The organism is Pedobacter sp. (assembly GCF_965279535.1).
GTDB lineage: Bacteria > Bacteroidota > Bacteroidia > Sphingobacteriales > Sphingobacteriaceae > Pedobacter.
The window spans coordinates 1,903,158-1,960,828 of record NZ_OZ257244.1; the positions used below are offsets into that span (position 1 = coordinate 1,903,158).

General features: G+C 39.5%; 50 protein-coding genes (2 of these 50 cut by a window edge). 35 read left to right on the forward strand and 15 right to left on the reverse strand.

What is annotated here, in order from left to right:
* The 4 genes from ACQY77_RS07550 to ACQY77_RS07565 all read left to right on the forward strand — a co-directional run.
* Positions 1-1,115 carry the 3' portion of a glucoamylase family protein gene (locus ACQY77_RS07550; protein WP_421938590.1) on the forward strand. The gene continues 247 nt to the left of window position 1, outside the view, so 1,115 of the gene's 1,362 nt are visible here — the last part of the coding sequence; the start codon falls outside the window, past its left edge; the stop codon is at positions 1,113-1,115.
* 1 nt (position 1,116) lies between these two features.
* Positions 1,117-2,862, forward strand: coding sequence for a discoidin domain-containing protein (locus ACQY77_RS07555; protein ID WP_421938589.1), 1,746 nt, complete (start codon positions 1,117-1,119; stop codon positions 2,860-2,862).
* A 23-nt stretch (positions 2,863-2,885) separates the two neighbouring features.
* Positions 2,886-5,183, forward strand: a complete 2,298-nt coding sequence (gene bglX, locus ACQY77_RS07560) for a beta-glucosidase BglX (protein ID WP_421938588.1) — start codon at positions 2,886-2,888, stop codon at positions 5,181-5,183.
* A 116-nt stretch (positions 5,184-5,299) separates the two neighbouring features.
* A complete protein-coding gene (locus ACQY77_RS07565) occupies positions 5,300-6,079 on the forward strand; it encodes an alpha/beta hydrolase-fold protein (protein WP_421938587.1) in 780 nt (259 codons plus the stop codon).
* 173 nt (positions 6,080-6,252) lie between these two features.
* On the opposite strand, the gene ACQY77_RS07570 is transcribed toward ACQY77_RS07565, so the two are convergent.
* Positions 6,253-6,981, reverse strand: coding sequence for a YebC/PmpR family DNA-binding transcriptional regulator (locus ACQY77_RS07570; RefSeq protein ID WP_421938586.1), 729 nt, complete (start codon positions 6,979-6,981; stop codon positions 6,253-6,255).
* 89 nt (positions 6,982-7,070) lie between these two features.
* A complete protein-coding gene (locus ACQY77_RS07575) occupies positions 7,071-8,015 on the reverse strand; it encodes an NAD-dependent epimerase/dehydratase family protein (RefSeq protein WP_421938585.1) in 945 nt (314 codons plus the stop codon).
* Positions 8,016-8,506: 491 nt separating this feature from the next.
* Here ACQY77_RS07575 and ACQY77_RS07580 point away from each other — a divergent pair, with 491 nt between their 5' ends.
* From ACQY77_RS07580 to ACQY77_RS07630, 11 genes are all read left to right on the forward strand, one after another.
* A complete protein-coding gene (locus ACQY77_RS07580; RefSeq protein ID WP_421938584.1) occupies positions 8,507-9,091 on the forward strand; it encodes a gluconate 2-dehydrogenase subunit 3 family protein in 585 nt (194 codons plus the stop codon).
* 33 nt (positions 9,092-9,124) lie between these two features.
* Positions 9,125-10,825, forward strand: a complete 1,701-nt coding sequence (locus ACQY77_RS07585) for a GMC oxidoreductase (RefSeq protein ID WP_421938583.1) — start codon at positions 9,125-9,127, stop codon at positions 10,823-10,825.
* Positions 10,826-11,049: 224 nt separating this feature from the next.
* Positions 11,050-12,207 carry a Gfo/Idh/MocA family protein gene (locus ACQY77_RS07590; protein ID WP_421938582.1) on the forward strand — a complete coding sequence of 386 codons (1,158 nt, stop codon included), beginning with the start codon at positions 11,050-11,052 and terminating at the stop codon, positions 12,205-12,207.
* 9 nt (positions 12,208-12,216) lie between these two features.
* Positions 12,217-13,275 (forward strand): sugar phosphate isomerase/epimerase family protein, encoded by a 1,059-nt coding sequence (locus ACQY77_RS07595; RefSeq protein ID WP_421938581.1) that lies wholly within the window; start codon positions 12,217-12,219, stop codon positions 13,273-13,275.
* A gap of 79 nt (positions 13,276-13,354) precedes the next feature.
* Complete coding sequence (locus ACQY77_RS07600; protein ID WP_421938580.1) at positions 13,355-13,738, forward strand: c-type cytochrome; 384 nt, start codon at positions 13,355-13,357, stop codon at positions 13,736-13,738.
* Positions 13,739-13,765: 27 nt separating this feature from the next.
* A complete protein-coding gene (locus ACQY77_RS07605) occupies positions 13,766-15,220 on the forward strand; it encodes a Gfo/Idh/MocA family protein (RefSeq protein ID WP_421938579.1) in 1,455 nt (484 codons plus the stop codon).
* 51 nt (positions 15,221-15,271) lie between these two features.
* On the forward strand, positions 15,272-15,952 hold the full coding sequence (locus tag ACQY77_RS07610) for a 3-keto-disaccharide hydrolase (protein ID WP_421938578.1): 681 nt from the start codon (positions 15,272-15,274) through the stop codon (positions 15,950-15,952).
* Between the two features lie 190 nt (positions 15,953-16,142).
* Positions 16,143-17,360 (forward strand): nucleoside permease, encoded by a 1,218-nt coding sequence (locus tag ACQY77_RS07615; RefSeq protein WP_421938577.1) that lies wholly within the window; start codon positions 16,143-16,145, stop codon positions 17,358-17,360.
* A 2-nt stretch (positions 17,361-17,362) separates the two neighbouring features.
* On the forward strand, positions 17,363-18,253 hold the full coding sequence (locus ACQY77_RS07620; RefSeq protein ID WP_421938576.1) for a hydroxypyruvate isomerase family protein: 891 nt from the start codon (positions 17,363-17,365) through the stop codon (positions 18,251-18,253).
* Between the two features lie 46 nt (positions 18,254-18,299).
* Positions 18,300-19,139: a sugar phosphate isomerase/epimerase family protein gene (locus tag ACQY77_RS07625; RefSeq protein ID WP_421938575.1), complete on the forward strand. Its 840-nt coding sequence runs from the start codon at positions 18,300-18,302 to the stop codon at positions 19,137-19,139.
* 10 nt (positions 19,140-19,149) lie between these two features.
* A complete protein-coding gene (locus ACQY77_RS07630; protein WP_421938574.1) occupies positions 19,150-20,019 on the forward strand; it encodes a sugar phosphate isomerase/epimerase family protein in 870 nt (289 codons plus the stop codon).
* A 155-nt stretch (positions 20,020-20,174) separates the two neighbouring features.
* On the opposite strand, the gene ACQY77_RS07635 is transcribed toward ACQY77_RS07630, so the two are convergent.
* Positions 20,175-21,197, reverse strand: coding sequence for a lamin tail domain-containing protein (locus ACQY77_RS07635; RefSeq protein WP_421938573.1), 1,023 nt, complete (start codon positions 21,195-21,197; stop codon positions 20,175-20,177).
* A 51-nt stretch (positions 21,198-21,248) separates the two neighbouring features.
* Between ACQY77_RS07635 and ACQY77_RS07640 the strand changes: the two genes are divergently transcribed.
* Entirely contained in the window at positions 21,249-22,238 is a 990-nt protein-coding gene (locus tag ACQY77_RS07640; protein WP_421938572.1) for an aspartate-semialdehyde dehydrogenase, read from the forward strand.
* Positions 22,239-22,712: 474 nt separating this feature from the next.
* Positions 22,713-24,125 (forward strand): D-alanyl-D-alanine carboxypeptidase/D-alanyl-D-alanine endopeptidase, encoded by a 1,413-nt coding sequence (gene dacB, locus ACQY77_RS07645; protein ID WP_421938571.1) that lies wholly within the window; start codon positions 22,713-22,715, stop codon positions 24,123-24,125.
* Here dacB and ACQY77_RS07650 read toward each other — a convergent pair whose 3' ends face one another.
* Positions 24,126-26,441 carry a mechanosensitive ion channel domain-containing protein gene (locus tag ACQY77_RS07650; protein ID WP_428430143.1) on the reverse strand — a complete coding sequence of 772 codons (2,316 nt, stop codon included), beginning with the start codon at positions 26,439-26,441 and terminating at the stop codon, positions 24,126-24,128. It abuts the gene before it with no gap.
* 252 nt (positions 26,442-26,693) lie between these two features.
* Between ACQY77_RS07650 and ACQY77_RS07655 the strand changes: the two genes are divergently transcribed.
* From ACQY77_RS07655 to ACQY77_RS07670, 4 genes are all read left to right on the forward strand, one after another.
* The gene (locus ACQY77_RS07655) at positions 26,694-27,458 is read left to right on the forward strand and encodes an alpha/beta hydrolase (protein WP_421938569.1); all 765 of its coding nucleotides are present in this window, start codon (positions 26,694-26,696) and stop codon (positions 27,456-27,458) included.
* Positions 27,459-27,651: 193 nt separating this feature from the next.
* Positions 27,652-28,947, forward strand: coding sequence for a phosphopyruvate hydratase (eno, locus tag ACQY77_RS07660; RefSeq protein ID WP_421938568.1), 1,296 nt, complete (start codon positions 27,652-27,654; stop codon positions 28,945-28,947).
* 209 nt (positions 28,948-29,156) lie between these two features.
* Entirely contained in the window at positions 29,157-29,456 is a 300-nt protein-coding gene (locus ACQY77_RS07665) for an FtsB family cell division protein (RefSeq protein WP_090883339.1), read from the forward strand.
* Between the two features lie 131 nt (positions 29,457-29,587).
* The gene (locus tag ACQY77_RS07670; protein ID WP_421938567.1) at positions 29,588-30,202 is read left to right on the forward strand and encodes a trimeric intracellular cation channel family protein; all 615 of its coding nucleotides are present in this window, start codon (positions 29,588-29,590) and stop codon (positions 30,200-30,202) included.
* A gap of 157 nt (positions 30,203-30,359) precedes the next feature.
* Here the strand turns inward: ACQY77_RS07670 and ACQY77_RS07675 are convergent, their stop codons facing one another.
* Positions 30,360-32,444: a hypothetical protein gene (locus ACQY77_RS07675; protein ID WP_421938566.1), complete on the reverse strand. Its 2,085-nt coding sequence runs from the start codon at positions 32,442-32,444 to the stop codon at positions 30,360-30,362.
* A gap of 164 nt (positions 32,445-32,608) precedes the next feature.
* Between ACQY77_RS07675 and ACQY77_RS07680 the strand changes: the two genes are divergently transcribed.
* Complete coding sequence (locus ACQY77_RS07680) at positions 32,609-33,343, forward strand: L,D-transpeptidase family protein (RefSeq protein WP_421938565.1); 735 nt, start codon at positions 32,609-32,611, stop codon at positions 33,341-33,343.
* Between the two features lie 138 nt (positions 33,344-33,481).
* On the opposite strand, the gene fabG is transcribed toward ACQY77_RS07680, so the two are convergent.
* The 10 genes from fabG to ACQY77_RS07730 all read right to left on the reverse strand — a co-directional run bounded on the left by fabG (position 33,482) and on the right by ACQY77_RS07730 (position 42,046).
* A complete protein-coding gene (gene fabG, locus ACQY77_RS07685; RefSeq protein ID WP_421938564.1) occupies positions 33,482-34,225 on the reverse strand; it encodes a 3-oxoacyl-[acyl-carrier-protein] reductase in 744 nt (247 codons plus the stop codon).
* Positions 34,226-35,384: 1,159 nt separating this feature from the next.
* Positions 35,385-36,473 (reverse strand): agmatine deiminase family protein, encoded by a 1,089-nt coding sequence (locus ACQY77_RS07690; RefSeq protein WP_421938563.1) that lies wholly within the window; start codon positions 36,471-36,473, stop codon positions 35,385-35,387.
* Between the two features lie 76 nt (positions 36,474-36,549).
* Positions 36,550-37,425 carry a carbon-nitrogen hydrolase gene (locus tag ACQY77_RS07695; RefSeq protein WP_421938562.1) on the reverse strand — a complete coding sequence of 292 codons (876 nt, stop codon included), beginning with the start codon at positions 37,423-37,425 and terminating at the stop codon, positions 36,550-36,552.
* Between the two features lie 172 nt (positions 37,426-37,597).
* Positions 37,598-38,362 carry a hypothetical protein gene (locus ACQY77_RS07700; protein ID WP_421938561.1) on the reverse strand — a complete coding sequence of 255 codons (765 nt, stop codon included), beginning with the start codon at positions 38,360-38,362 and terminating at the stop codon, positions 37,598-37,600.
* Positions 38,363-38,712: 350 nt separating this feature from the next.
* Positions 38,713-39,144: a hypothetical protein gene (locus ACQY77_RS07705; protein WP_421938560.1), complete on the reverse strand. Its 432-nt coding sequence runs from the start codon at positions 39,142-39,144 to the stop codon at positions 38,713-38,715.
* A 78-nt stretch (positions 39,145-39,222) separates the two neighbouring features.
* On the reverse strand, positions 39,223-39,627 hold the full coding sequence (locus ACQY77_RS07710) for a hypothetical protein (RefSeq protein ID WP_421938559.1): 405 nt from the start codon (positions 39,625-39,627) through the stop codon (positions 39,223-39,225).
* A gap of 112 nt (positions 39,628-39,739) precedes the next feature.
* Positions 39,740-40,180: a hypothetical protein gene (locus tag ACQY77_RS07715; protein ID WP_421938558.1), complete on the reverse strand. Its 441-nt coding sequence runs from the start codon at positions 40,178-40,180 to the stop codon at positions 39,740-39,742.
* 299 nt (positions 40,181-40,479) lie between these two features.
* A complete protein-coding gene (locus ACQY77_RS07720; protein WP_421938557.1) occupies positions 40,480-40,899 on the reverse strand; it encodes a hypothetical protein in 420 nt (139 codons plus the stop codon).
* 59 nt (positions 40,900-40,958) lie between these two features.
* Positions 40,959-41,426, reverse strand: a complete 468-nt coding sequence (locus ACQY77_RS07725; protein ID WP_421938556.1) for a hypothetical protein — start codon at positions 41,424-41,426, stop codon at positions 40,959-40,961.
* 230 nt (positions 41,427-41,656) lie between these two features.
* Positions 41,657-42,046: a hypothetical protein gene (locus tag ACQY77_RS07730; RefSeq protein ID WP_421938555.1), complete on the reverse strand. Its 390-nt coding sequence runs from the start codon at positions 42,044-42,046 to the stop codon at positions 41,657-41,659.
* Between the two features lie 565 nt (positions 42,047-42,611).
* On the opposite strand from ACQY77_RS07730, the gene ACQY77_RS07735 reads away from it, so the two are divergent.
* The 13 genes from ACQY77_RS07735 to ACQY77_RS07795 form a co-directional block, all read left to right on the forward strand.
* Positions 42,612-43,397 carry a polysaccharide biosynthesis/export family protein gene (locus ACQY77_RS07735; RefSeq protein WP_421938554.1) on the forward strand — a complete coding sequence of 262 codons (786 nt, stop codon included), beginning with the start codon at positions 42,612-42,614 and terminating at the stop codon, positions 43,395-43,397.
* 78 nt (positions 43,398-43,475) lie between these two features.
* A complete protein-coding gene (locus ACQY77_RS07740; protein WP_421938553.1) occupies positions 43,476-45,875 on the forward strand; it encodes a GumC family protein in 2,400 nt (799 codons plus the stop codon).
* A 104-nt stretch (positions 45,876-45,979) separates the two neighbouring features.
* Complete coding sequence (locus ACQY77_RS07745) at positions 45,980-46,489, forward strand: UpxY family transcription antiterminator (RefSeq protein WP_421938552.1); 510 nt, start codon at positions 45,980-45,982, stop codon at positions 46,487-46,489.
* Positions 46,490-46,945: 456 nt separating this feature from the next.
* Positions 46,946-48,754 (forward strand): asparagine synthase (glutamine-hydrolyzing), encoded by a 1,809-nt coding sequence (asnB, locus tag ACQY77_RS07750; protein ID WP_421938551.1) that lies wholly within the window; start codon positions 46,946-46,948, stop codon positions 48,752-48,754.
* Positions 48,754-49,872 (forward strand): glycosyltransferase family 4 protein, encoded by a 1,119-nt coding sequence (locus ACQY77_RS07755; RefSeq protein WP_421938550.1) that lies wholly within the window; start codon positions 48,754-48,756, stop codon positions 49,870-49,872. The genes asnB and ACQY77_RS07755 overlap by 1 nt, the downstream gene beginning before the upstream one ends.
* Before the next feature lie 248 nt (positions 49,873-50,120).
* Entirely contained in the window at positions 50,121-50,975 is an 855-nt protein-coding gene (locus ACQY77_RS07760) for an ABC transporter permease (protein ID WP_421938549.1), read from the forward strand.
* Between the two features lie 21 nt (positions 50,976-50,996).
* Complete coding sequence (locus ACQY77_RS07765; protein WP_421938548.1) at positions 50,997-52,112, forward strand: acyltransferase family protein; 1,116 nt, start codon at positions 50,997-50,999, stop codon at positions 52,110-52,112.
* Between the two features lie 119 nt (positions 52,113-52,231).
* Positions 52,232-53,452, forward strand: coding sequence for an ABC transporter ATP-binding protein (locus tag ACQY77_RS07770; protein ID WP_421938547.1), 1,221 nt, complete (start codon positions 52,232-52,234; stop codon positions 53,450-53,452).
* A gap of 163 nt (positions 53,453-53,615) precedes the next feature.
* Positions 53,616-54,287: an FkbM family methyltransferase gene (locus tag ACQY77_RS07775; RefSeq protein ID WP_421938546.1), complete on the forward strand. Its 672-nt coding sequence runs from the start codon at positions 53,616-53,618 to the stop codon at positions 54,285-54,287.
* Entirely contained in the window at positions 54,271-55,221 is a 951-nt protein-coding gene (locus ACQY77_RS07780; protein ID WP_421938545.1) for a glycosyltransferase family 2 protein, read from the forward strand. Before ACQY77_RS07775 ends, ACQY77_RS07780 begins: the two co-directional genes overlap by 17 nt.
* Positions 55,218-55,871 (forward strand): glycosyltransferase family 25 protein, encoded by a 654-nt coding sequence (locus tag ACQY77_RS07785; protein ID WP_421938544.1) that lies wholly within the window; start codon positions 55,218-55,220, stop codon positions 55,869-55,871. The genes ACQY77_RS07780 and ACQY77_RS07785 overlap by 4 nt, the downstream gene beginning before the upstream one ends.
* Positions 55,858-56,790, forward strand: coding sequence for a glycosyltransferase family 2 protein (locus ACQY77_RS07790; RefSeq protein WP_421938543.1), 933 nt, complete (start codon positions 55,858-55,860; stop codon positions 56,788-56,790). Before ACQY77_RS07785 ends, ACQY77_RS07790 begins: the two co-directional genes overlap by 14 nt.
* On the forward strand, positions 56,787-57,671 hold the 5' portion of the coding sequence (locus tag ACQY77_RS07795; protein WP_421938542.1) for a glycosyltransferase. The gene runs 258 nt beyond the window's last position; only the first 885 of its 1,143 coding nucleotides appear in the window; the start codon lies at positions 56,787-56,789; its stop codon lies beyond the right edge, outside the window. The genes ACQY77_RS07790 and ACQY77_RS07795 overlap by 4 nt, the downstream gene beginning before the upstream one ends.

Genomic DNA, 57,671 nt, shown 5'->3' on the forward strand with positions numbered 1-57,671 from the left:
TAGCCACGGGCGCTACAGGCTTCGGCTTAATGGCCATCCTTAGTGGTATAGACCGAGGTTACGTTACTAAAAAAGATGGCTTGGCAAGGCTCCATAAAATTTTAGATTTTTTGGCCAGGGCTGACCGCTTCCATGGCGCATGGCCCCACTGGTTTTATGGTGAAACAGGTAAAGTTCGTCCCTTTGGAAAAAAAGATAATGGAGGCGATTTAGTAGAGACCTCATTCGTTGCGCAGGCGTTAATCTGCATCAACAGTTATTATAAAAACGGTACAGCAGCAGAAAAAGCACTTGCAAAAAAAGCCGATGAATTATGGAAAGGTATTGACTTTAGCTGGTACCGGAACGGCAAGAACATACTCTATTGGCACTGGTCGCCAGAATACCAATGGGAGATGAATTTTCCTGTTAAGGGTTATAACGAATGCTTAATTATGTATGTACTGGCCGCTGCTTCACCAACTCATGGTGTTCCGGCATCAGTATACCATGAAGGCTGGGCCATGAACGGAGAAATTAAAACTGATTTTAAATTCTATGGACATCCTTTCACTTTGGATTATCAAGGGCAGAAAAACTCCGTTGGCCCCTTGTTTTGGGCACATTATTCATATTTAGGGCTTAATCCAAAAGGTCTGAAAGACCGCTATGCAGATTATTGGCAAAACAATGTCAATCACACATTGGCTATTCACGACTACTGTGTTGCAAATCCTAAAAAGTTTAAAGGCTATGGTCCTGATAACTGGGGCTTAACCGCAAGCTATTCGGTAAAAGGATACGCCGCACATAACCCACAGGAAGATTTCGGTGTAATTTCCCCTACCGCAGCTATCTCCTCAATTCCTTACACACCCAAAGAATCAATGAAAGTAATCAGGCACCTTTACGAAAACCTGGGCGATAAAGTTTGGGGTAAATACGGCTTTTACGATGCCTTTTCCGAAACAGAGAACTGGTACTCAAAAAGATATCTGGGAATTGATCAGGGACCAATGGTGGTGATGATTGAAAATTACAGATCAGGTTTACTTTGGAAATTATTCATGGGTAATCCTGATGTTCAAAAAGGCTTAAACACTTTGGGTTTTGAAAGCCCTGAGCTAAAAAAATAAGATGAAAAAAATATTTTACATCCTTTTTCTATCCCTTGTTTACTTGACGGCAGGTGCTCAAAAGCAGCAGACGTTCTGTAATCCCATCAATGTGGATTATGGCTACACTCCTTTTGAATCATTCACAGAATGGGGAAAACATCGTGCAACTGCCGACCCGGTAATTGTAAACTACAAAGGTAATTACCTGCTTTTCAGCACCAACCAATGGGGCTACTGGCAGAGTTCAGATATGCTGAACTGGAAATTTATAGAACGAAAATTCTTACGCCCCTGGAATAAAACAAAAGATGAACTTTGCGCTCCAGGCGTGGGCATCATTGGCGATACGGTAGTGGTATTTGGAAGCACCTATACCAAAAACTTCACCTTATGGGGAAGTACTGACCCTTTGAACAACAAATGGTTCCCTCTGGTAGATTCTCTTGAAATTGGCGGCTGGGATCCTTCCTTTTTTACTGATGATGATGGTAAATTTTACATGTACAATGGCAGTAGCAACAACTATCCCATGTATGGTGTAGAACTGGACCGGAAAACTTTCCAGCCCAAAGGAACGCGAACACCAATGTACTTATTGCAAAGCTGGAGATATGGTTGGCAGCGTTTTGGCGAATATATGGATGATACCTTCCTTGATCCCTTTGCCGAAGGTGCCTGGATGACTAAACACAATGGGAATTACTATTTTCAATATGGGGCACCAGGAACAGAGTTTAGCGGTTATGCCGATGGTGTGGTAGTGGGTAGCAAACCCTTATTCGATGGCATACAGGTTACCCCGCAATCTGATCCTTTAAGTTATAAAGGAGGTGGTTTTTCAAGAGGCGCAGGCCATGGTGCAACCTTCCAGGATAACAATAAAAATTACTGGCACATCTCTACCAGCATCATTTGCGTTAAAAATACCTGGGAACGCCGAATGGGTATCTGGCCAACAGGTTTCGATAAAGATGATGTAATGTGGACCAATACCGCCTTTGGCGATTATCCGCTCTACCTTCCTTCAGAAAGAACAGAAAACGGACCTGCAGGCCCAGGATGGATGTTAATCAACTATAAAAAGCCCGTAACGGTTTCCTCTACATTAGGTGGCTTCCACTCCAATAATGCTGTGGATGAAAACATTAAAACCTATTGGAGCGCCAAAACAGCGAATGCTGGCGAATGGATTCAAACCGACCTGGGCAGTATGGCTACTGTTAATGCCATTCAGATTAACTACGCTGATCAAGATGCAGAATTCATTGGAAAACAAACTGGAATCTACCACCAATATAAAATACTTTCCTCATCAGACGGGAAAAAATGGACTACCCTGGTAGATAAGAGCCAGAATAAAACCGATGTCCCTCATGATTATATTGAGCTGAATAAGCCGGTAAAAACACGCTACATCAAAATGGTTAATATCCATATGCCTACAGGTAAGTTTGCCATTAGCGGACTGAGGGTTTTTGGAAACGGAAATGGAGCCAAACCTACGCAGGTGCAGAAATTATTTGTACTCCGTACCGAAAAAGACAAACGCAGTGCTTACATCAAATGGCAACCTGTTGATAATGCCTTTGCCTACAACTTATATTATGGCACAGCGCCAGATAAGCTTTATAACTGTATTATGATTCATGATTTTAATGAATATTGGTTTAAAGCAATGGATAAACTCAAAACTTATTACTTCTCTATTGAAGCCATAAACGAAAATGGGGTATCTCCAAAAACAGCGGTAATGAAAGTTGAATAATTGAATTGATAAATACACATATAATGAAGAGAGCGAACATCCTATTGATTTTTTTAGCTGCTTTTGCACTGAACACATCAGCGCAAACCAAAAAAGCGATTTCTGCCGAAGAGGCCAAAATGAACACTTTTATTGCCAATCTCATGTCGAAAATGACTATTGACGAAAAGATAGGGCAATTAAACCTGCCAAGCTCAGGTGATATCACCACCGGGCAGGCCAATAGTTCGGATATTGGCAGTAAAATCAAAGCCGGCCAGGTTGGAGGGTTATTCAATATCAAAGGTGTTGATAAGATCCGTGCGGTACAGAAAGTAGCGGTAGAAAATAGCCGGATGAAAATTCCTTTGCTATTTGGTATGGATGTAATCCATGGTTACAATACCGTTTTCCCCATCCCTTTAGGAATGAGCTGTACATGGGATATGGCTGCTGTTCAGAAATCAGCAAGGATTGCTGCCATTGAAGCCAGTGCCAGCGGAATCAACTGGACTTTCTCCCCTATGGTTGATATTTCCCGCGACCCACGCTGGGGACGTATCTCCGAAGGAAGTGGAGAAGATGCCTACCTGGGTTCTCAAATTGCCAAAGCCATGGTGCAAGGATACCAGGGTAAACTTCAGGCAAACAACGAAATTTTAGCCTGCGTAAAGCATTATGCATTATATGGCGCAGCTGAAGCCGGAAGAGATTACAATACAACCGATATGAGCAAGGTGCGCATGTATAATGAATACCTTCCACCTTACAAAGCAGCAGTAGATGCAGGTGCAGCCAGTATCATGGCCTCATTTAACGAAGTAGATGGAATCCCTGCAACCGGAAGCAAGTGGTTAATGACCGAAGTATTGCGCAACCAATGGGGCTTTAAAGGCTTTGTAGTAACCGATTATACCGGAATCCCTGAAATGATTGCCCACGGTATGGGCGATTTACAGACCGTTTCTGCTTTAGCTTTGAATGCGGGAGTGGATATGGACATGGTTGGAGAAGGTTTCTTAGGCACCTTAAAAAAATCATTAGCAGAAAAAAAGGTTAACATTGCGCAAATAGACAGGGCCTGCAGATTAATTCTTCAGGCGAAATACAAATTGGGTCTTTTCACAGATCCTTATAAATTCTGCGATTCGCAAAGAGCAGAAAAAGAAGTATTCAGCCCTGAAAACCGTCAGGTTGCACGCGAAATCGCTGCAGAAAGCTTTGTTTTACTTAAAAACAATAACAATGTACTTCCCCTAAAAAAATCTGGCACCATTGGCTTAATCGGCCCATTGGCAGATAATACCGCCAATATGTATGGTACATGGAGTGTTGCTGCACTTTTTGATAAATCAGTTACTGTACTTCAGGGATTGAAAAACGCATTAGGCAATGATGCAAAAATCTTAACCGCCAGAGGGTCTAATTTCCTGGCCGATTCTGCATTAGAACACCGTTATGTAAATGTGCACAATCCAACTTACATCAGAGATCGCCGATCTGAAGAAGAACTGATTAAAGAAGCGCTGGATGTAGCCAAAAAATCAGATGTAATTGTTGCTGTAATGGGCGAAGGTTCTGAGTTTACCGGAGAAAGCAGCAGCGTTACCGATATCCAGATTCCCGAAACACAAAAAAACCTTTTAAAGGCCCTTGCTAAAACAGGAAAACCAATTGCATTGGTATTATTTACGGGCCGTCCACTGGCTTTAAACTGGGAAGAGAAAAATATTCCTGCTATTTTAAATGTTTGGTTCCCGGGTAGTGAGGCAGGAAATTCAATTGCAGATGTGTTATTCGGAGCGGTTAACCCTTCTGGAAAATTAAGCACTACTTTCCCGCAAAATGTGGGTCAGGTGCCGATTTATTATGCGCATAAAAATACCGGCAGGCCTTTAGCAGAAGGAAAATGGTTCGAAAAGTTCCGTTCAAACTATCTGGATGTTAGCAATGATCCATTGTACCCTTTTGGTTTTGGTTTAAGTTACACCACATTCAATTACAGCGACATCAAACTAAGCAGCAACACCTTAACCAAGGGAAAAACGATTACGGCATCAGTTACCTTGAGCAATACTGGCCAATATGAAGGCAAAGAGGTGGTTCAATTATACATTCGGGATTTAGTTGGCAGTATTACCCGCCCTGTTAAAGAGTTAAAAGGATTCCAAAAAGTAAGTTTAAAACCTGGTGAAAGTAAAGAAGTATCTTTCACAATTACAGAGAACGACCTGAAATTCTACAATTCTGAGCTTAAATTTGTTGCCGAACCTGGAGATTTCAAATTGTTTATCGGAACCAATTCCAGAGATGTTAAAGAAGCATCATTTAGCTTAAAATAGTAAAAAAGGAAACGGGCATGCCACAAAAACCCCTTGCAAAAAAAATAAAAAATTACTGTGGTTAGTGTTATACCCCGTGCTGTTGTAAAATAGCCGGGGTTTCTTATTTTTGTTAAATGAAAAAGATTTTTCCCCTATTGGCTTTCCTGGTTTCCTTTGTTGCCGTTAAAGCACAAGACCTCAATAAGTATGACCGAGGTAGCTTTATCAAGGGGAAAGATTCTATTTATTATAGGGTTCTTTTTCCGGAGAATTTTAAGCCAACTGAAAAATATCCCATCATCTTCTTTCTTCATGGAAGCGGAGAAAAGGGAAGCGATAATAACAGCCAGTTAACGCATGGAGGCAAACTTTTCCTGAAAAATGATATCCGGAAAAATTTTCCGGCTATTGTGGTATTTCCGCAATGCCCTAAAAATGACAACTGGGCCAACATCATTGTGAATACGAATGAGAAAGGAAAAAGAACGCTCAGTTTTGTTGAGGGAGGAGAACCTACAAAGACCATGCATGCTTTGATCGGCATGGTTAAAGATTTCCTTAAAAAACCATATGTAAATAAGGAACAGGTTTATGTGGGTGGTTTATCAATGGGTGGAATGGGTACTTATGAAATTTTAAGACATAAACGCAAAACTTTCGCCGCTGCATTTGCTATTTGTGGCGGGGATAACACCAATAATATCAAGAAATATCAAAAAACACCGTTATGGATTTTTCATGGTGCGAAAGATGATATTGTTGACCCTGTTTTCTCTATTGCCATTGCCGAACGCCTGAAAACGGTAGGTGCTGATGTTAAATTTACGCTTTATCCAAAAGACAACCACAACAGCTGGGATAGCGCCTTTGCAGAACCAGAGTTAATTCCCTGGTTATTTTCGCATAAGAAATAAAACTGTTCAGATTGAGAATCCGGCAGCTGAAGTTTGAGGGAAAGCAGCAGGATTTGAAATGATAACAGACTTTTGTGCTCCCTAAGCACGGGCATTGCGCTTCAAAATCCAGATCATAAAAAAGGCTTGAACATCTATGCTCAAGCCTTTGCTATTATTTTTCAGATAGCCAGTTATTCGGCCATATTGTGATAAACTGCCTGAACATCATCATCTTCCTCCAGTTTATCAATCAATTTTAACACATCGGCAGCCTGTTCTTCGGTAACTTCGTGATGCGATAAAGCAATACGCTCTAATTTAGAGCTTTTCAATTCGATACCTTTTTCTTCTAAAGCTTTTTGCAATGAACCAAAGTTTTCGAAGGCACCTTGTGCAACTGCAATATCATTTCCTTCCTCATCTGCCTCCACATAAAGTTCCTCTAAGCCAGCATCGATCAATTCGAACTCCAATTCTTCCAAATCCAAGCCCTCTGCAGGAACAAAGCGGAAGATTGATTTGCGATTAAAAACAAAATCCAAAGATCCGGTTTTACCAAGTGTTCCGTTTGTTTTATTAAAGTAACTGCGCACATTCGCTACAGTACGGTTAGTATTATCTGTTGCTGTTTCAATTAAAACTGCCACACCATGAGGAGCATAACCCTCATAAACAATTTCCTCATAATTGGCCAACGATTTATCGGAAGCACGCTTGATAGCTGCTTCTACCCTATCTTTAGGCATATTTACAGCTTTAGCATTTTGCATAGCTGTACGTAAACGGGAGTTAGTTTCAGGATTTGGACCCGATTCTTTTACTGCCATTACAATATCTTTACCGATACGGGTAAACTGAACGGCCATTTTAGACCAACGTTTAAATTTTCTTTCTTTTCTAAATTCGAATGCTCTTCCCATTTTTTTTCGTTTATCGCTTAATTGTTTAATTGCCTAACTGCTAACCGAACGAATCAATTTAACAATTAACAATTTCAACAGTTAAACACTTATTTCTTTAAATTATTTAACATATCTGTTGTGAGTTTTGATAAATCAAACTCTGGTTTCCATCCCCAGTCATTGGCAGCATAACTGTCATCAATAGAACGGGGCCAGCTATTGGCAATCTGCTGGCGTGGATCATTTTCGGCATATGAGAGCGTAAAATTAGGAATATGTTTCCTGATTTCAGCAGCCAAAACCTCTGGGGTAAAGCTAACTCCACCAAAATTATAGCTGCTGCGAACCGAGATCTGATCGGCAGGTGCATCCATCAGCTCAATAGTACCCCTAATTGCATCATCCATATACATCATCGGTAACTCAGTTGCTGCATTTAAGAAGCTCTGATAACTACCTTTTTTAAGGGCATCGTGAAAAATATGAATCGCATAATCCGTTGTTCCACCACCAGGAGCAGCTTTCCAGCTAATCAATCCCGGGTAGCGAATACTCCGTACATCCAAGCCATATTTTTGATGATAATATTCGCACCAGCGCTCGCCCGCCAGCTTACTAATCCCGTAAACCGTATTCGGATCCATGGTGCAATACTGCGGAGTGGCGTCTTTTGGCGAATTAGGTCCGAAAACGGCAATGGAACTCGGCCAATATACTTTAGCCGTTTTATATTCTAAAGCCAGATCCAATACATTAAGTAAGCCATTCATGTTTAAATCCCAGGCCAGTTTAGGGTTCTGTTCTCCTGTTGCAGATAAAAGCGCTGCTAATAAGTACACCTGCGTAGGCCTGTATTTTGCGAAAATGCCCTTTACCATTTCTTTATCCAAAACATTCACAAACTCGAAAGGTGCAGAATTTTTGATATCATAATCCGGGCGACGGATATCACAGGCCACTACATGATCATCATCATATATTTTACGCAACATGGTAACCAGTTCCGTACCTATTTGGCCATTTGAGCCTAAAACAACGATTTTTTCCTTCATGGATTTTCTATGAAGGAACAAAGTTAAAAAAATGGGATAAAAGGCTGTAAATTATTTCTATTAACTCCTCCAGGCATCAGAATCTGAATTTTGCTATCCAAATGATTTAGATATTAAATTCATTGGAAGCTTATTCCCTTTTAATGGAAAATACTCCATACTTAAGTTGCTAACGCTTCCAAAAACTGTCTAATCTCAGGCGCGTTTAAGCCGCTACAATTCCTCATTAAGCGTAATTTTTGTCAGCCTATACCTAATCCGCATGAAATCTCAGGCTTAATGTACTTTTTACACAAAGAAACCTTCCAATACAAAAACGATTTATTAATGTCAAAAACACATTTAATTAGCTTTATTTAGAATAATTCTATGCCGTAACAATCGCATTGCAGAGGGATAAATTAATGGTTAAAATTTAATTATTACAGGATATTTTTTCTAATATTACCTATTCAACACATAGATAACCAATATATAAAATCATTATAACGATGCATAGAAGAGAAGCACTTAAAAACGTCGCTTTATTGCTGGGAGGAGCAATCTCGGCAAGTACGATGGGCGTTTTATTCGAAAGTTTTACGCTCCCCGAAAATGAAAAGAATTTTGTTTCGTTTTCTGTGGCTGATGAAAAGATTTTCGCTGAATTTGCCAATATTATTGTCCCTACAACCAAATCTTCCCCTGGCGCAAAAGCTGCAGGAGTTGGAAAATTCATTCCAATGATGATTCAGGACTGTTATCCAAAAGAGATGCAAACGTCTTTCGCCAGAGGTTTCCAGGCCCTTCAGGATAAATCTATGAAGGATTTTGGTAAAAACTACCTGGCCTTAACTGCTGCAGAACGCACCAAGTTAATGGTTGATTTGAGGGCCATTTCATTGGAGCAAAAACAAACTAAATCTGAAGAGAATAAGGATATAGTTTACTTTTTTGTTACTGCCAGAGATTTGACACTATTGGGTTATTACTCCTCAGAAATTGGTTGCACACAGGCCCGTGCTTATGTGGCGATACCAGGCCGTTATGACGGTGCAGCACCTTTGAAACCTGGACAAAAATCCTGGGCAACCTAGTATCTATATAATAATAACAACGAACAAAACATCATGAATTTAAATACAAATTTAAAAGCAGAGAATACATACGATGCTATTGTTATAGGATCGGGGATTAGTGGCGGCTGGGCTGCAAAAGAACTTACCGAAAAAGGTTTACGTGTGCTCATGCTCGAAAGAGGAATGAACATCGAACATATAACTGGATATGAAACGGCAATGAAAAACCCCTGGGAATTTAAACATGCCGGAAAATTAACTGAAGAACAAAAACGTACCCACCCTGTACAAAAAAGAGATTATCCTTATCAGGAGGCAAATGAAAAATGGTGGGTAAACGATTTAGAATGTCCTTATACAGAGGATAAACGTTTTGATTGGTATCGTGGTTTCCATGTAGGTGGTAAATCGCTAATGTGGGGTCGCCAAAGTTACCGCTTAAGCGATCACAACTTTGAAGATAATGCCAAAGATGGTCATGGTAACGACTGGCCAATCCGTTATAAAGAACTTTCTCCATGGTATGATTATGCAGAGCGCTTTGCTGGAATCAGTGGTTCTAACGAAAACTGGCCTACCTGCCCGGATGGTCAATTTTTACCGCCAATGGACCTTAATATTGTAGAGAAATCGGTTAAAAAACGCATAGAAGAACACTACAAAAGAGAACGGATCATGATGATTGGCCGTGTAGCCAATTTAACTGTTCCACATAAAGGTCGTGGTAACTGCCAGTACCGTAACTTATGTAGTCGTGGTTGTCCGTTTGGGGCATATTTCAGCACCCAATCCTCTACCCTGCCAGCTGCTATGGCCACTGGTAAGCTAACCCTCAGACCTTACTCTATTGTTAACCATATCATTCACGATAAGGATACCAAGAAAGCAAAAGGTGTAATGGTTATTGATGCGGAAACCAACAAAACCATGGAATTCTATGCCAAGATTATCTTTGTAAATGGCTCTACTTTAGGTTCTACCTTCATCTTATTAAACTCTACTTCAGAAGCACATCCTAATGGTTTGGGTAATGGTAGCGGTCAGTTAGGTCACAACTTAATGGACCACCATTTCCGTTGCGGCGCATCTGGTGAGGCTGAAGGATTTGATGATAAATATACTTATGGCCGTCGTGCCAATGGTATTTATGTTCCAAGATATCAGAACATCGGAAACGACAAACGTGATTATTTACGTGGTTTCGGATATCAGGGTGGTGCAAGCAGATCTAACTGGCAAAACGATGTTGCTGAACTCTCTTTCGGATCAGGGCTTAAAGAAAAAATGACCAAACCAGGTAAATGGACCATGGGCCTTGGTGGTTTCGGAGAGATGCTTCCTTATTACGAAAACAAAGTTTACATCGATAAAACCAAAAAAGATAAATGGGGTCAACCGGTGTTGGCTATCGATTGCGAATACAAGGAGAACGAGAAGAAAATGCGTATCGATATGATGAATGATGCTGCCGAAATGTTAGAAAAAGCAGGCATGAAAAACATCAAAACTTATGACAATGGCTGTTATCCTGGTATGGCTATCCACGAAATGGGAACCGCCAGAATGGGTAATGATCCTAAAACTTCAGTATTGAATAAATGGAACCAAATGCATGAGGTAAGCAACGTATTTGTAACCGATGGATCTTGTATGCCTTCTATTGCGTGCCAAAATCCATCACTAACGTTTATGGCCTTAACTGCTCGCGCAGCTGACTATGCAGTTAAAGAATTAAAGAAAAATAATCTGTAACAGGTTTTAGGCATAAGGTAAAAGGTTTAGGGGTACAGCCTCAAAATCCACGGCCTTATGCCTTTACCCTTAAATCACATTTGAGGTATAAAATATAGTTAGCGTGGTAACACTCCACCTTAAAATTTATACCCTAAACTATAAAACAAGGAAAAGGCTAAATACAAAGGCACAAGGCTAAAACGCCTGAATCCCGCACCCTTGGCCTCAGATCCTACATCCTTATGAGAAGAAAATTAAGAATGGGCATGATTGGCGGTGGAAAAGACGCCTTTATCGGTGCCGTACATCGCCTGGCAGCCAATATGGATGGCCTTATTGAACTTACAGCTGGAGCATTAAGTGTTCATCCAGAAGTGGGTTATGAATCAGGGAAAATGCTTTTTCTTCCCGACAATAGAATTTATAGCAGCTATGAAGAGATGCTTAATAAAGAAAGCGAACTTCCTGCTGATGAGCGCATCGATTTTGTAACCATTGTTACACCAAACTTTGCCCACTTCGCACCGGCAATGATGGCTTTAGAAAAAGGCTTCAACGTGGTCATCGAAAAGCCGATGACACTCACTTTAGATGAAGCTAAGCAGCTAAAAGCTAAAGTAGCAGAAACAGGTTTAACCCTTTGCTTAACCCACACATATTCAGGTTATCCAATGGTTAAGCAGGCTAAACAAATGGTAGCTGAAGATGCGCTTGGCGCCATTAGAAAAATCATTGTGGAGTATCCCCAAGGCTGGCTAAGCACCCTTTCTGAAAGAGAAGGAAATGCACAGGCTGCCTGGCGTACCGACCCATCTAAAACCGGTAAAAGCGGTAGTATGGGCGATATTGGTACGCATGCCGCACACCTTGCAGAATATATCTCGGGCTTGAAAATTACCCAAATCTGTGCCGACCTTAACATTGTAGTTCCGGGAAGAGCCATTGATGACGACGGAAATGTGTTGTTAAAATTCGATAACGGATCAAATGGTGTACTTATCGCTTCGCAGATTGCTGCCGGTGAAGAAAATGCACTAAAAATTAAAGTATATGGCGAAAAAGGAGGCATGGAATGGCACCAGATGGAACCAAACACCCTGATTGTAAAATGGTTAAATGCACCAGCGCAAATCTATAGAACTGGAAACGGCTATATGGGCAGCTTCGCAAAGCACAATACCCGCACACCAGGAGGTCACCCGGAAGGCTATTTAGAAGCTTTTGCAAATATTTACAGAAACTTTGCACTCACCGTGGATGCAAAATTAAATGGTGAACAACCAACACCAGAGATGCTGGATTTCCCGTCTACAGAAGATGGTGTACGCGGTATGGCTTTCATCGAAAATGTAGTGGCCTCAAGCCGCTCAGACCAAAAATGGTTAGATTATAAAATTTAAACATCAATCATGACAACTTTAAAAGGACCAGGTGTTTTCTTAGCCCAGTTTATCAGCGATGAAGCACCCTTCAATTCCTTAGATAATATCTGTAAATGGGCAGCAGGATTGGGCTTCAAAGGTATCCAGATGCCTACCCTCGATACCCGCTTTATCGATCTTCAAAAAGCAGCAGAAAGCCAGACTTATGCTGATGAGCTGAAAGGTAAAATTGCCTCTTACGGACTGGAAATAACAGAACTTTCTACCCACTTGCAGGGACAGTTAGTAGCTGTTCACCCGGCATATGATGATCTCTTTGATGCTTTTGCACCAAAAGAAGTACATAAAAACCCAAAAGCAAGAACGCAGTGGGCGGTACAGCAAATGAAATATGCAGCTAAAGCATCTCAAAACTTAGGATTGAATGCACACGCTACCTTCAGTGGTTCTTTACTTTGGCAATATTTCCACCCCTGGCCACAACGCCCGGCTGGATTGGTAGAGGAAGGTTTTGCTGAACTGGCTAAACGCTGGACACCAATCCTGAATGAGTTTGATAACTGTGGTGTAGATGTTTGCTATGAAATCCATCCGGGAGAAGATTTATTTGATGGTGAAACCTATGAAATGTTCCTGGCGGCAGTTAATAACCACCCAAGAGCATGCCTGCTGTACGACCCCTCTCACTTTGTGCTTCAACAGTTGGATTATATCCAGTACATTGATTTTTACCACGAACGCATTAAGGCTTTCCATGTAAAAGATGCAGAGTTTAACCCAACCGGAAAACAAGGCACATTTGGAGGTTACCAAAGCTGGGCAAATCGGGCAGGCAGATACCGCTCTCCTGGTGACGGACAAGTAGACTTCAAAACAATTTTCAGTAAACTGGCTCAATATGATTTTAAAGGCTGGGCCGTTATGGAATGGGAATGCTGTATTAAAAATCAGGAAGACGGTGCCCGTGAAGGATCGGAATTCATCCAGAAACATATTATTAATGTAACCGATAAGGCTTTCGATGATTTTGCTGCCTCTGGTAGCGATAGCGCTTTCAATAAAAGAATTTTAGGCTTACAAGCATAACAGAATAAATAATGGAATGAGCTTTGATAAATATTACTAACAAAACAATCAAAGTATTCATTCAAAAACAATCACACACATGAAAAGAACATTTTTAATTTTAAGCGCTGTTGTTATTTTAATGGCATCGTTTGCAAAGGCAGATTTGACGAAGGAGAAGGCGGTAGTGGCAACAGCAACCTTAAGCAACCACGCAGTACAAATGAGTGCTGGAGAAAAGCTGATCAATAAATCTGACTGTATTGGCTGCCACAATAAAACCAATAAAATCATCGGCCCTGCTTACGTAGAAATTGCTAAAAAGTACCCTGCAACTGAGAAAAACGTAAATTATCTTGCAGATAAAATCATCAAAGGCGGTACTGGTGTTTGGGGAAACATGCCCATGACAGCTCATGCAACATTGAAAAAAGATGATGCCAAGCTTATGGTAAAATATATCTTATCACTGAAAAAGAAATAATACCTAAATCTTACCTATTTACTAAGAATGAAAACAGAGCAAGAAAAAAACACGACTAACCGCCGTGATTTTATCAAAACCAGCGCAATCGCAGCAGCAGCTTTTATGATTGTGCCCCGTCACGTTTTAGGCGGACCTGGATTTTTAGCACCAAGCGATCGATTATTGGTTGCTGGTATCGGTGCCGGAGGTAAAGGCCAGAGCGATATCGCTATGTTTGCGAAAAGTGGTAAAGCCGACATTGCATTTTTATGCGATGTAGACGACCGCCGTGCAGCAAATAGTGTTAAAGCTTTTCCTAAAGCCAAATACTACAAAGATTGGAGAGAAATGCTGGACAAGGAGCATAAAAACATAGACGCTGTTTCAGTATCTACTCCAGATCATAATCATGCTATCCAGGCGCTTGCAGCCATGCAGCTGGGTAAGCACGTGTATGTTCAAAAGCCGCTTACTCATGATATCTACGAAGCACGTATTTTAACAGCAGCAGCTAAAAAATACAAAGTAGTAACACAAATGGGTAACCAGGGTGCTTCAAACGATGGCCCTCGCCAAATGAAAGAATGGTATGAAGCCGGTTTAATTGGTGATGTACATACCGTTTATGCCTGGACAAACAGACCAGTATGGCCTCAAGGTATTCCATGGCCATCTCAAAAAGCCGAAATTCCTAAAGAATTAGACTGGAATTTATGGTTAGGCACTGCACCTGATAAAGATTTTGTAGATAAACTCGTTCCTTTCAACTGGCGTGGCTGGTGGGATTATGGAACCGGGGCTTTAGGCGATATGGGTTGCCACTTAATTGAGGCACCATTCAGCGTCTTAAATCTGAAATATGCTAAAGAAGTTGAAGCCAGTGTAGGCTCTGTTTATGTAGATGAGTTTAAAAGAGGATACTTCCCTGAAAGTTGCCCGCCTTCAAGCCACGTAACCCTTAAATTCCCTAAAACCAACAAAACCAAAGGTGATGTTACTTTACACTGGATGGACGGCGGTATTCAGCCTGAACGTCCGGCAGAATTAGAAGCTAACGAAACATTTGGTGATGGAGGTAACGGTACTTTATTTATCGGTACAAAAGGCAAAATGATGAGCGAAACCTATAGCGCAAATCCTAAGCTTTTACCTTTAAGCAGAAATAAAGACATTAAAGTTCCTGAAAAATATGCACGTGTTAAAGGCGGTGCCGATGGACACTACGCGCAATGGGTAGAAGCTGCAATTGCAGGCTATGGTAAACAAGAGGTAAGCTCACCGTTTGAAATTGCCGGACCATTAACAGAAGCCTTATTAATGGCGAACCTGGCGATCAGAAGTTTCGATATCCAAAAAACAGTAAATGGCAAGGTAACTTATCCTGGCCGTTACATGAAGATGCTTTGGGATAACGACAACATGAAGATCACCAATTTTGACGAAGCCAACCAGTTTGTTAAACGCGAATACCGTAAAGGCTGGAATAATTTAACCCTATAACTAATTACAAACCACCTAAGCCTAAAGTTTAGGTGGTTTAACTTTAAAACGATGAAAAAAATCTTCCTTTCCGCTTGTATCCTACTTGCGGTAACACAAATATCGAATGCTCAAAAAGGCTTCAAGCCCTTGTTTGATGGCAAAACAACTACCGGCTGGCACACCTACAACAAAACAACGGTGGGCAGCGCATGGCAAGTACAAGATGGCGCACTACATCTGGACCTTGCAACCAAAGGAAAAGACGGTGGCGGCGACCTGGTAACAGACAAAGAATATAGCGATTTTCATTTAAAATATGAATGGAAAGTGGCACCGAAAGCCAACAGTGGTTTAATCTTTTACATTCACGAAGAACCTAAATACCATGCAACATACTCTACAGGATTAGAAATGCAGGTAATTGATAATGATGGCCACCCGGATGGTAAAATTACCAAACACCGCGCAGGCGATTTGTACGATCTGGTTAAAAGTTCTTCGGAGCCTGTAAAACCAGTAGGCGAATGGAACAAGGCAGAAATTATCAGCAAAAAAGGCAAATTGACCCTCATTCTAAACGGGGTTAAAGTTGTAGAAACAACCCTTTGGGATGATAACTGGAAAACTTTAATTGCCGGAAGTAAATTCAAAACCTGGGAAAACTGGGGGACTTTCAAAAAAGGAAAAATTGCCCTGCAAGATCACGGTGATGAAGTTTGGTATAAAAACATTTCCATCAAAGAACTTTAAATAATAAATGTAAGCGGGAAAGTATAATGTGAATAAACTTAGGCCCGCTTACATTTTTGCCTATATCATGATTTAAACAGCTGTGTTTAAATCCCGCTTACGTTATCCATTTTAATTTTTTATAACTAGATTAGGTCATTTAAATCTATTCTTATTGATCCATTTTACATTCTAAAACAAACCTAACCAAATGAATAGCACTACTCGCTTTAAGCTTTCTACCATGATGTTCCTGGAATTTTTTATCTGGGGTTCATGGTTTGTAACCATGGGTACATACCTGGGTAAAAATCTATTATCAAATGATGTGCAAATAGGCTCAGCGTATAGCACACAATCATTGGGTGCAATCATTGCACCTTTCATAATCGGATTAATTGCAGATAAATTTTTCTCTGCTCAAAAAGTTTTAGGCGTATTGCATTTGGTTGGTGGTGCACTATTGTGGGTTGCCGGAACTTCTTTAAATTTCGACAGCTTCTTCCCTTTTATATTGGGCTACATGATCGCTTATATGCCTACATTGGCACTGGTAAACTCAATATCGTTTAAACAAATGAAAGATCCGGGAAAAGAATTCCCTTCAATCAGGGTATTTGGAACAATCGGCTGGATCATTGCCGGACTGGTAATCGGGTGGTTAAACTGGGAGCAAAGCGGAAACTTAGTACTAACGTTTAAAATGGCTTCTGTTGCATCAATTATCTTAGGATTGTTGAGCTTTTTCTTACCAGACACCCCTCCTGTTAAAAAAGGAGAAAAAACAACTTTTGGCGAAATTATCGGGCTGGATGCCATAGGTTTGCTGAAAAACAAATCATATCTTTTATTTTTCCTGGCTTCAGTAGCCATCTGTATCCCTTTGGCATTTTATTACAATTTTACAAACCCATTCCTGAATGAGGTTGGTATGAAGGGCGCAGCAGGTGTTCAATCTTTAGGACAAGTTTCTGAAACCTTATTTATGCTCTTAATGCCTTTATTTTTTGCCCGCTTAGGCGTGAAAAAGATGTTGGCAATAGGAATGCTTGCCTGGGTTGTACGTTATTTATTTTTTGCATTCGGAAATGCAGATTCCAATTATTGGATGCTTATCGGCGGTATTGTACTTCACGGTATCTGCTATGACTTTTTCTTTGTTACCGGACAAATTTACACTGATAGATTGGCGGGAGAAAAATTCAAAAGCGCAGCTCAGGGTTTTATCACCTTAGCTACTTACGGCGTAGGTATGTTAATCGGCTCAATTATTTCGGGTATGGTTGTTAACAAATACGTAGTAGATGGTGGCCATATCTGGCAAAGTATCTGGATTATTCCAGCAGGAATCGCAGCTTTGGTGGCGCTTTTATTCATGTTGTTTTTCACCGATAAAAATAAATCCGTTACAGAAGCTAATTCACTATAATCATGTCTTCAAACCTAAATAGAAGAAAAGCTTTAAAAAATATCATTGCAGGAACCGCAGCACTTGGGGTTTCTGCAAATCTTTCTGCCCTCGCCATGAATACCCCCGAATCAGAACAGCCACTAAAACTCAAAGGAAACATTAACCACTCGGTTTGCCGCTGGTGTTTCAGTGGTTTAGATGTAGAAACCCTCTGTGTTGAAGCAAAGAAAATCGGCATCAAAGGGATTGATTTGGTTGGCCCTAAAGACTGGCCTACGCTAAAGAAACATGGCATTGAATCTACCATGTGCAATGGTGCAGAAATCAACCTCGTTGATGGCTTTAACGATGAGAAATTCCATGAAAAACTGATTAGGAACTACACTGAAATGATTCCGTTAGTTGCCGCGGCGGGTTACAAAAATCTAATCTGCTTTAGTGGAAACCGCAGAGGAAAAGACAATGAAACTGGTTGGAACAATTGCGTAAAGGGATTGAAACAACTCATGCCCCTTGCCGAAAAACACAATGTAGTATTGGTGATGGAACTATTGAACAGTAAAATCAACCATAAAGATTATCAGTGCGATACTACCGCATGGGGTGTTGAATTGTGTAAACGTTTGGGCTCTGAAAACTTCAAATTGCTTTATGATATTTATCACATGCAGATTGATGAAGGAGATGTGATCAGAACCATCAGAGACAACCATCAATACATTGCACACTACCACACCGCCGGCGTACCAGGCAGAAACGAGATTGATGATACCCAGGAACTTTACTACCCTGCTATCATGAAAGCCATTGCCGAAACCGGTTTTAAAGGCTTTGTTGCCCAAGAATTTATACCTAAAAACGAAGACAAATTAGCCTCTTTGAAAAAGGCAATTTCAATTTGTGATATTTAATAATACCCATATGTTATCAAGAAGAAGTTTTATAATAAACAGCAGTATGGCTGCAGCAGCCGCACTTTTAGTTCCATCATTTGCATGCATGTCTAACGATAAAAAAGCAATTGGTTTACAGTTATACTCTTTGAGAGATGAACTTCCCAAAGATTTAAAAGGAACAATTGAAAAAGTGGCCAAAGCTGGTTTCAAAGAAGTGGAAACCTATGGGTTTTCGATCAAAGACCAATTTTGGGGCCTAAAGCCGGAAGAATTTAAAAAACTGCTTGATGACAATGGTTTAACCTCTCCTAGTGGTCATTTTGGCTTGGGAACTTTCTTAACCGATGGAAATACCGATGAACTTAAGGCCGCAATTGCTGCAGCTAAGGTACTGGGAAGTGAGTATATAACAATTCCGTGGTTGGATGAAAGCATCAGAAAAACGGCAGATGACTACAAAAAAATTGCTTTAAAAATCAATGAAGCAGGAAAGCTATGCAAGGAAGCAGGAATCAGAATCGCCTATCATAACCATAATTTCGAGTTTGATAAACAAGGTGATACAACCGGTTATGAAATTCTGCTAAAGAATACTGATAAGAACCTGGTAGATTTTGAACTGGATCTTTACTGGGTGGTTCGTTCAGGAAATGATCCAATTAAATTATTTACAGAAAATCCCGGACGTTTTACCATGTGGCATGTTAAAGATATGGACAAAAAAGATCCCGCACTGAACGCCGAAGTGGGCACCGGAGCAATTGACTTCAAACCTATCTTTGCAGATGCAAAGCTTTCCGGAATGAAACATTTCTTTGTGGAGCACGAAACTAACTATAAGCCCAATCCTTTAGAATCAGTAGCTGCAAGCTGTGCTTATATTCAAAAAAATCTAATCTAGTCCTCAAAAAATGAATTCAAGAAGAACTTTCCTGCAACAGGCCGGTCTTTTGGCTGCAGCAACTGTAGTTGCGCCTTCTTTCGCTTTTGCCAAAGGCAACAAACAAATTGGTTTACAACTTTATTCCTTACGGGATGAACTTCCTAAAGATGTGAAAGGGGTAATCGAAAAAGTAGCTGCAGCCGGATATAAGGAAGTAGAAACCTATGGTTATGGGGATGGTAAATTCTTTGGGCTAACTATAGCCGAGTTTAAAAATCTTCTAAAAGCCAATGGTTTAAAAGCACCAAGCGGGCATTATGGTATGGACCAATTTTCTAAAACAGGTAAAACCGATGCTTTAAAGGCCGATATGGAGGCTTGTGCTATTTTGGGCGGTGAGTATTTCACCATTGCAGGTGCACATGTTGATATGAACAAAGGAATAGATGGATTTAAAAAAGTAGCCAACGATTTTAATCAGGTAGCTACCATTGCCAAATCAGCCGGCTTAAAATTTGCCTACCACAACCACGATTTTGAATTCAAAAAATTAGGAAACACTACAGGTTACGACGTTTATCTACAAGAAACAGATAAAAATCTGGTAAACTTCGAAATGGATTTATATTGGGTGGTACGCTCAGGCAATGAGCCCATGAGACTTTTTAAAACCTACCCTGGGCGTTTCCCAATGTGGCATGTTAAAGATATGGACAAAGCCAATCCTGCACTTAACGCAGAAATTGGCACAGGCTCTATCGATTTCAAATCCATCTTCGCTGAAGCGAAACAATCAGGCTTAAAACACTTTTTCGTAGAACACGAAACCAATTACAAACCTGACCCGATTGGTTCAATTACCACAAGTGCCGGATATATCAAGGCAAATTTGATATAAGCATCGGATTGATTTTGTCAGGTTGTAGCGAGATGCTAACATATTATTAAGTTAGGTGCCTGTCCTTTAGATTTGTACTAACCTAAAGGACAGGTTCTATACAATAGACCATAAGTTAATAATATTAAAGACGCAACAAATAGATTTTAAGGCTACTAATCATTCAATTTCATTGCTAACACACAGGTGTTTTTGAACTTTTTCACTTGACCGCTCAAATCAAAACACTCAAAAACAACAACATAGATTCCAACCGCCGACACTTCTCCCCTGTCATTCAGGCCGTCCCAGGTAAATAGACCTTCAGTTGCAATGGTTTGATTCTGGCAGAGTTTCCGTACCAATTTACCCTGATCTGAATAAATATTGATGTTAGCCAGCTTTGCATGATTATCCAACTGATAATTAACCAAAAGAAGATCTTCATAACCATCTCCATCTGGCGAAAATGTTTTGGAGCTCAGCTTTACAGAATTTTCATTTGAAACAAGCATCTGAGAGTTCTTATAAGTAGGTGTTGCAAAACCAATATTTGCTGCTGCCGACTTAAAATTACCCTGGGCATTAGCATCCACATCAAACGAAACCCTTTCTATCGAAATTCCGTCTTCATTCCTAAGTAAAGGGTGGTGGATTTTAGAAGTATAATTCAATTGATCTATAATTTGGCCACCACTCAATAAAACTACATTTCCTTTTTCATTACCATAAGCTGGCAAAGAACTTAACTGGATAAGTTGATTAGGATACTTAACCTCATAGTTCTGCCTGATGTTTTCCGAACTGGTACTGATTACCCAATAACTTCCTGGCGCTATGAGATGTCTGGCAGAAGAGATATTTTTGATGCTCGCCGCAAAACCTGCAGCGTTAAGGTTACCCAGTTGAAGTTCCTTTAAGTCAATCTCATGTCCCGAGTGATTATAAATCTCTACAAAATCAACTCCGCCGCTTTTGGGGTTAAAAAGTACCTCAGAAATCAAAACATCGCCCTTCTCTACGACTCGATAATGACCTGCAAACGAACTGACAACGAGCCGACTATGATTTGAGGCTGTGATTTTGGGAATGTGATGTAAACCAATTTGATTCCGATAATTATCATTTAAGATAAATTTTATCAGATTAAATGCAAGTTTAGAAAGTAACAATAGGGATATAAGCAAAATTTTCTGCATATTTGGACTTATATCAAAATGTATAACCAAAGTAATAATTAAAATTTAAAAATGAAAGTAGCAGTTGTAGGTGCAACCGGATTGGTGGGCACTGTAATGTTAAAAGTATTGGAGGAAAGAAATTTCCCTTTAACAGAGTTGATTCCCGTAGCATCAGAAAAGAGCGTTGGTAAGGAAATTACTTTTAAGGGTAAGAAGTTCCCAATCGTTAGCATGGATACTGCAATCAGCATGAAACCGGATATCGCGTTATTCTCGGCTGGTGGTAACACTTCATTGGAGCATGCTCCACGTTTTAAGGAAGCAGGAACTACAGTTATTGATAACTCTTCTGCCTGGAGAATGGATCCGGCAATTAAATTGATCGTACCGGAAGTAAATGCGCACGAGCTTTCTATCGATAACAAAATCATTGCCAACCCAAACTGTTCAACCATTCAAATGGTAGTTGTTCTAAAACCTTTGCACGATAAATATAAAATCAAACGTGTTGTGGTTTCAACCTATCAATCAGTAACGGGAACTGGCGTAAAAGCTGTTGAGCAGTTAATGAACGAACGTAAAGGTGTTGATGGGCCAAAAGCGTATCCCTACGAAATTGATCTGAATGTTCTTCCTCACATTGATGTTTTCACAGAAAACGGATATACTAAAGAAGAAATGAAAATGGTTAAAGAAACCAATAAGATCATGAGCGATGACAGCATCAGGGTTACAGCTACTACAGTTCGTATTCCGGTAATGGGTGGCCATTCTGAATCAGTAAACATTGAGTTTGAAAACGACTTCGATTTAGCTGAAGTACGCAGTATTTTAGAAAAAGCACCTGGTATTATCGTTGTTGACGATGTAGCCAACTTAAAATATCCGATGCCTAAAGATGCACACGAAAGAGATGAAGTATTTGTGGGCCGCATTCGTAGAGATGAATCAGCTCCTAAAGCTTTAAACCTTTGGATTGTTGCCGACAACTTACGCAAAGGTGCAGCTACCAACGCTGTTCAAATTGCGGAGTATCTTTTAGAAAAAGAATTGGTTTAAAAATAAACCTTCAGTTTAAAAAGCCTGTGGATAATACATCATTCACAGGCTTTTTTTTTACCTGATTTAAAGTAAATGGTATAAGGCTTGAAAAAGTAAACCGATCTTGATTCTGGATTTTAAAAGAGCTGAAAGCCGTTTTTAAATAGCCTTTCATAATCCCTTAAATATTTAGCACAATAAACAATTGATGTGTAATTATTCAATAAAAGAGTATTAATCACCTAGTTTGCTTACAAATAACACAAATTATGCAGCTACTGTATAAAATAAGAGATTATAACCACTAAATTGTATATAAAAAAGTGATTACAATACCGAAATTACATATAATTTAGCACTGCATTTGAAATCAAATGGAATGAAATCAAGAAGGTTAAATTCCCATCCACATTTTTGGATGCATACAAAACCAATGAAACACACGTTGTAAATAAATCCAATTATACGAGTTTCCTGTACTAAACCATTAAAATGAAAGCCTTTAAATTACTCATCATAACCCTGTTTTTCTGCTGCTCAACCACCACTTTTGCTCAAACCAAAATCCAAAACATAGAAAAGGCTTTTAACAACTTTTTAAATGACGAGCAAACCAGGCATGCTATGGCCTCGCTAATTGTATTAGATGCCAATACAGGAAAAGTGCTTTACGCCAAAAATGAGCAGATCGGTTTAGCCACTGCATCTACATTAAAAACCATTACTGCGGCAACTGCATTTAGCCTTTTAGGGAAAGATTTTCAATTCCAGACTACATTAGCTTATTCCGGTAACATTACCCCAGACGGAACATTAAAAGGCAACTTAATCGTAATAGGTAGTGGAGACCCTACTTTAGCCTCCTGGCGATATCAAAATAAAGAAAATACCGTGTTAAATAAATGGGTAGAAGCGATCCGATTGGCAGGGATTAAAAAAGTTGAAGGTGCTGTAATTGGCGACGACCGAATTTTCGGTACGCAAACTACCCCGGAAGGTTGGGTTTGGCAAGATATAGGCAATTATTACGGAGCAGGAACTTCAGGCCTGGCCTGGAGAGAAAATCAATTCGATATTCATCTAAAACCCGGCGGGAGTACTTCCGATGCAGCACGTGTAATCAAAACTGTTCCCGAAACGCCTTATATCCAGATTGTAAATGAACTTAAAACCGGGGCATCCGGAACCGGAGATCGTTCTTATGCTTTTCTTCCACCATATAGCAGTGTGGCTTACCTTCGTGGCAGCTGGGGCATGGGCATCAGTAAATCTGGAATCTCCGTAGCACTTCCCGATCCAGCTTTAGATTGTGCCTACAGGCTTCAGGATACCTTAAAAAGATTAGGAATAAACACTACCCAACCCGCCACCACCGCAAGGCTTTTGACACTTAACAATCAGGCCATTCCATCACTTACCCAAAAGATAAATACCATTACCTCTCCCAGCCTAAGCGAAATTGCCTACTGGTTCCTAAAGAAAAGTGTCAACCTGTATGGCGAAAGTCTTTTAAAAACCATAGCGCTAAAATCAGGCAAAGCTGCCACAACAGCCAAAGGTGCCGAAACAGAAATTAACTTTTGGGCAGCAAAGGGAATAGATAAATCGGCAATGAACATCATTGACGGAAGCGGCCTTTCACCCGGCGACAGGGTTACAACGCATGCCATGGCCACAGTACTTTACCAGATTCAAAAAGAAACCTGGTTTCCTGATTTTTATAAAGCACTTCCGGAATACAATGGCATGAAAATCAAAAGCGGAACCATCAATGATGTATCCGCATTTGCTGGTTACCATACCGATGCTGCCGGAAATAAATATGTGATCGTAATAAACGTAAATAATTATAGCGGTAGCGGCATCAATAAAAAGTTATTTAATGTACTTGATGCGCTTAAATAGCTAGCTTAATGGTCTAATCTGCAGCCCGATTCCGGCTTCGGCAAGTGCCTTTTTAACATCAATCATGGCTTCAGTACGTACTTCGCCGGCAACCGATAAATCGGCCACCCAGATAAGCGTACGCACACCAACGGCATATTCACCAAAATCCTGAAGGATGATTAACGGCTTAGGTAGTTTCAATACTTTCTCATTTTGAGCAAGCGTATCAGCAATAAGTTGCCTTACAGATTCTACATCGGCGCTATAGGGCACCCCAACTGTAAACTCTACCCGCTTACTTCTATTTTGCATCGTCCAGTTAATCAAATGCTGCGACAATAAATCACCGTTAGGAACGATAATATCTGATCCTTCTGCACTATGGATTTTACTGGACCTTACCCCAATTTCCTTAACCACGCCAGATTTAGTTCCAATCTCGATCTGATCTCCAATCTGTATCGGGCGTTCAAATGCAATAATTACCCCCGAAACCAGGTTATTCACAATATTTTGCAAACCAAATCCGATACCTACCCCCAATGCACCCAGCATTATAGAAAGTTTATCTATCGGAATTCCGGCAGCAGCCACCGCAATTAAAAAACCCACCGTCCAAATAGCCAGCCTGATCAGCAACATCATTGAATTAAGGCCTGTACGTTTTCCACCGGTTACGGCCTGCTCATGCCCGAAGAAAAAGCTGATAAAGCTTGAAATAATAGAAGAAAGCCAGATGATACAAATAAAGATGGCAATACTGGCAAAAGTAAATTTATAACTCCCGATACTTCTGGTTTCATAAAAGAAATTGGCTGTGGTAGTGGTTAGTAAATCATAAAGTGTCATACTCCTTACAAAAGATATAAAGAAGACAAGTGATGCCAATACCCACAAATAACGCTGCAAGCGGTGCTGAAGTGATTTATAATTGATAAAATCAGAGAAACGGCTCGATTGATAGGCTTCGGTCTGGATATAAATGGCCTCTAGTACAATGTTGCAAAAAACTTTCAGAGTAATACCAAGCATCAAACACTGCACCCCACTCACACCAAAGATTTTCGCCAGCGATAAACGTCCGGTTAAATTAAATATCAGAGAAAGAATGACCAGTATACCTGTGAAAACTGCTAATGTCTTTGTTCCTGAAGATGGCTCAAGGTCTTTGAACAAATGCAGCTTGCCTCGAAAAACCTTAACACAAAGCACCAGCAGCAAAATGCCCGCAATAAATAATGCCCAGCGCTCTCCGAAAGCAGAATCCAATAAAATATCATCCACTGCATAAAAAATCCATAAACCAACCAGGCCAAACCACAAAAGCTTTGCATGCCGGGTTAAAAACGGTGGAAGCAAAAAGCACAGGGTTAAAAGCCTAAGCAATTCAATGGTGTGCAACATTGACATCGTTGGATTGCCGAACAAAAAGGGAACGTAAGTAAAAAAAGCAAAAAGCGAAGCAACAACCACACTCCTGTTTAAAAACTTAGCCTGACGGAGTATACTAACCGCATCATCCATCTTTTTAATCCTGCGCATATTCGAAATCATCCAGGCTGTTAAAACCCCGAATATGAAAAGACTTAACATCACGACAGATATCTTTCCGGACAGATAAATTTTAATAATTCTGGCCGATCTTTGAAACGCATTACCAACAATCTTAAAGAAAGAATCCTCATATTCAGCAGGCCTCGCTTTAAGCAATGGAGCCTCTTCTCTTGACCACATGTTAATTTTCTTCGAAATGGAAAGGTATTGCATATCAGAAGCGAGATTTTTGGTCTGTAAAAAAGCTACAGAAATCCTGCTGTTTAATAAATTAATCCTGGTAAGGGTTTTTAGCTGTTCTGTCGCTAACTTTTTTCCTTCCAGCAATATATCCCGAAGCTGGGTTTTCAATGTCGAATCCTCTACCTCTACCTGCAAACTTTGGTCCTTCAGGATTTTTTTCAAATCAGCATTACTCTTACTCAACTCTTCGGCATAACCTGATAAAGTAGTTTTATAATCGGATAGATTCTCAGATACTTCAGCGAGTAAGATAACAGAACTATTTAAACTCCTTAAATTCATTTTGGAGCTGTTTTTTTCAAATCTGCTTTTAAAGCCCTTTACCTTTTTTTCCAGGCCGGGCAACGCCAGTTCAATAGCGCTTATATCGTAACTCCGCTGTAGCAGGAATCTGTTACGGTCTATCGCAAAGTTGTAACTTTCAATTTTATTGACCAGAACAGGCACCTGGCTTTCATCCAGTTCATTGCTGTCTATCTTAGCTTTAAGCGGCTCATGCTGCTGAGCAGCAACTCGCTGAAAAGCCAAAAGTAGCATCACAAAAACAAAAATGTAACAACACTTTTTAAAAAGAGATTTGAAGAACATAAGGTGCGTAATAAAATCTGTTATAGATATGATCAATGGGGAACACAAAATTAAACTAAAACGCGAATTAATCTAGCTTTAATATGTTAAAACATAGAAAACCTGCTTCAATAAGCAGTATTTAACCGATGATGGCTAAGTTTACAAACATAACCTTAGCTTTGACTGTTGCTCAGTCAGTACGCTTGAACTATATATCCCATGCCAGAAAAACCACAATACGGCGATCATGTCCACCTCCTGTCGGATGCTTTTTATATCCCCCAACTGGAAAGATACCGAAAAATCCAGCTTTACCTTCCTAAAGGCTATCACAAATCTGAGAAAAGATATCCGGTAATTTATATGCATGACGGGCAGCATCTTTTCCATACCCAGCCGCCCAGAAATGATGAATGGGCTGTAGATTCAGTTACCGATGAGCTGATTCGCTCCGGCTTAAAGGAAATGATTATCATAGGGATAGACCATGCGGAGAAGAACAGGTTTAATGAGTATAGTCCTTTTGATGGAGACCAGGGTAAAGGAGAAGGTAATGCTTATGCCGACTTTATTGTTAAAACTTTAAAACCCTTTGTCGACAGCAATTACAGAACTTTACCCGATGCAAAAAATACCGCAATTGCGGGAGGCTCTATGGGAGGCTTAATTTCCATGTACATTTTGGCCACTTACCCTGAGATATTCGGCTCGGCTGGAATCTTCAGTCCATCATTCTGGTATGCGCCTTCAATCTTTTATTATGTTGAAGAAAATCTCCCTAAACTTGGCGACCAGAAAATTTACCTGGTTATAGGAGGAAAAGAAGGTGAGATAATGATCAATGATGTAAAACGGATGCACACCCTAATTACCTCTACTGGCAACAATAAGCAGGTAGTTCTTTCCGAAGTAGCTGATGGAAGACATAAAGAATGGTTTTGGCATCGTGAATTTGCAGGATTTTATCAATTTCTCAACAATTAATTGTTAAATTACAGGTACCAAACTTAAGAATGATCGAATCTCTATACGATATACTACCTACTGACTACTAAGTAGTAACTACTATTCAAAAACACTTTATTTATTTAAAAAATATACTAACTTTGATGTTAGGCTTAGTAATTGTACTTTTTACACTAAGCAGGTTAAAAAAATATTAAAAAATCAAATAAAAATGAGCATAATCGTTAATGTCCATGCGAGACAAATCCTCGATTCAAGAGGAAATCCAACAGTAGAAGTAGAAGTTGTAACCGAAAACGGCGCTTTTGGCCGTGCAGCTGTACCAAGTGGTGCTTCTACCGGGCAATATGAAGCTGTTGAATTACGTGATGGGGATAAATCTACATATTTAGGTAAAGGTGTTTTAAAAGCTGTTGAAAATGTAAACACTAAAATTGCAACTGCATTAAGAGGTGTTGATGTTTTCGAGCAAAACGCTATCGATAAAATTATGTTAGACCTTGATGGCTCTGAAAACAAAGGTAATTTAGGTGCCAATGCTATTTTAGGTGTTTCTTTAGCTGTAGCAAAAGCTGCTGCTGATGAGATTGGCCAACCATTATACCGTTACATTGGTGGTGTTAACGCCAATACTTTACCAATCCCGATGATGAACATCATCAATGGTGGTTCTCACTCAGATGCACCTATTGCATTCCAGGAATTTATGATTATGCCAGTTGGCGCACCTTCTTTCTCTGAGGCTTTACGTTGGGGAACTGAAGTATTCCACAGCTTGAAAAAAATCCTTCACGATAGAGGTTTATCAACTGCAGTAGGAGACGAAGGTGGTTTCGCACCAACTTTCGATGGTACTGAAGATGCAATTGAAACCGTTTTAAAAGCAATTGAAACAGCTGGTTACAAACCAGGTTCTCAAATTTGCTTAGCTTTAGACTGTGCTTCTTCTGAGTTCTACAAAGATGGTAAATATGACTATACTAAATTTGAGGGCGATAAAGGTGCAATTCGCACAAGCGAAGAGCAGGCACAATATTTAGCTGATCTTTCTGCTAAATATCCGATTATCTCAATCGAAGATGGTATGGATGAAAATGACTGGGCAGGATGGAAAACTTTAACAGATAAAGTTGGTGACCGTGTACAATTAGTTGGCGACGATTTATTCGTAACTAACGTTACCCGTTTACAACGTGGTATTGATGAAGATACAGCGAACTCTATTTTAGTAAAAGTTAACCAAATTGGTTCTTTAACTGAAACCATTAATGCAGTAACTTTAGCTCAGAACAGTGGTTATACCTCAGTAATGAGTCACCGTTCTGGAGAAACTGAAGATGTAACCATCGCTGATTTAGCAGTTGCCTTAAACTGTGGTCAAATCAAAACCGGTTCAGCTTCCCGTTCAGACAGGATTGCAAAATACAACCAATTATTACGCATTGAAGAAGAATTGGGTGAAAACGCACGTTTCATCGGCAAAAACTTCAAATACGCTAAAAAATAATACAATTTCCCCTGGTTTAATCCACTGGCAATTGGTCAATTGTTAACAAGTTGAAAAACTTATTTGCACAGCATCCGGAGATTTTAAATCTTCGGATGTTTTTGTTTACATTTACACCAGTTTGCAGGCACTAGCCTATTAAGAAAGACTAAAACCTGGCCTTAAACGTATTGATGTAGATGATAAAGACGATTTTTAAAGACAACCAGATGAAACGACTCATTGATCTTTTCCGGAATAAATACTTTCTTGCAACGGTTGCTTTTGCGTTATGGATGTTGTTTTTTGATAAAAACGATATGATCTCCCAATACGAATACCGCAGTCAGGCCAATAAATTACAGGAAGAAAAAGAATATTTCGAGAAGGAAACCTTCCAGATTAAAAAAGACCTCAACGAACTCAATACCAACCTCAATACTGCCGAAAAGTTTGCCCGTGAAAAATACTTCATGAAGAAAGATAATGAAGATGTTTTTGTAATCATCAAAGAAGAGAAGAAAGACTAGAACAGTTTTCAGTTGGCAGTTTTCAGTTGGCAGTTGAGCGTATTGAGTTTGCAGTTGCATTGTGCTCAGTTAAACAATTAAACGGTTACCCAATTAAATAACTCACCAATTAACCAACTTCAACCTTCTCGATGCTCCACATTCTCTACATCATCGCCATTACCGCCGAAGCCATGACCGCCGCACTTTCTGCAGGCAGAAGAGATATGGATTGGGTGGGTGTTTGTATCATCGCCTGGGTTACCGCCTTAGGAGGAGGAACCGTTAGAAATGTTTTGTTTGGCCACTACCCCATGAGCTGGGTGGAACATCCCGAATATTTAATTATCACAGCGGCTGCCGCACTTCTTGCCGCTTTTATCGCTTCGGTAATGACCAAATTAAAGAAGCTTTTTTTATACCTCGATGCACTTGGACTAGTAGTGTTTACCATTATCGGATGCCAGGTAGCTCAACAAATCCATCTTCCCTACCTAATTGTTCTCTTTAGCGGAATGATTACCGGTTGCGCCGGAGGTGTACTCCGTGATGTACTGTGCAATGAAATTCCCCTGCTATTCAGAAAAGAAATCTACGCCAGTGCCGCTATCGTAACCGGAGCAGTATACATCGGTGTAGAGCATTTCCATGGCAGCGAAATGCTGGCTACTGTACTGGCCGCAATTGTTGGACTTGCCCTCAGGCTCCTCTCCATCAGGTACGAATGGCAAATGCCTAAGTTTGTATACCGTGATGAATGGCATTAAAGAGATTAGGCCTGATGTAGGAAAAAAGAGCAAGGAACAAAGAACAAGGAGCAAAGAGCACAGAATTGAGTTGAAAGACCACCAGCTAATCTCTCTACTTGCTACTTGATACTACCTACTTGATACTACCTACTAGCTACTTAAAACTTGCTACTAACTACAACTCACCGTTCCGTTTCCTTAAAAACCACTCAACACTCAACAGCACCAATATCAGTCCAAACAACCACTTTAAGTTAATGAGCTCATCATACTTTCGGTCTTCATAGCTTATTGTTTTAATATTCTCATTCTTGCCAATCTCCTCCACTATTTTCAACAAATCCTGTGGCATAAAAAGTTTACCCCCACTCTGCCTGGCAACTGTATTTAAAAGCTGGTGATTTGCAGTTGTTTGTTGAAACTCTGCAATCAAGGCATTCACATAAAAACTACCACTGGCTGTAAATTTCTTCCCCCCTAACGTAGTGTTGGCAACATAGCTGTAATTCCCTGCAGCCATTGCACCAGCATCTAACTGATAACCTTTCTCTGTTTTTGAAAAGACATAATTAAAAACTTTTCCGGCTTCATTCTTAACCTGTAAGCTCAGCTCTGGTTCATTTACCGGCTCATAAGATTCATTATATACTGTTCCATTAAACTGTACGGGTTCATTTTCATCATAGGCAGGCTTGGAAGTAAATACCTTAAACCTTCTTTTATCCTCTTTTACAGAAAGGTACTGAACCGTTTTTGAGATCAAATCAAAAAGTACCGACTGCTCTGTTTCGCTTTCAGCTTCAGAGAGCCTCCACCTCCATAGCCCCTCGCCCATTAAATAGGCCGATTTCTGTTCAGCCTCCGAAGTAAAAAACAAGAGCGGTTGCTGTGTACTTACCTTACCTATACGCTGATTAAAAACTGTAGTTGCCCCCGTGTTAACGGTTAATCTTCCAAAAGGGCCTAGTAAGGGATCATAAGCAAGAAACTGTTTTTTATCCGCCTCCGTAAGGTTAAAGCTAGAAAAACCATTTACCAGCTCGGGATATACCTCTTGTACAGAACCATTAGCAGAACTCAAATTAACCTGATTTTGAAATTGATTAAAGGCATTAACATTACTCTGTGCACCAAGGATGTACCACACAGGCTTTTTAGCGGCCTTTACTTTCTGTAGCAAACCTGAAGCAATATTCTGTCCATCAGGCAACTGATAAAGTACAATCAAATCAAATTTCGTGGGATCAATGCCATTAAGATCATCAGCCAGGGCCAGTTTGGGTTCGTAATGTTTATTTAAGGAAATGGCTTCCTTCAAAACGCCCAAATCCGGATGGGGTGAAACTGAAGCTAACAATACCTTCTGCCTGCCATCTATCACTTCAACATAAAAGGTTTGCATATTATTGCGCGTAGTGATCTCATTGTTTAAAGTACCCAGCTGTACTGTATACTTATGGATCCCGATCTTTCCGGCATGGAGTTTTATGGGAACCTGCTTACTAAAAGTATTTCCTTTAATGGATATAGTCTGCTGATTAAGGCGTGTCCCATTCTGACTTATAGTAATTCCGGTTTGTGCACCATCACTTTGAAAGGCCTGCACCTGTACCTCAACAGTAAAATCATCATCCAGGTAAACAATGTTATTATAATTGATATTGGAAATCAACACATCCCTTTTCGGAATACTATCGCCCAGGGCAATAGTATAAACCGGAGCATTGATCTGGTTTATCCGGTAAACCGGATTCCCGCCACTATTAAAAATACCATCAGTACTCAAAACAATTGCCCCGATATTCCTATTGGCATACTCATCCTGCACCTGCTGAAGAAAAGCCGAAGCATTACTGAGTTTGGCCTGGTGTTTAAAATCATATCCTTCAGCCACCTGATCACCAAAATGATAGGTTTTCACCTCAAATTTATCTGCCAGCCTATCCCGTAGAGCATTCAGATCTTTTTCGTACCTACGCTCATCAAACCCCGCACCTTTTACTTGCCCAATAGAAAGGGAATTGTCTTGGCCGATGATGATTACAGGTTTATCCAATGTATAATTCAGCGTTTTGATGAGTGGCGCAAATAACAGCCAGGCTACCAGTGCAACCACAATTATTCTTAAAGCAGTTAAACCATAACGCAGCCTTTTATCTAAATTTTTATTACCCCGATACAGCAACCAGGCATATAAAATACCCAAAGCCATGCAACCCAGAAAAGACAAAAAAGAAGTACCGGAAAAAAAGCTGTTCATACTTTATAAAGATGGCAAAAAGAGAACAAAGTAGAAAGTATAAAGTAGAAAAGGTAGCATAGCCGGAGCACTTGAGTATTTTTAACATTTAGGAATCTTTGAATGGTTCAAAAAGGAGTTGCAGCTGGCCTATATATGCCTTACCTTTAAACAAACCAAAACCCATGAAGCTATCTTTATTAACGATCTTCCTTTTATTCAGTCTTATGTCCGGTGCCCAAAACAGTTTTAAATCACAACAAATTAAATTCGAACGGGTTAACATTGCCTACACAGAGAAATGGGGTACATTAAAACAATTTTTGAAAGCAGCTGGAATCAGCGATGAATTTAATATGCTGATTAACGCTTACAAAACAGAAGGAAAATTAGAAGTTTGGTTAAAAAATAAAGGAAGCAATGCTTATAAGTTATTCAGGACATACGATTTCTGCGCCCATTCAGGAACAATAGGCCCTAAGCTTTACGAAGGTGACGGGCAAACACCGGAAGGTTTTTATCACATCAACGCTTTTAATCCACTCAGTAATTTCCATTTGTCATTAGGCATCAACTTTCCCAATAGCGTAGATTATGCCCGCACAGGCAAAGACAGAAGCCCAGGGAGCGACATTTACATCCATGGCAATTGCGTAACCGTAGGCTGTATTCCGTTAACAGACGAAAAGATAAAAGAGGTGTACATTTTAGCCGTTGAAGCCAGGAATGTTGGTCAGGAAAAAATCCCGGTAAACATTTACCCATTTAAACTAACAGATGGTAATCTGAAGAAATATACAGCCCAGTTCCCTAAACAAGCCAGTTTCTGGAAAACATTGCAGGCAGGATATCTTGCATTTGAAAAAGAAAAAAGCTTATCGGGTATTATGGAGGTAAAAGGAAAGTACCTGATCAGGTAAGGGGCTTTGGATTTAAGGGTAAAGTCCAGTTTACTTATCTATCAATCTGTAATTTTTGGATAAGCAAAAAGGCGTAAAGTTTAGGAAACCCTACTTTACGCCTATAAATTTATTCAGTTTTTTAAGGAAAGCGGAGCGCTACAGCATGCCGCCGCAAACCGATAAAGTTTGCCCGGTTACATAGGCACTCATATCAGAAGCTAAGAAAACACATACATTTGCAATATCTTCCGTTTCGCCAGCACGTTTCAAAGGAATATCTTTCTCCCATCCTTCAACCACTTTAGGATCTAAAACCTCTGTCATTTCAGTACGGATAAAGCCTGGAGCAACAACGTTTGCACGGATATTTCTTGAACCCAGTTCTTTAGCTACCGATTTGGTAAAGCCAATGATACCTGCTTTAGAAGCAGCATAATTAGCCTGACCAGCATTACCCTGAACACCAACTACAGAACTCATGTTAATGAAAACACCTTTGCGCGCTTTCATCATTACTTTAGAGGCTGCTTTAGTTACGTTAAAGATCGATTTTAAGTTAATATTGATGACATCGTCCCAGTTCTCTTCGCTCATACGCATCAGTAAACCATCTTTGGTAATACCTGCATTATTTACAACAATATCAATGGTACCAAAATCAGCTACAATATCGTTGATTAACTTTTCTGCTTCATCAAATTTAGAGGCATCCGAACGGTAACCTTTAACTTTTGTTCCGAAGCTTTGAAGCTCCTGTTCTAAAGCCTCACCTTTCTCTACTGATGAAAGATAGGTAAAAGCTACATTAGCACCTTGCGCTGCAAATTTTTCAGCAATCTTACGACCGATCCCTTTTGAAGCACCAGTTACCAAAGCTGTTTTTCCTTCTAATAATTTCATTTCTTATCTTTTATTATTTATATCTTCTTAGTTTATATCTGTTGTTATATTAAAATTTATCAATCTAGGCCATTTGTCAGTCTAAACCCTCTGTCAGTCTGAGCCATTTGTCTGTCTGAGCCCTTTGTCAGTCTGAGACTGTCGAAGACCCAGCCAAAACATTCCTCTAACTTTCCTTCGACAAGCTCAGGATGACAACCTTGATTAGGATGACAATCTTGATCAAGGTGACAATCTTGATTAAGGTGCCAATTTAACTTTTGTTAATCTAACCTCTTTCTCAGTCTAAACCCTTTGTCAGTCTGAGCCATTTGTCAGTCTGAGCCTGTCGAAGACCCAGCCAAAACATTCCTCTAACTTTCCTTCGACAAGCTCAGGATGACAATCTTGATTAGGATGATAATCTTGATCAAGGTGCCAATTTAACTTTTGTTAATCTAACCTCTTTCTCAGTCTAAACCCTTTGTCAGTCTGAGCCATTTGTCAGTCTGAGCCTGTCGAAGACCCAGCCAAAACATTCCTCTAACTTTCCTTCGACAAGCTCAGGATGACAATCTTGATTAGGGTGATAACCTTGATTAGGACAACAATCTTAATTAAGGCGCCAATTTAACTTTTGTTAATCTAACCTCTTTATCAATCTGAGCCCTTTGTCAGTCTCAGCCATTTGTCAGTCTGAGCCTGTCGAAGACCTAGCCAAATATTCCTCTAACTTTCCTTCGACAAGCTCAGGATGACAATCTTGATTAAGGATGACAACTTTGATTAGGACAACAATCTTAATTAAGGTGCCAATTTAACTTTTCTCAGTCTAAACCCTCTGTCAGTCTGAGCCATTTGTCAGTCTGAGCCTGTCGAAGACCCAGCCAAAACATTCCTCTAACTTTCCTTCCACAAGCTCAGGATGACAATCTTGATTAAGGATGATAACCTTGATTAGGACAACAATCTTAATTAAGGCGCCAATTTAACTTTTGTCAGTCTAAACACTTTGTCAGTCTGAGCGCCCTGTCAGTCTGAGCCTGTCGAAGACCCAGCAAAACATTCCTCTAACTTTCCTTCGACAAGCTCAGGATGACAATCTTGATTGGACAACAATCTTGATTACGATGACAATCTTGATTAGGATAAAAAGGATAACTGCGCTCCAAACTCTAGCCTAATGACTTCCCAAGGCTGGTTCCTGCTGGCTTAAGCAATGGAAACTGCCCAAACCCCAGATAATATCTACCGAATTAATTCCTATCACCTTACGGTCTGGAAAACAACCCTGGATAATTTCCAATGCTTTTTCATCATTAGCATCATCAAAGATGGGAACAATAACTGCAGCATTGGCAATATAGAAATTAGCATACGAAGCTGGTAAACGGGTATCATCATAAATAACCGGTGCAGGCATAGGCAGTTCTACAATATTCAATGATCTTCCATCTTTCAACTTCATGGTTTTCAAAGCTTCCAGGTTTTCCTGCAACAGTTCATAATTCTCATCCTGCGGATTGCTTTCCACTACGGTTAAAACGGTATCCTCGTTTACAAAACGGGTAATATCATCTATATGACCATCGGTGTCATCACCAACAATCCCATCTCCCAACCAAAGTACCTGCTCTTGTCCGTAATATTCAAGCAGATATTGCTCAATCTGTTCTTTCGTTAAATGTGGATTACGGTTTTCGTTCAACAAACATGCGGTTGTAGTTAATACAGTACCAGCACCATTGAACTCTACTGAGCCCCCTTCCATTACAATATCAGGAAGAAATAGAGGTAAATCAAACTGCCTGGCAATTTTAGTAGGCACCACATCATCCAGATCAAACGGAGGATATTTACCACCCCAGGCATTATAGCCCCAATCTACCACGGCTTTATTAGCTCCATTAAGCACAAATGCCGGACCATGATCCCTGCACCAGGCATCGTTGGTTTCATTGAAATAAAACTCTACCTGACTTAAGTCAGCTTCCACTTTTTCCAGTTCGCTGATCACAAAAGCTTTCATTTCCGCATCCTTTACATTAATGCGTACTTTTTCACCTTCAGCAACTGCTTTGATAAACTGGCAATACGGTTTGTAAATCGTTTCTATCTTGCCCGGCCATGAAGCCTCTTTGTGTGGCCAGCTTAACCAGGTAGCTTCATGCTTTGCCCATTCGGCAGGAAAAGAATACCCTTGCTGCTTAGGTGAATACTCAAACTGATTGGGTTTAAGTGTATATTTATTTGGTGGTATTTGAGACATGCTTTTTATTTAAGTCCGAAAGTCGGATCTCGAGAATTTTAACTTTAAACTTTTGACTTTAAACTTTCAACTTTAATTAATCGCCATCAATATACCTCTTGGTAATCGGCTGATAAGAATCAATCCTTCTATCCCTTAAGAAAGGCCAGTGCTTACGGAAGAAATCCGTTTCGGCTAAATCTAATTCCACTACTTCAGTTTCTTCCTGATCATGTGATGCTAAATAAAGCAACCTGCCCTGTGCATTCGTTGCGAAACTGCCGCCCCAGAATTTCATGGCTCCATCTTGCTCAAAACCAACGCGGTTTACACTCACTACCGGAACACCATTAGCAACTGCGTGTGAACGCTGAATGGTTTGCCATGCATTATACTGATCTTTATTGGTCTCTTCATCCTGGTCTGTTGCCCAGCCTATTGCTGTTGGGTAGAACATGATATCTGCCCCCATTAAAGCGGTAATTCTCGATGCTTCAGGGTACCATTGATCCCAACAGATTAAGATACCAATTTTAGCAAATTTAGTTTCAAATACCTTGTAGCCCAAGTCGCCTGGGGTAAAGTAAAACTTCTCATAATAAGCAGGGTCATCCGGGATGTGCATTTTACGGTATTTACCTAAATAACTACCATCAGCATCCAATACCGCTGTTGTATTGTGATATAATCCCTCTGCACGTTTCTCAAACAAAGAAGCGATAATTACAACACCCAGTTCTTTTGCCACTACCTGCAGTGCATCTGTAGATGGGCCAGGAATTGCTTCGGCTAAATCAAAATTGTCATAGTCTTCAACATCACAAAAATACAAAGAGGTAAAAAGCTCCTGCAAGCATACAATCTGTGCCCCTTTAGCGGCAGCTTCACGTACTTTTGCAATGGCTTTATCTAAATTCTCCTGTTTATCCTTAGTACAGCTCATCTGCACCATTCCAACTTTTACTTTCTTCATGGTATAAAATTAAGAGGACATTCAATCATTCACTCATTCAATCATTTACAATTCAATAATTAAATTGAGGTCGCAAAGTTACAGAAAAAAGGTGGAAGGGTAAAAGACAGCCTTCTGGAATTTAGTCATCTTACAGCTAATATTTTAGCAGCTGATTCATTGGGTTATCGCTTCATTTAACGGGAAATGAAACCTTCATAGGCGACCACTTTTCTACAGCCTGAACACCGCTCCCTTCCTGATAAACCGCAGCAATTATACCCGCCGGATGAAAATTTTTAGCATTAATAGCGCACATTGTACCATTACCCTGATGAAAATTCAAACCTATTGTAACCATTGCTACGGTACCTGGCGGAAGTGTAAACGACCAATCCCTGGCTTCAAAAACATCTTTACCTTTGCTCAATTCCACTTCTTCCATACAGGTATCCCATTTCCCGGATTCAAGGTTTAAAAATGCAGTTTGAATGCGCATGAGGCAAGCATGACATCCTTTAGGGAAACGCATGTGTCTGGATAGTGTAAAACGTGGCAAAGCAAGCAGGAGTTCTTCCCCCACAACACTCACTTTTGGCAGAAATAACAAGTTGTTAAATAATGGGGATAAGGTGTTAAAGTCAAAACCTTTTAAACGTTCGAAACTATCAGCATGAAAGGTAAAGGTCCTGTCAAAATCCAAATGCTGGTGAATAATGGTTGCCAGCGCCGAATTCATCCGGTTAACCATTTTTCCATCGGTAAAATTTAGATGCGTACTTCTAAACGCATCGCGTATAATCTTGCCCAGCGGACTAATAAACTCCCCAAATACCGAAGCTGCCTTTTTAGTCCGCTCTGTCTGGTTTACCTTACCTTTAGTCCGAACCCGGCCGTCTTTACCAAAAACCAAGCCTCCAAGTTTACCAGAGAGCATTCCATCCTCTATAATTGCCATAGCTAAAATTGATTTTAGATCTGAATGGACGAACCGGCAAATTCCAATTCAGTCAATCCAAGATTCATTTATTCAAAACTTAAAAACCTGGGATGTATCGGGTATGATTTAGGGATTAAGGCTAGTTTGTTCTTGCTTCATCCGGGCATGAAGGCAGGAAAACCCGTGTATGCTTCGTACATTAGCCTATACAAGTATACAGAAAAAGCAGGGTATCTCCACCTTTTAGTGGTAAAACGTGGACTTGAGGTGGACAAGACCTGGACTTGCTCACTGGTGATGCTGCCAAAAGAAAGGCAAACGAAAGGGATTTCTACTAATTTAACTAAAATTTTGAAAAATAAAAAGTCTTACAGGAGCTTCTTTCTGCGGATAATGATTAAACCTAAGGCACCAGCTGCAAGGCCAAGCACCCAGGAATGGTCGTCGAGGTCGCATTGAACTACTGTTGCAGTAGCAATCTTACCATCTATTAATGTAGTACCACAAGTAACTACGACCCCCGGAATTACGATGGTAAAACCACCACCAGTACAAACCCGGCAATTTTGGGTATTATTGGGCACATATACAGTCATGGAGTTTGCAATACATGAGGAAGCACTCGGTGTCGGACTACCTTTATATCCAGGCCCCACTAAAACACCTAATATTACATTAACAAGCGATCCTTCGGCTGAGGTGTACACATCACCGCCAGGCACCAAACAACCTGTTTGCGCTCTACTTTCCAGTGACGAAAATAAAAATAGCAGAAAACCTATAAATAGACCAACCTTCATATTGAGTAGCGATAAGCGATAGACGACAACTCAAATCTACCCACTAAAGCCACTCAAAAGTTTGTTCGTTTTGTTCATTTAGCATAACTGGCCTTTTATTCTCAGCAGGCCAATAAAGCACAGTGCCAGCAATAATCCTTGTAACCAAAAACCCTCATCTAGCGGGCAGGCAATTGGTGGATCTAATCGATCATAATTCACCATTGTACCTGAGTTTAAAATATTACCATTTAAAACACATAGATTAATCAGCCCTGCCACATTAGTAATATTGGTTGCCCTGGGGCAGGCAGAAGTATTGGCAGAAAGCGTTGGCGTAGGGTAAAAATTACCATAGGTAACTAAAGTAATCACAATAGTTGCATTGGCCCCGCTGTATTGCGTGGTATAGATGGTATTGCCTATCCTGCAACCTACTGCGGCCTTTGCCGAGGTACAGAACATCAGTAGCCATACACACCATACTAATCCAAATTTCACCATAACCCATTCATTACAAGACAAATACTTGTAATTACAACGATGAGTAGGAGAAATTGATTAATTCATTTTGTTCAATACCCTAAACTAGATAGGGTTACATGGTTTTAAAAACCTAAAATACCAGCGCTCGATTTCTCAGTTTCACAAAGCCAATCACACCAAAAATCAAAACTGCCGGAGTTAGGAAACCGTCAACAGGGCAATTATAAATGGTAAAGTTTTGCTGCGTTCCGTTCATACTGGGATAATTTGGTGCTACGCCATTGGGATAGCTGTTGTATTGGCTTCTGGGCATAACAAAACAGAGTGCACCATCACGAGGTATTGAGCCATTGGGCGCTGTAACCTGACAGGCAATATTACTTCCACTATAATTAATAGCATGCTGACTTCCCTGACTGTCCCAAACGGTTTTACTGCCAGTAAAAGAACCATTTGTGGTAGTTACCATTCCTATGTAGGAGGTGTAGAAGGTGTTACCAACCAAACAACCATTGGTTGCCTGTGCGTTAAAGCCGATAACAGCTAACGCAATAAAAAAAAGAAATTTCATATAGGGACAAAAACAACTTAAAATTGTATTATTTAAAATACAAGTTTTCGCAAAATTGCGATTTTAAGTTTACACATACGAAGGGTCTGTTCGGTCGGATTTCAAACCTGGAGTTTCTTTTTGAAAAATTTTTGGCTAGATGAAGGTTATTTAAAAAGAAAACAATTGATAATCAGCAGACATACAGACTTTAACACCCCTTTAAGAGTGTTTGCAGCCACAAAACAGTTTACAAAACCCTGACAAAGCGCAAAATAATCTGACAAAAAGAAGCGTATTCGCTTTTTTAATTTGCCTCGTTAAGCAATTCGTGTATTTTTTCTTAAGATAATGACAGAAACTACTGCAATTGGGATAATAAACAGCCAAATAGTTTCATCTAAGGGGCAATTTACAGCTGGTCCTGTAAAATACCCTAAATCGCCGGTTAAATAGGTTCCGGTGTTATATGTTGTTCTGTAATAACAACCACTGGTTGAGACCAGTATCCAGCGGTAACATGGGTAAGCTGTAATATCATATTGAACCGTCCATTCAGAGTATTGTCCGGTTGCCGATGGCTGATACCGGGGTTTAGCAGGTGTACCTCCGGTGCCGGTGGAAGTTTGATACACCCGTTTGGGATTAGTTTGAGACATACAGCCGTTCCCAACGATAGGTTGGGCGGCGCATTGAAAATAAAAAAAAGTGAGCAGCAAGAGTACGGACAGACGTGGCATAAAGTTTAATTTTTTAAACCCTGCCTTCACCAAAAGTAATGCCAAACACACACCTATATCTATATAATACTACAAAAGCAGATGCCTGAAGAATATAAATGAGTATTTAGCATAAAATGCTTAAACCGGCGTTCTTCGAAAAAGATGAAGCCAAGCCCGCCCATTAAAGGAACCAACCACATTAAATGATCGTCAATCGGACATTGATAAACGGTGAATGTTCTTACCGTTCCGGTACCAATAAGTATTTGCGGAGATTCAGAATATACAGAACAGGAAGCACCAGCCGCACCAACATTGGTAGCAAATGTAGCAGTTGGATTGTTAGTACAGTTGAATGTTCCGGTACCCAATACAATATAATTATTGTTAGGCGGAGCTGAGGTATAATTATTACCGCCCAATGTAGGATGTTTAACAAAATACATCCTTGCTCCTGTAAGGGAATTTCCTACATAACAGCCACTCTGGGCTAAACCGTTAAAACTAGCAAGGGATAATATAAGTAGAAGGCTTAATCTGAACATAGCTTAGCAGCATACATGTGAACTTATATGCGCTAACCGATGTATATTAAAAACATGTAATAATCGAAGTGGTTTGGTTTTTTTTTAAAGTAAAACCTGGGATTGGATTTATATTATCACCATGATTTTGAAATTTCGCTGAATTTGGAGGGCTTGAGAAACGAATTTATTAAATGATCATAGAGGGAAAATGCAGGTAGATAAAGCAGAAGGTTAGGAAAAAGAACCCGTTAAGCAAGCAAGGCAGGTTCTGTAAACAGATTTAGGTTTCTTTTGCGCAGCATATAAATCGCAAATGCTGCAAGAGGTAGTATCAGTACCCATAAATAGTCGTCTATTGGACAATTAAGAAGTGCATAATTAACTAAAGTACCGGTTCCCCCAAGTCCCCAAAAGCCTATGTAACATGTATTTGGGCCAGAAACATTACTAATATATCTTGCATATTGAGTTGAAGTAGTCGCCCCAGCTCCGCAGGTTTCAGAAACAGGATTTGTCCATTGGTACCATCCTGATGGTGAGCTAATATAAATTGCCCCCCCATACCTACAACCTTGAGCACTTGATCTTAAATAAAATGCAGAAATGAAAAATAGAATTAACACTATAGTTTTTAACATCGCACAAAAAATTAATACGATTCAAAACTACAAACAATCCGTATAAGAAATACTACAAAAACTCACAGATTTGACAATTGTCATGCGAATTATAAAAAGTTGTAAACATTGATACACAGGATTATACAGCGATTCACAGTTGAAACACCGAAAAAATAAAATGAATACAGGGATAGACTTATTTAACCTGTTTGGTTTGGCAAAAATATATAAATTACGTATTACTACTACTACAAATAGTTTTATTTCATTGATAATTATCAACGCCAAAATAAAATGGCTTTTTATACTCCTTATACATTGGAGGCAAGGCTAAGAATAGTCAATTTTATAAAAAAGCAAAGGAGCCCATTGTGCAACTTGCCCATTGGTATAACACAGCCAACTCCGAGGGCATAAGAGTATGATTAATTAGTCTAAACTTTAAGTCAGCTTTTGGAGAAACCAATTCTTTTAAACATCTTTATATCTTATTACTGTAGAAAACCCCTTATTTTCTCTATTGTCTTAGTTGTATTGTATGCAAATCCATCATCCCAAATATCTTTTCACCCTATTAATCTGTTTGTTAGTATTTGCATCCTGCTCGGTTAGGAAAGAACGCTCACTTTTTAATGCGCCCAGCGATATTGTAACCGACACCATTAAGCAGGTTTATGTTGTAAATGATCAGGGAATAAGTGACGCTTATTATAAAATCAAAGTAAATGATCAACTGGCCATCCGAAACGTACAGAATTTTGAATTTGGGGCAACAGCTGCAAACACCAATAACACATTAAGCAATAATCCCGTCGGGAATACGAATATTCCTTCCGGAAGCATCCAGAACGTACTTTCTTACCCCGTTGAAGCAGATGGGATGGTTAATCTTCCGGCAATAGGCAAAGTAGAAGTAGTAGGCTTAACCCGAAGGGAAGCCGCCATCAAAATCCAGGATTTGTACAAAAATAAGCTACTGAAAGACCCCATTATTGAGTTATCAGTCGTCAATTTAAAGGTTACGCTTTTAGGAGAATTCAGTAAGCAGGGCAATTTTTTATTGGAAAGAGATAATACTACGCTCATTGATATCCTTGGTGAGGCCGGGGGGATAACCAAAACAGCTGATCCTAAAACTTTAAAGATCATCAGAGGCGACAGAAGCCATCCGGAAATTATTTATGTTAATTTAAATGACATCAACAGTTTAGCGAGTAAAAAACTCATCTTACAAAACCACGACATCATTGTACTGCAACCAACAAAAAGCGCAGCAACAAGCGATAAGCTGCAAAGCATTAATAACATCTTACAACCCTTATTGGTGGTGGTAAACTTAGCTGTTTTAATCTTTACCGTAACCAGATAAGGCATTACAAATACAATTATTCAAAACGATTAGCATTTTTCAATCGTTTAAAATAGATTAACTTAAAATCATAACGTGTTGACAGAACCAATACAAGAAAAGAAAGCGGTTAGCCAGAGTATCGACTTTTATAAAATATTCAAAGTGTTTTTAAGTCGTTGGTATTGGATTGCTGGTACCGTAGCCATTGCCCTTTGTGGTGCCTGGCTCTACCTTTGGTATACTCCCCCTGTTTATCAAACCAGTGCCTCTTTAAAGCTCGAAGAAAGTAATCCAACTTTAGGTACCACTGCACAGATGCCGATGCAGAACTACAACTACACGGATAAAATACAGGCAGAGAGTTTCACCATCCGCAGTAATGAAGTAATTATGAATGCGCTTAGAAAGCTTGATTATAAAATCAGCTATTTCTTAAAGGGCTATGCACTTACTACCGAATTATATCCTAAAGTACCTTTCGTAATCGAGATCATCAGGCAAGACAGTGTTAATTTTGACCGTACTCTGTACACAGTTAAAGCTGTAGATGACCAACATTTTAGCCTGCACCCTGCACAAAATGAAGATATAAAGAATACCTATCAATACGGGCAGGTAATTAAACTGGGTAACATGGAATTTAAGGTTAAAACTAAAATTCCGGCAGGTGGTACGTATCAATTTAAATTTAATGGTTTAGAAGATTTTATTGGCCGTGCTATGGGCGGACTTAATATTGGTGAAGCTGCACGCTTTACCAATGTAATGAGCTTAAGCCAAACCGATGGAAATGCGGTGTTTGCTGCCGATATCCTGAATGCAATTATGCAGGAGTATGTAAAGTATGACGTCATCCAAAGAAGACGGTCGGCCAGGCAAACTGTCGATTTTATCAATAACCAGCTGGGTTTTATTAATACAGAAGCAGGAAAATCAGGAAATACGCTTGCCAACTATAAAACCCAGAACAAAATGGTTGATATGGGCTCTGCAACTTCCATGACCGTAGGCAAACTTGCTGACTTTGAGAAACAAAAAACCGAACTTAACATCAAGCTTTTGGGCATTAAACAACTGGAAGAACAGATTAATAACAATCGGTCAAAGGTAGAAATAGGTGTTGATCTTGAAGGAGAGCTCTCAACCGGATTGGGTGCCCTGGTTACCCAATTAAACACATTACTCGCCAATCGTGAAGTAAAACTTAACCAGTTTAATGCCGATTCGCAACCGGTTAAACAGATTGAGCAACAAATTGCCAATGTAAAATCAGGTATCCGCAGCAGTATTCAGGCCATGCGCCGAAATAACGAGCAAACCATCCGGTACATAGATAATCAGATTGCTGGCGTTAACCAAAGCATGAGTACAATTCCGGTTAAGGAGCAAAACTTTGTTAAATTGCAAACCAATTTTGAAGTTAACAATAAAGTAAGATCATTTCTCTCAGAAAAGAAACTGGAAGCTGAAATGAATGCTGCAGCCATTGTTCCCGGTGTTTCCATCGTTAACCCGGCCTACCCTTCTTACTTTTCCATTTCTCCAAATAGCGGGAAGGCTTACAGTACTGCAATTATGCTTGGGCTTGCAGCCGGATTTGGACTCATCCTGCTGGTTCGTTTCTTAAACCCTTATATTTATGATAAGGAAACTGTTGAAGGCCTAACCCATACACCCATTATTGGTGTTATCCGGAAGTTCCCTGATTTTATTGATCAGGATAGCCGCCAGGCCCTCTCATTGGCCAAACCAAAATCTGTTTTTGCAGAATCGGTCAGGTCTGTCCGTACCAACCTCAGTTTTCTGGCCAGCCACAAACAGAGTAAAATCATCTGCGTTACTTCTGAAATTTCCGGTGAAGGAAAATCGTTCGTTACCGTAAACCTTGCCAGTACACTGGCACTAATTGAGAAAAAGGTAATTTTAGTTGCAGCAGATTTACGTAAGTCTAAACTCCATAAAGCCTTTGGTCACAACAATAAAAGTGGATTGAGTTCTATCCTGTCCGGACAGGCTACTTTGGAAGAAGTACTGATTAACGATCAGATGCATCATATCGATTTCATCCCTTCAGGCCCGGTGCCACCCAATCCTTCTGAGTTGCTCCATACTGCAGCCATGAAAGACTTGTTAAAGAAACTGGAACAACAATATGATTATGTGCTGGTAGACACTGCTCCCGTTGGCTTAGTATCAGATGCTATACCACTTATCCGATCTTCGGATGTTAATTTATTTGTAATCCGCTCTGGAGTATCGCAGCAACGAGCAGCAGCCATTCCTGAACGATTATCAAGAGAATATGGTTTAAATAACATGGCTATTGTGCTCAATGCCTTCGGCGATGATGCTTTATATTCGAATTACTATACCACAGATTATTCACGTGGTGGCGGGAACAGCACTTATTATTATTCTGATTATTCAGGCTATTCTGGTTCTGGTTACTATGATGATGAAAACAGAAAATGGTGGATGTTCTGGAAGAAAAAATAATTTGTTTTCCTAGAGCAATGGTTATCCGAGCTTTTAGGTAAACATAAAAAAACGGCATCCTGAACCTGTTGAAGGATGAACAACGAAAAACGAAATAGTGCCGAATGATAAATAACGATTACAGGTGGTATCCGGTTTATACCCGCTCCAGGGCGGAAAAAAAAGCTTACGAAGAATTACTGCGTAAAGGAATTACCGCTTATCTGCCCTTAAAAAAAACGTTAAAACAATGGACAGACCGTAAGAAAATTATCGAGGAGCCCTTAATCAAATCCTATCTGTTTGTTTATATTTCTGCAAAAGAGCATGCAGAAGTTTTAATGACCAATGGGATTGCGCGTTTCATTTACTTCTCTGGCGAAGTAGCGAGTTTGCCTGAGCAACAGATTGAAGCTCTGAAGCTCCTGCTGGCAACAGAATCAGACCTGGAAGTATTTGAATACGATATCAAACCCGGCGAAAAAGTGATTGTAAAAGCCGGCCCATTTAAAGGCATGCTGGCAGAGTTAGTTTCCATACGCAACAAGCAAAGGATTGTACTCCGGTTAGAACAAATGGGATTTGCCATCAGCATAAACACCTCAATAGCATTTATAGAACCGCTATTGGTTTAACTTGACTTAAGTCAAGGTTTGATTATTAAGAAAGGCTACAGGTTTACAACCAAGCCCTTACTTTTGCAAAGTGTAATACTGTCGTTATTCAAACATCAGTATTAGCATTATGATCTTAATATTAAGCAGCATGTTTTGAACAGAAAATGTGACTGAGAGGGCGAAGCTGTGCCCCGATGTTGCTGAATGGCGTGGTATTGCTGAGTTAGTTGGTTAGTTGTTGAGCTGCTGAGGTGTATTAGCCACCCAGACCTGTAACCCACAACTCTCAACCTGTAACAATATTAGCCACACAGACCCGTAACCCACAACTCTCAACCTGTAACAATATTAGCCACACAGACCCGTAACCCACAACTCTCAACCCGTAACAATATTAGCCACCCAGACCTGTAACCCACAACACACAACCCGCAACAATATTAGCCACCCAGACCCGTAACCCACAACACAACCATGTGTCGCATTGCCGGAATTATAGATAAAAACAGAACTGAATTAGAAATCCAAACGGATCTGTCGGCCATGTGCAACGCAATGAAACATGGCGGACCAGATGATGAAGGTTATTATGTTAGCGAGGTACTTGGCTTAGGCCACAGGCGCCTTTCCATCATCGATTTAAGTAAGTCAGGGCATCAACCCATGTTTTACAGCAATCGAAACCTGGTGATCAGCTACAATGGAGAAGTTTTCAATTACATTGAACTCAAGGCAGAACTCATTGAGCTGGGACTAAAATTCGATACCGGTACAGACACTGAAGTCATACTTGCCGCCTACCAGGCATTTGGTACCGAAAGCTTTGCTAAGCTAAAGGGTATGTTTGCTTTTGCCCTCTATGATAAGGAACTAAAACAAACATTTCTGGTTAGGGACCCATCGGGCATAAAACCTTTATATTATTATGCTGCCTATGAAAAACTGGTTTTCGCATCAGAAATAAAAGCTTTTAAACAAAGCACCTATCTTTTTGAAGAAAATCCCAACTGGAAAGTATGTATGCTTGCTTTTGGGCATTTACCAGAACCCTACACCACACTTGATGAGGTTAATAGTTTACCAAAAGGCTGTTATTTACATTGGAATCATGCTGATTCAACCTATCAGGTTAGACCATACCTCCCTGAACCTGCCACCTGTAATGTAAATAATGAAGCCAGCGCCAGGCAAAAGATTAAGCAAACTTTAACCCAGGCGGTAAAAAGGCACCTCATTTCAGATGCACCCATTGGTGTTTTTTTAAGTGGCGGAATAGACAGCAGCCTGATTACGCTTTTGGCCCAGCAGCACCTGGATGCAGAAATGCAGCAACAGAAGCTTAACACGCTTTCCATTCATTTTGACGTATCGAACCTATCCGAAAAACCTTACCAGGATTTGGTTCAAGCACAGGCAGGTACCAATCACGCTGAATATTTAATCACGCAGGAGATATTCAATACCCATTTCCCCAGTACCATGAGGGCCATGGATCAGCCCAGCACCGATGGAATCAATTCATGGTTTATTTGCCACTTCGCTAAACAAAAAGGCTTAAAGGCGGTGTTATCTGGCATTGGTGCCGATGAAATATTTGGCGGATATCCTTCTTTCAAAAGAATTTACTGGGTAAAAAAACTCTATAGTATTCCAAACTTCATTCTCAAGCTTGGAGAGCAGTTTAAAAGGCCCGCATTAAAAAGAACTTATTACCTCAGCTATCAAAACACCGTTGGAGAGTACCTTTTTTTCAGGGGTTTTTTCAGTCCGAAAGAAATTTCGAAAATTTTAGATATAAGTGTTAATCAGGTAGATGAGACACTAAAAGCTTTAAAAATTGGTGAACTTCCTACTTCACTCCCTCCTGCCGTTCAAGCCAGTTGGTTAGAAAGTAATTTGTACATGCAAAACCAGTTACTTAAAGATACCGATTACATGAGCATGCAGCATGGACTGGAAGTAAGGGTGCCTTTTTTAGATACAGATTTGCTTAAACAAGCCGGGGCTATCCATCACGACATAAAATATAGTGATGACCGGCCTAAGAAACTGCTCATTGAGAGTTTCAGGGATATCCTTCCGGAGAAAATCTGGAACAGGCCTAAAATGGGTTTCAGCTTTCCCTTTCAAAAATGGCTGGCACATAACGACCAATTTTTAGCGATCGTAAACGAGGTTGAAAACTTGGCGGTTAAGCAACACCTCAGAAATTTTAAAAAGGGCAATTTGCATTGGTCAAAGGCGATGGCGCTTTACCAGGTATTTAATGGTTTTATGGTTTAATGTTGAAAGATCAAAAAGTTTTATTCTTAACCTTATATACTTTCGGCTTAACTGGTGGAATAGAAAATGTTTGCAAGGCATTCGCAAAGGCATTAGCAGAATTCCGAACAGCAGGCAGACTTAAATCCTATCAGGTGCTCAGCATGTACGATAAAAAGGGCAATGAAAAATATTTAGATACATCGCTGTTTAAGGGCTACAATGGGAAACGTATGCTATTTTCCCTGCAAACCCTCCTGGCAGCCATATCGTCTGACATCATTGTATTGAGCCATGTTCACTTATTAATTTATGCAAGAATCATTAAAAAGTTCTTTCCAAAAAAACGGATTATTTTATACGCCCATGGCATAGAAATATGGAATACAATCGGATTGGCAAACACCCGGTTTATTCAAAATAAGGTAGAGATTTGGGCTGTTAGCGCTTATACAGCCAAACGGATTCAGGAGGAACATCAGGTTTCAAAATCCAATATTCAGGTCCTTAACAATTGCCTTGATCCCTTTTTTGCAATCCCGAAAAACTTTAAGAAGCCCGAATCATTGATAAAAAGATATCATCTGCCAGATAATGCTAAAATCATACTTACGCTGAGCAGATTATCCAGTAGCGAACAGTATAAGGGTTATGACCAGACGCTTGAAGTATTAAACCAGTTGAATGAAGATGTTCATTATATCCTTGCGGGAAAGGCTGACAAGGAAGAAAAGAACAGAATAGAAAATTTAATCAACGTACGGGGACTGCAAAAGCGAACCATTTTAGCGGGTTATGTGCCTGAAGAGGAACTTACGGATCATTATCTGCTGGCCGATGTGTTCGTTATGCCCAGCAAGGCAGAAGGTTTTGGAATTAGCTTTATCGAGGCCATGGCTTGTGGCACCAGGGTAATTGCAGGCAATCAGGATGGCAGTGTAGATGCCTTGAAACAAGGTTCATTGGGCACTTTAGTTGATCCAATGAATCTGAAAGCAATCCAATCTGCTATAGAACACCATCTGGCAATCCCACATAACCCGGAAGAAAAACGTAGGCTGCAGGATGATTGTCTGAAGCACTTCAGTTTCAACAATTATAAACAACAAATTGCGGAATTATTGAAAGATGTTCGTTGAGGTGAAAGGTTTGAAAGTCAGAAGTCAGCAAGACCGGGGATCAAAGTCTGAACGCCCTCGCATTTTCCATACATCCTGTTCTTTAATACTTTAATCCTAACACTTAAATCTCGCTACTTGATACTTAGATCTCGCTACTTAATTCTTACATCTTGCTACTTGATTCTTACATCTTGCTACTTGATACTTACATCTTGATACTTAACCCGCTACCTGATACTAAACACCCGATACTTGCTACTTAAAAAATGAGTCACGAAAACCACGAATGGTCTATTGAAGCTAAATCTTCACTCATCGATTTAAAACTGGGAGAAGTTTGGGCTTACCGCGACCTGCTTTTATTGTTAGTTCGGCGGGATTTTGTTTCTTTTTATAAACAAACCATTTTAGGACCACTATGGTTTTTCATCCAACCCCTGTTTACCACCATAATCTTCACGTTCATTTTCGGTAACCTGGCCGGAATTTCAACTGACGGTTTACCTAAACCACTTTTTTACATGGCCGGAATTACCGCCTGGAATTATTTTGCTGATTGCCTGACTAAAACTTCAACTGTATTCAGAGACAACGCCGGCATCTTTGGCAAAGTTTATTTTCCACGGTTAATTATGCCACTCAGTATTGTGGTAAGTAATCTGGTAAGGTTTGGTGTTCAAATGCTGCTCCTCCTCCTCATGATGGCTTACTATTATTTTACAGGTTATCATTTTCAGGTTACTACCAGCATAATGCTTTTTCCATTTATTGTAATTCTTATGGCATTGTTAGGCTTGGGAACCGGTATGATCATCTCAGCTATGACGACCAAATACCGGGATTTAGCCTTTTTAGTGACATTTGGGGTGCAGTTACTCATGTACGCTACAACAGTTATCTACCCACTCTCTACGGCTTTAGAGAAATATCCGCAATATGCCTGGATCATCCAGTACAACCCCATGACCCCCATTATTGAGATATTTAGATACGGCTTTTTAGGTGAAGGGACTTTTAACTGGGCAAGCATTGCCTATACCACAACGGTAACACTGATGCTATTGCTTGCAGGTATTGTTATTTTTAATAAAGTGGAACGAACCTTTGTGGATACGGTTTAGCTATGTTTAGCATTCCTTGTTTTGGATAGTGTAGAGAAATTACGTCTTTTTGACCAGAAGTTAAGCACGGCCTTTACTGCTCCTGCTTTTCTGAACAAGACTTATCTTCCTTCCTTAGATGGATGGCGTGCTGTTGCCATTACATTAGTTGTATTAGGACATGCAAAGTTCACCATTTCTGCTACTTCATATTTTTACAAATTCGCCGAATTGTTTGTCTATGCTGAATTAGGGGTAAGATTTTTTTTTGTTTTAAGTGGATTTCTCATCACAACACTTCTGATCAAAGAATTTATAAAAGATCAGAAAGTAAACGTTAAAAAGTTTTTTATTAAACGTGTACTCCGCATCTTTCCTGTACTCTATCTCTATCTTATCTCCATATTTTTACTTAATCAGATTTTTAACTTGGGGCTAAATGCAGACCATTTTTTGGGGCCGATTCTTTATGTCAATAATTTTAATCTTTTCGAAGGAACCTGGCTAACCGGACATACCTGGTCTCTAGCAGTTGAAGAGCAGTATTACTTAATCTGGCCTTTTATTTTTTCTTATCTGATAAAAAAACTTTGGCTCTTTTGTTTGATTATGATATGTGCTGTTCCTCTCTTAAAGATTCTTTGGTATTTCTACCCAAATTATCATACGATGACTTTAGGTCCATTCATCGATAATGCAGATGCAATTTTTTCAGGTTCGTTATTGGCAATATTGTCCTTCAAACTCTTTTTCAATGAAAAGCAAAAATTCTGGTCTACGAAATGGTTGGGCGGGCTATGCGCATTAGTATTGTTTATTGCGAACTACTGTGTCCATAGAGGTTATTTTGGACTTCTTTTTTATCCATTTTCTGGAACAATATGCAATATTATAATTTGCATCTTAATTTTAAAAAGTTTAATCAAGCCTTTTAACGGATTCTCAATTATCTTGAATAATCATGTTGTGGTTAAGCTCGGCATAATTTCATATAGCCTATATATATGGCAACAATTGTTCTTAGTTCCGCTCAATGGTTATCAGGGTAAATTAAATTTTTGCGTATTTCCTTTAAATATAGTTTTTGCAATTGTTGCAGCCGTTATTTCTTATTTCTTTTTTGAGAGGCACTTTTTAAAACTGAAAAGATTTATTTAGAATTTATAAAATGACTACATCGGAAATTCATGGGGAGTTTAAAACAGATAAACAATCAACTAAGTTTTGGCAATTAAGGCTTACTTATGAATTCTGCAGTATTAATAATTACCTGAAAAATGAGTAACATAACCATTAAGGTAGATAATTTAAGTAAAGCTTACCAACTTGGACAAATAGGTACTGGCACCATTAGTCGCGATTTAGAGCGCTGGTATGCACGCATTCGTGGCAAAGAAGATCCATATTTAAAGATTGGAGAAACGAATGATCGGCGTATTAAAGGGGGTAGTGATATCGTCTGGAGTTTAAAAGACATTAATTTCGAAATTGAACAGGGTGATGCAGTTGGTATTATCGGACGGAATGGTGCTGGCAAGAGTACCTTGCTCAAAATCTTAAGCAAAGTTACCGCGCCTACCAGTGGAAAAATAACAGGGAAAGGTCGTATTGCGAGCTTACTTGAAGTAGGTACAGGTTTTCATCCTGAATTAAGCGGCAGAGAAAATATCTTTTTAAATGGCGCTATTTTGGGCATGCGTAAAAAAGAGATCCAGCGTAAGCTGGAAGAGATTGTAGATTTTGCAGGAATAGAAAGATATTTGGATACCCCTGTTAAACGCTATTCATCTGGCATGTATGTCCGCCTGGCTTTCGCTGTTGCTGCACACCTGGAATCAGAGATACTAATCGTAGATGAAGTACTGGCTGTAGGTGATGCCGAATTTCAAAAAAAGTGTTTGGGCAAGATGGGCGAAGTAAGTAAGGGAGAAGGAAGAACGGTATTGTTCGTGAGCCATAATATGGGGAGTATTCAAGAATTATGCTCCAAATCAATATTGCTGATCAATGGTATGCTTGATAGTTTTAGTGAAACAGAAACAGTTTTGAATTCCTACCTTCAAACCAGTCATATTGGCAATGAATTTATATTTGCCAAATACTTAAAATCCGTATCAGCAAAACAAGAAGGAGATAAGATAATAGTTAAGGCTGAATATGAGCATTTTAACGAACTTACTCATCCACACCTGGGAATAGTTGTTAAAGATGTGTATAAAAATATTGTTTTCGCAACAAATCCGACCATTGAAAAACAAGTGACAAAAATCTCTAAAAAAAATGGCGGAATAATTGAGTTTGAAATATTTGAACCAAAACTTTTAGATGGTACATATTCAATATCTGTTTACTATGGAAATCGTAACGAAGACTTTATTATACAACCAGATTGCATCCAACTCGACATTGTCGGAATGCATTCATTAGGTTTACAAATGAATGCGTCCTTAGTTGGCAGTGTAGTACCAAGGTCGCAAATGTCCATTAAAGAATACTAAAGACTTGATAAATTTAAAGGTTAGGAAATACCCTAAAGTCATAAATTACCTATTAAAAGCTTATCTTTTATCAAAAGATCATCTTTTTAAAGAACGGTTGTTAGGTATAATCAGGAGACTTTTTCCTAACAGAAGGCTTGTGAGTTCAACTGACTCAAACTTTATGATGGCACTTGATTTGGAGGACATTGTTCAAAAAACAATATTTTTCAAGCATTCATGGGAACCTAATCTTTCCAGGTTTCTGAAAAAATCTCTTAGGGATAGTGATGTGTTTTATGATATTGGATCAAATGTTGGTTATTATAGTTTACTCGCAGCGAAACAAGATTGTACTGTAGTAGCTATAGATCCCGATCCCGCCAATATTGCAGTTTTAAAAGAAAACATTGCTTTAAACAATTTTGATAAGATAAGATTTAAGCAGATTGGCTTAGGTGAAAAAAATGAAGATAGACTTTTTTTTCGATCTAAACGCAGCAACAATGGGCAAAGTGGATTCATATCTCGTAATCCAATTGCGAGTTTTAAGGTAAACATATACCAGTTGGATAACCTTATCGAACATCATAATTTTCCTTTGCCAACAGTTATAAAAATAGACACTGAGGGCTGGGAAGAAAAGGTGCTCATTGGTGCAAAAAAGCTTTTGGAACACGCTCCCCCACGTTTGATTATTTTTGAGTCAGAAATGGACGCAAAGGCATTAAACGATAAAGAATCGATAGTCAACTTACTTGGTGAATATCATTACGCGATAATTGACACACACTTAGATGACTATGGTACAAACTATGTAGCCCAGTATTTACCTTCTGATGAAAGCAGTAAATAATCCGCATCTTGTATCCATTATTATCCCATGCTACAACAGTGCAAAGTTCATTGAATATAGTATCAAGTCTGCATTGAATCAAACTCATAAGGATATCGAGTGCTTAATTGTAGATGATGGAAGCACTGATCAGACCGCTGAAAAGATTTCTTCATTTCTGAAAAATAGCAATGTACGCTATTTTAAGAAAGCAAACGGCGGCACATGTTCTGCAAGGAACTTAGGAATTGCTCAGGCAAAGGGCCAGTTTATGCTTTTCCTAGACTCAGATGACCTGTTGACAAAAAATGCAGTAAAAACGTTGATAAATACTATTGGTGATCATGATATTGCATTCGGTTCTTGGGCAAACTTTAACGATAAAGGTGTTGCTGAACCCATTAGATACGATCTAAGTTCTATTTCTTCGAGTGAAACCTATTTACATTTTAAACCTACAGTTTCAACAGCTTTGATAAAAAGCTCTGAAGCAGGCAAGTGGGACAATTCTATTCATGTTTGGGAAGTAACTGATTATTTTATCAATTTGCTTGCCATGGGAGCCAAAGCTGTTTTTACAAATGAAGTAGTAACTAGAATCAGGCAACACTCAGACGAAAATAGAGCTTCATTACAGCACAAGCATTTTGATCCTTTAACCACGCTTCCATTTTTACTCAGATGGAAAGAAACATTTAGAAAGTATGGCACACTTACCGACCAGATAGAATATTTGTTGGATGTTTCGATAATAGATAATGTTTTCACTGCATTACGCCATGGGAAACCTTCCAGGGAGGTCAAATTTTATTTTAACCATATCAATAAGAAATCCCTAGCCAATTTGCAAGTAAATAAAATATTTAGTCTTTATTCGTTTCTTCGGCACTTTAAAAGATTTCAAACAGTAATGCTTTTTAAGACGATGTCTAAGTTATTAAACCGTTCTAAATGAAAACAATGAATTTTTTCTCCCAAATTTATCTGATAAATTTAGAAAGAAGATCAGATCGTTTAGCCCGTTGGAAAGAACTAAATAGTCAATTTGTACCTTCAGAAAAACTTTTTATCTTCCAAGCTATTGAGCCCAAAGCAGATAAATTAGGTACCTGGAAATATGGTGTAGGCGCATTGGGTTGTTTAGAAAGTCATTTGGAAGTTATCAAACACGCTCAAAACTCAGGTTATGAAAATATACTCATACTCGAAGACGATAGCGTCCTAAACCAGACCTTTGATCTGGACCTGAAGCAATGCCTGGAGGAGCTTCCTATTGATTGGGATATGCTTTACCTATTTTCACAACACCATCAGCAAGCATCTACATTTAGTACTCACCTCAATAAATGCAACTCAACACTATCTACTGTAGCATATGCACTGAACTTTAGGATGTATAATACTGCGATTCACTTACTTGGAAAAAAGAATAAACAAGTTGACGTTGTATTTGCTCACTTACATTTCCTAAATAATTCATTCGCTGCTAAAACCGATTTATGTTCGCATGCAGATCTTTTCGACTCTGATATTACTACCAGAGTACCTTATATTAAAAAAAATATTCTTTCTAGAATAATAGAAAAGATAATTGGAAACAGTTAGTGTAATCATTCCTGTTTATAATGGGGCGCAAACAATTGTTAGCACATTAGATTCTGTATTTGCCCAAGAGGGGGTTAATCTAGAAATTATTGTGATAAATGACGGATCAACTGACCAGACTTTAGAAGTCTTGCAGACATTCAAAACTCAAATTAATTTATTCTCAACGGTTAATCAGGGAGTAAGCCATGCAAGGGCATTCGGGTTAACTAAAGCAACTGGTAGCTACATTCAATACTTAGACTCAGACGATCTACTCGCTCCACAGAAAATAAGAATGCAAATGCAGGCATTAAAAAATAAAAATGGAGATGTTGCTTATGGAGATTGGCAGAAATTTGTTGAAGTAAACAAAAATATTATTTTTAAAGATAAGGTATCTCAAGAGATCGAGGGAGATCTCGAAACAACTATTTTTGCAAAATTTTGGGCGCCCCCAGCTGCGCTGCTTTATTCAAAGAGAATTTGCGAAAAGCTATCATGGAGTAATACTTTGCCAATTATACAGGATGCAAGATATCTTCTAGATGCTGCAAGATCTGATGGTCATTTTGTTTACACGCCAGGAGTAATGGCTTACTATCGAACTGAACAGGAATATTCATTGTCGCAGAAAAGCAAGCTAGCCTTTATAAAAGATATCTACCAAAATTCACTTGAAATTCACCAATGCTGGCTAGTCAGCGAGAGTTATAATCAGGAAAAAGAAAAATCTATTATAAATTCTTTAAGGTACACCATTAATGAATTCAGAGGACTTGATCGCCAATGTGCAAAAAAAGCAATTAATGCTTTACTCACTATAGCACCAGGATACATCCCTGAGGAAAAAGGCTTATTGAGATTAATGTCTAAGTTGTTTGGTTATAAACAAGCGGAATATTTGGCGTATATCAAGCGAAAGTTTTTAAAAGGATGAAAATAGCGCTAGTAACTGCTTACTATTATCCACAAAGCCATGGCGGGACAGAAAAATATGTCCATAGTCTAGCCAAGCACCTGCAATCAAAAGGCCACAGGGTTCATGTAATCACTTCTTATGGAGAAGAGATTACAGATTATCTGTACTTGGGCGTAAAAACATTTGTTTTACCAGCAGAAAAGCGACTTTCTAACGAAATAATCGTTGGAGATCGTCCCTCACTAAACATTATACCATTTGAGCAACTACTATTAAAGGAAGCATATGATAATGTCCATTTTCATACACTTACGCCGTTATTTAATATTTTCCATATACAAGTCGCTAAAAAAGTCGCTGCTAATATTTATTTTACCGCTCATGTTCCCGGTCTAACCTGCATTCGTGGCGATTTGCTAAAATTTGGCTTAGGGCCTTGCGATGGCTTAGTAACAAAACAAAGATGTACAGCATGCTTTATACAAAAGATGGGTTACAACAAAAGCCTGGCAGTTATGCTATCAACTTCAGTTATTTTTGCAAGGTATCCAAAAAACCTATCGGGTGTGGTAACAAAAAAACTACTCGAAATGCATATGTTGAATAGCCTGATAGATAAAATTTTCATTTTTACTCATTGGCAGGAACGTATCCTTTTAATGAATGGTTTTTCAGCAGAGAAACTGGAAAAAACCTCGCAGCTTTTTGAAGAAATTGTGCCCTTCTTGGCCGTTAGAAAGAAAGTGAAAAATATTGGATTCGTAGGAAGACTTTGTCCAGAAAAGGGAATTCAGTCACTGATTAATGCTTTTAAAAATGCTAAACGTTTCGATATCAATTTGAATATAGCCGGAATTATTAATGAAGTAGGGTTTTATACCGAATTACGCAAAAAATCT

What these genes read in the sequence shown, in the direction of transcription:
- ACQY77_RS07625 (WP_421938575.1), top strand. Translation starts at nt 18,300, where the DNA reads ATGGCTGCAGCAGCCGCACTTTTAGTTCCATCATTTGCATGCATGTCT.
- ACQY77_RS07755 (WP_421938550.1), top strand. Translation starts at nt 48,754, where the DNA reads ATGTTGAAAGATCAAAAAGTTTTATTCTTAACCTTATATACTTTCGGC.
- ACQY77_RS07725 (WP_421938556.1), bottom strand. Translation starts at nt 41,426, where the DNA reads ATGTTCAGATTAAGCCTTCTACTTATATTATCCCTTGCTAGTTTTAAC.
- ACQY77_RS07700 (WP_421938561.1), bottom strand. Translation starts at nt 38,362, where the DNA reads ATGGCAATTATAGAGGATGGAATGCTCTCTGGTAAACTTGGAGGCTTG.
- ACQY77_RS07775 (WP_421938546.1), top strand. Translation starts at nt 53,616, where the DNA reads ATGATGGCACTTGATTTGGAGGACATTGTTCAAAAAACAATATTTTTC.
- ACQY77_RS07635 (WP_421938573.1), bottom strand. Translation starts at nt 21,197, where the DNA reads ATGCAGAAAATTTTGCTTATATCCCTATTGTTACTTTCTAAACTTGCA.
- ACQY77_RS07610 (WP_421938578.1), top strand. Translation starts at nt 15,272, where the DNA reads ATGAAAAAAATCTTCCTTTCCGCTTGTATCCTACTTGCGGTAACACAA.
- ACQY77_RS07600 (WP_421938580.1), top strand. Translation starts at nt 13,355, where the DNA reads ATGAAAAGAACATTTTTAATTTTAAGCGCTGTTGTTATTTTAATGGCA.
- ACQY77_RS07640 (WP_421938572.1), top strand. Translation starts at nt 21,249, where the DNA reads ATGAAAGTAGCAGTTGTAGGTGCAACCGGATTGGTGGGCACTGTAATG.
- fabG (WP_421938564.1), bottom strand. Translation starts at nt 34,225, where the DNA reads ATGAAATTATTAGAAGGAAAAACAGCTTTGGTAACTGGTGCTTCAAAA.
- eno (WP_421938568.1), top strand. Translation starts at nt 27,652, where the DNA reads ATGAGCATAATCGTTAATGTCCATGCGAGACAAATCCTCGATTCAAGA.
- ACQY77_RS07720 (WP_421938557.1), bottom strand. Translation starts at nt 40,899, where the DNA reads ATGCCACGTCTGTCCGTACTCTTGCTGCTCACTTTTTTTTATTTTCAA.
- ACQY77_RS07615 (WP_421938577.1), top strand. Translation starts at nt 16,143, where the DNA reads ATGAATAGCACTACTCGCTTTAAGCTTTCTACCATGATGTTCCTGGAA.
- bglX (WP_421938588.1), top strand. Translation starts at nt 2,886, where the DNA reads ATGAAGAGAGCGAACATCCTATTGATTTTTTTAGCTGCTTTTGCACTG.
- ACQY77_RS07670 (WP_421938567.1), top strand. Translation starts at nt 29,588, where the DNA reads ATGCTCCACATTCTCTACATCATCGCCATTACCGCCGAAGCCATGACC.
- ACQY77_RS07570 (WP_421938586.1), bottom strand. Translation starts at nt 6,981, where the DNA reads ATGGGAAGAGCATTCGAATTTAGAAAAGAAAGAAAATTTAAACGTTGG.
- ACQY77_RS07710 (WP_421938559.1), bottom strand. Translation starts at nt 39,627, where the DNA reads ATGGTGAAATTTGGATTAGTATGGTGTGTATGGCTACTGATGTTCTGT.
- ACQY77_RS07580 (WP_421938584.1), top strand. Translation starts at nt 8,507, where the DNA reads ATGCATAGAAGAGAAGCACTTAAAAACGTCGCTTTATTGCTGGGAGGA.
- ACQY77_RS07575 (WP_421938585.1), bottom strand. Translation starts at nt 8,015, where the DNA reads ATGAAGGAAAAAATCGTTGTTTTAGGCTCAAATGGCCAAATAGGTACG.
- ACQY77_RS07690 (WP_421938563.1), bottom strand. Translation starts at nt 36,473, where the DNA reads ATGTCTCAAATACCACCAAATAAATATACACTTAAACCCAATCAGTTT.
- ACQY77_RS07760 (WP_421938549.1), top strand. Translation starts at nt 50,121, where the DNA reads ATGAGTCACGAAAACCACGAATGGTCTATTGAAGCTAAATCTTCACTC.
- ACQY77_RS07585 (WP_421938583.1), top strand. Translation starts at nt 9,125, where the DNA reads ATGAATTTAAATACAAATTTAAAAGCAGAGAATACATACGATGCTATT.
- ACQY77_RS07770 (WP_421938547.1), top strand. Translation starts at nt 52,232, where the DNA reads ATGAGTAACATAACCATTAAGGTAGATAATTTAAGTAAAGCTTACCAA.
- dacB (WP_421938571.1), top strand. Translation starts at nt 22,713, where the DNA reads ATGAAAGCCTTTAAATTACTCATCATAACCCTGTTTTTCTGCTGCTCA.
- ACQY77_RS07565 (WP_421938587.1), top strand. Translation starts at nt 5,300, where the DNA reads ATGAAAAAGATTTTTCCCCTATTGGCTTTCCTGGTTTCCTTTGTTGCC.
- ACQY77_RS07715 (WP_421938558.1), bottom strand. Translation starts at nt 40,180, where the DNA reads ATGAAATTTCTTTTTTTTATTGCGTTAGCTGTTATCGGCTTTAACGCA.
- ACQY77_RS07730 (WP_421938555.1), bottom strand. Translation starts at nt 42,046, where the DNA reads ATGTTAAAAACTATAGTGTTAATTCTATTTTTCATTTCTGCATTTTAT.
- ACQY77_RS07590 (WP_421938582.1), top strand. Translation starts at nt 11,050, where the DNA reads ATGAGAAGAAAATTAAGAATGGGCATGATTGGCGGTGGAAAAGACGCC.
- ACQY77_RS07605 (WP_421938579.1), top strand. Translation starts at nt 13,766, where the DNA reads ATGAAAACAGAGCAAGAAAAAAACACGACTAACCGCCGTGATTTTATC.
- ACQY77_RS07785 (WP_421938544.1), top strand. Translation starts at nt 55,218, where the DNA reads ATGAAAACAATGAATTTTTTCTCCCAAATTTATCTGATAAATTTAGAA.
- ACQY77_RS07555 (WP_421938589.1), top strand. Translation starts at nt 1,117, where the DNA reads ATGAAAAAAATATTTTACATCCTTTTTCTATCCCTTGTTTACTTGACG.
- ACQY77_RS07780 (WP_421938545.1), top strand. Translation starts at nt 54,271, where the DNA reads ATGAAAGCAGTAAATAATCCGCATCTTGTATCCATTATTATCCCATGC.
- ACQY77_RS07680 (WP_421938565.1), top strand. Translation starts at nt 32,609, where the DNA reads ATGAAGCTATCTTTATTAACGATCTTCCTTTTATTCAGTCTTATGTCC.
- ACQY77_RS07705 (WP_421938560.1), bottom strand. Translation starts at nt 39,144, where the DNA reads ATGAAGGTTGGTCTATTTATAGGTTTTCTGCTATTTTTATTTTCGTCA.
- ACQY77_RS07655 (WP_421938569.1), top strand. Translation starts at nt 26,694, where the DNA reads ATGCCAGAAAAACCACAATACGGCGATCATGTCCACCTCCTGTCGGAT.
- ACQY77_RS07695 (WP_421938562.1), bottom strand. Translation starts at nt 37,425, where the DNA reads ATGAAGAAAGTAAAAGTTGGAATGGTGCAGATGAGCTGTACTAAGGAT.
- ACQY77_RS07630 (WP_421938574.1), top strand. Translation starts at nt 19,150, where the DNA reads ATGAATTCAAGAAGAACTTTCCTGCAACAGGCCGGTCTTTTGGCTGCA.
- asnB (WP_421938551.1), top strand. Translation starts at nt 46,946, where the DNA reads ATGTGTCGCATTGCCGGAATTATAGATAAAAACAGAACTGAATTAGAA.
- ACQY77_RS07650 (WP_428430143.1), bottom strand. Translation starts at nt 26,441, where the DNA reads ATGCTACTTTTGGCTTTTCAGCGAGTTGCTGCTCAGCAGCATGAGCCG.
- ACQY77_RS07675 (WP_421938566.1), bottom strand. Translation starts at nt 32,444, where the DNA reads ATGAACAGCTTTTTTTCCGGTACTTCTTTTTTGTCTTTTCTGGGTTGC.
- ACQY77_RS07745 (WP_421938552.1), top strand. Translation starts at nt 45,980, where the DNA reads ATGATAAATAACGATTACAGGTGGTATCCGGTTTATACCCGCTCCAGG.
- ACQY77_RS07595 (WP_421938581.1), top strand. Translation starts at nt 12,217, where the DNA reads ATGACAACTTTAAAAGGACCAGGTGTTTTCTTAGCCCAGTTTATCAGC.
- ACQY77_RS07620 (WP_421938576.1), top strand. Translation starts at nt 17,363, where the DNA reads ATGTCTTCAAACCTAAATAGAAGAAAAGCTTTAAAAAATATCATTGCA.
- ACQY77_RS07665 (WP_090883339.1), top strand. Translation starts at nt 29,157, where the DNA reads ATGAAACGACTCATTGATCTTTTCCGGAATAAATACTTTCTTGCAACG.